Origin of the sequence: Microbacterium sp. APC 3901 (genome assembly GCF_030407765.1) — a bacterium.
Classification (GTDB): Bacteria; Actinomycetota; Actinomycetes; order Actinomycetales; family Microbacteriaceae; genus Microbacterium.
Window position 1 is genome coordinate 230687 of record NZ_JASDCU010000002.1, and the last position, 55865, is coordinate 286551.

Annotated in this window: 59 protein-coding genes (2 of these 59 running past the window's edge); 23 read left to right on the forward strand and 36 right to left on the reverse strand. The window is 68.1% G+C overall.

Annotated features, from left to right (window positions below; translation table 11 throughout):
• Window positions 1-74, forward strand: partial view of a hypothetical protein gene (locus QMA07_RS02650; RefSeq protein ID WP_290159804.1) — the 3' portion only. Its footprint begins 454 nt before the window's first position; 74 of the gene's 528 nt are visible here — the last part of the coding sequence; the start codon falls outside the window, past its left edge; its stop codon occupies window positions 72-74.
• 46 nt (window positions 75-120) lie between these two features.
• Window positions 121-609, forward strand: a complete 489-nt coding sequence (locus QMA07_RS02655) for a SprT-like domain-containing protein (RefSeq protein WP_290159806.1) — start codon at window positions 121-123, stop codon at window positions 607-609.
• Window positions 610-632: 23 nt separating this feature from the next.
• On the opposite strand, the gene QMA07_RS02660 is transcribed toward QMA07_RS02655, so the two are convergent.
• The 11 genes from QMA07_RS02660 to QMA07_RS02710 form a co-directional block, all read right to left on the reverse strand.
• Complete coding sequence (locus tag QMA07_RS02660) at window positions 633-1133, reverse strand: DUF3054 domain-containing protein (RefSeq protein ID WP_290159807.1); 501 nt, start codon at window positions 1131-1133, stop codon at window positions 633-635.
• 117 nt (window positions 1134-1250) lie between these two features.
• Window positions 1251-1907: a 2-phosphosulfolactate phosphatase gene (locus QMA07_RS02665; protein ID WP_290159809.1), complete on the reverse strand. Its 657-nt coding sequence runs from the start codon at window positions 1905-1907 to the stop codon at window positions 1251-1253.
• A gap of 83 nt (window positions 1908-1990) precedes the next feature.
• Window positions 1991-3463: an ABC transporter permease gene (locus QMA07_RS02670; RefSeq protein WP_290159811.1), complete on the reverse strand. Its 1473-nt coding sequence runs from the start codon at window positions 3461-3463 to the stop codon at window positions 1991-1993.
• The gene (locus QMA07_RS02675) at window positions 3460-4221 is read right to left on the reverse strand and encodes an ABC transporter ATP-binding protein (protein WP_140036307.1); all 762 of its coding nucleotides are present in this window, start codon (window positions 4219-4221) and stop codon (window positions 3460-3462) included. Before QMA07_RS02675 ends, QMA07_RS02670 begins: the two co-directional genes overlap by 4 nt.
• Window positions 4222-4319: 98 nt before the next feature.
• The gene (locus QMA07_RS02680; protein WP_290159815.1) at window positions 4320-4955 is read right to left on the reverse strand and encodes a response regulator transcription factor; all 636 of its coding nucleotides are present in this window, start codon (window positions 4953-4955) and stop codon (window positions 4320-4322) included.
• Entirely contained in the window at window positions 4952-6127 is a 1176-nt protein-coding gene (locus QMA07_RS02685) for a histidine kinase (protein WP_290159817.1), read from the reverse strand. Before QMA07_RS02685 ends, QMA07_RS02680 begins: the two co-directional genes overlap by 4 nt.
• Window positions 6128-6191: 64 nt before the next feature.
• The gene (locus tag QMA07_RS02690; RefSeq protein WP_290159819.1) at window positions 6192-6983 is read right to left on the reverse strand and encodes a class I SAM-dependent methyltransferase; all 792 of its coding nucleotides are present in this window, start codon (window positions 6981-6983) and stop codon (window positions 6192-6194) included.
• A 53-nt stretch (window positions 6984-7036) separates the two neighbouring features.
• Window positions 7037-8197: an AMP-binding protein gene (locus QMA07_RS02695; protein WP_290159820.1), complete on the reverse strand. Its 1161-nt coding sequence runs from the start codon at window positions 8195-8197 to the stop codon at window positions 7037-7039.
• 16 nt (window positions 8198-8213) lie between these two features.
• A complete protein-coding gene (locus tag QMA07_RS02700) occupies window positions 8214-9125 on the reverse strand; it encodes a 1,4-dihydroxy-2-naphthoyl-CoA synthase (protein WP_290159821.1) in 912 nt (303 codons plus the stop codon).
• 78 nt (window positions 9126-9203) lie between these two features.
• The gene (locus QMA07_RS02705; RefSeq protein WP_290159822.1) at window positions 9204-10163 is read right to left on the reverse strand and encodes a permease prefix domain 1-containing protein; all 960 of its coding nucleotides are present in this window, start codon (window positions 10161-10163) and stop codon (window positions 9204-9206) included.
• Between the two features lies 1 nt (window position 10164).
• Window positions 10165-10497, reverse strand: coding sequence for a helix-turn-helix transcriptional regulator (locus QMA07_RS02710; RefSeq protein ID WP_140036300.1), 333 nt, complete (start codon window positions 10495-10497; stop codon window positions 10165-10167).
• Window positions 10498-10610: 113 nt separating this feature from the next.
• Here QMA07_RS02710 and QMA07_RS02715 point away from each other — a divergent pair, with 113 nt between their 5' ends.
• On the forward strand, window positions 10611-11630 hold the full coding sequence (locus QMA07_RS02715) for a GNAT family N-acetyltransferase (protein ID WP_290159824.1): 1020 nt from the start codon (window positions 10611-10613) through the stop codon (window positions 11628-11630).
• 59 nt (window positions 11631-11689) lie between these two features.
• The gene (locus tag QMA07_RS02720; RefSeq protein ID WP_290159825.1) at window positions 11690-12667 is read left to right on the forward strand and encodes an o-succinylbenzoate synthase; all 978 of its coding nucleotides are present in this window, start codon (window positions 11690-11692) and stop codon (window positions 12665-12667) included.
• A 9-nt stretch (window positions 12668-12676) separates the two neighbouring features.
• On the opposite strand, the gene QMA07_RS02725 is transcribed toward QMA07_RS02720, so the two are convergent.
• Window positions 12677-13300 carry a TetR/AcrR family transcriptional regulator gene (locus tag QMA07_RS02725; protein ID WP_290159826.1) on the reverse strand — a complete coding sequence of 208 codons (624 nt, stop codon included), beginning with the start codon at window positions 13298-13300 and terminating at the stop codon, window positions 12677-12679.
• 141 nt (window positions 13301-13441) lie between these two features.
• Here QMA07_RS02725 and QMA07_RS02730 point away from each other — a divergent pair, with 141 nt between their 5' ends.
• From QMA07_RS02730 to QMA07_RS02740, 3 genes are all read left to right on the forward strand, one after another.
• Window positions 13442-16243: an efflux RND transporter permease subunit gene (locus QMA07_RS02730; RefSeq protein ID WP_290159828.1), complete on the forward strand. Its 2802-nt coding sequence runs from the start codon at window positions 13442-13444 to the stop codon at window positions 16241-16243.
• Window positions 16240-18204: a YhgE/Pip family protein gene (locus tag QMA07_RS02735; protein WP_290159829.1), complete on the forward strand. Its 1965-nt coding sequence runs from the start codon at window positions 16240-16242 to the stop codon at window positions 18202-18204. Before QMA07_RS02730 ends, QMA07_RS02735 begins: the two co-directional genes overlap by 4 nt.
• Before the next feature lie 163 nt (window positions 18205-18367).
• The gene (locus tag QMA07_RS02740) at window positions 18368-18964 is read left to right on the forward strand and encodes a 2'-5' RNA ligase family protein (protein ID WP_290159831.1); all 597 of its coding nucleotides are present in this window, start codon (window positions 18368-18370) and stop codon (window positions 18962-18964) included.
• 15 nt (window positions 18965-18979) lie between these two features.
• On the opposite strand, the gene ccsB is transcribed toward QMA07_RS02740, so the two are convergent.
• The 5 genes from ccsB to QMA07_RS02765 form a co-directional block, all read right to left on the reverse strand.
• Window positions 18980-19966: a c-type cytochrome biogenesis protein CcsB gene (ccsB, locus tag QMA07_RS02745; protein ID WP_290159833.1), complete on the reverse strand. Its 987-nt coding sequence runs from the start codon at window positions 19964-19966 to the stop codon at window positions 18980-18982.
• Window positions 19967-19970: 4 nt separating this feature from the next.
• Window positions 19971-21743, reverse strand: coding sequence for a cytochrome c biogenesis protein ResB (locus tag QMA07_RS02750; protein ID WP_290159835.1), 1773 nt, complete (start codon window positions 21741-21743; stop codon window positions 19971-19973).
• Between the two features lie 28 nt (window positions 21744-21771).
• Window positions 21772-22551 (reverse strand): cytochrome c biogenesis CcdA family protein, encoded by a 780-nt coding sequence (locus QMA07_RS02755; protein ID WP_290159837.1) that lies wholly within the window; start codon window positions 22549-22551, stop codon window positions 21772-21774.
• 16 nt (window positions 22552-22567) lie between these two features.
• Entirely contained in the window at window positions 22568-23221 is a 654-nt protein-coding gene (locus tag QMA07_RS02760; RefSeq protein WP_290159839.1) for a TlpA disulfide reductase family protein, read from the reverse strand.
• A gap of 63 nt (window positions 23222-23284) precedes the next feature.
• Entirely contained in the window at window positions 23285-23689 is a 405-nt protein-coding gene (locus QMA07_RS02765; protein ID WP_290159841.1) for a MerR family transcriptional regulator, read from the reverse strand.
• 59 nt (window positions 23690-23748) lie between these two features.
• On the opposite strand from QMA07_RS02765, the gene QMA07_RS02770 reads away from it, so the two are divergent.
• Window positions 23749-24648 carry an NAD(P)/FAD-dependent oxidoreductase gene (locus QMA07_RS02770; protein WP_290159843.1) on the forward strand — a complete coding sequence of 300 codons (900 nt, stop codon included), beginning with the start codon at window positions 23749-23751 and terminating at the stop codon, window positions 24646-24648.
• 88 nt (window positions 24649-24736) lie between these two features.
• Here QMA07_RS02770 and QMA07_RS02775 read toward each other — a convergent pair whose 3' ends face one another.
• Window positions 24737-25366, reverse strand: a complete 630-nt coding sequence (locus tag QMA07_RS02775; RefSeq protein WP_290159845.1) for a histidine phosphatase family protein — start codon at window positions 25364-25366, stop codon at window positions 24737-24739.
• A 1-nt stretch (window position 25367) separates the two neighbouring features.
• Complete coding sequence (locus QMA07_RS02780; protein ID WP_290159847.1) at window positions 25368-25742, reverse strand: DUF5684 domain-containing protein; 375 nt, start codon at window positions 25740-25742, stop codon at window positions 25368-25370.
• 129 nt (window positions 25743-25871) lie between these two features.
• Between QMA07_RS02780 and aspS the strand changes: the two genes are divergently transcribed.
• Window positions 25872-27653 (forward strand): aspartate--tRNA ligase, encoded by a 1782-nt coding sequence (aspS, locus tag QMA07_RS02785; RefSeq protein ID WP_290159849.1) that lies wholly within the window; start codon window positions 25872-25874, stop codon window positions 27651-27653.
• Window positions 27654-27827: 174 nt separating this feature from the next.
• On the opposite strand, the gene QMA07_RS02790 is transcribed toward aspS, so the two are convergent.
• Window positions 27828-28655 (reverse strand): TSUP family transporter, encoded by an 828-nt coding sequence (locus QMA07_RS02790; protein ID WP_290159851.1) that lies wholly within the window; start codon window positions 28653-28655, stop codon window positions 27828-27830.
• A 169-nt stretch (window positions 28656-28824) separates the two neighbouring features.
• Here QMA07_RS02790 and QMA07_RS02795 point away from each other — a divergent pair, with 169 nt between their 5' ends.
• The 5 genes from QMA07_RS02795 to QMA07_RS02815 all read left to right on the forward strand — a co-directional run bounded on the left by QMA07_RS02795 (window position 28825) and on the right by QMA07_RS02815 (window position 32998).
• A complete protein-coding gene (locus tag QMA07_RS02795) occupies window positions 28825-29964 on the forward strand; it encodes an extracellular solute-binding protein (RefSeq protein WP_290159853.1) in 1140 nt (379 codons plus the stop codon).
• Window positions 29965-29999: 35 nt separating this feature from the next.
• A complete protein-coding gene (locus tag QMA07_RS02800) occupies window positions 30000-30866 on the forward strand; it encodes an ABC transporter permease (RefSeq protein WP_290159946.1) in 867 nt (288 codons plus the stop codon).
• Entirely contained in the window at window positions 30863-31657 is a 795-nt protein-coding gene (locus tag QMA07_RS02805) for an ABC transporter permease subunit (RefSeq protein ID WP_290159855.1), read from the forward strand. The genes QMA07_RS02800 and QMA07_RS02805 overlap by 4 nt, the downstream gene beginning before the upstream one ends.
• The gene (locus QMA07_RS02810; protein WP_290159856.1) at window positions 31654-32733 is read left to right on the forward strand and encodes an ABC transporter ATP-binding protein; all 1080 of its coding nucleotides are present in this window, start codon (window positions 31654-31656) and stop codon (window positions 32731-32733) included. The genes QMA07_RS02805 and QMA07_RS02810 overlap by 4 nt, the downstream gene beginning before the upstream one ends.
• A gap of 85 nt (window positions 32734-32818) precedes the next feature.
• A complete protein-coding gene (locus QMA07_RS02815; RefSeq protein WP_241794483.1) occupies window positions 32819-32998 on the forward strand; it encodes a YegP family protein in 180 nt (59 codons plus the stop codon).
• Between the two features lie 83 nt (window positions 32999-33081).
• Here the strand turns inward: QMA07_RS02815 and QMA07_RS02820 are convergent, their stop codons facing one another.
• The 3 genes from QMA07_RS02820 to QMA07_RS02830 are packed head-to-tail and all read right to left on the reverse strand — an operon-like array spanning window position 33082 to window position 35481.
• The gene (locus tag QMA07_RS02820; protein WP_290159857.1) at window positions 33082-33837 is read right to left on the reverse strand and encodes an amino acid ABC transporter ATP-binding protein; all 756 of its coding nucleotides are present in this window, start codon (window positions 33835-33837) and stop codon (window positions 33082-33084) included.
• Window positions 33834-34631, reverse strand: a complete 798-nt coding sequence (locus QMA07_RS02825) for an amino acid ABC transporter permease (RefSeq protein WP_290159859.1) — start codon at window positions 34629-34631, stop codon at window positions 33834-33836. The genes QMA07_RS02820 and QMA07_RS02825 overlap by 4 nt, the downstream gene beginning before the upstream one ends.
• A gap of 34 nt (window positions 34632-34665) precedes the next feature.
• Window positions 34666-35481, reverse strand: coding sequence for a transporter substrate-binding domain-containing protein (locus QMA07_RS02830; protein ID WP_290159860.1), 816 nt, complete (start codon window positions 35479-35481; stop codon window positions 34666-34668).
• A 235-nt stretch (window positions 35482-35716) separates the two neighbouring features.
• Here QMA07_RS02830 and QMA07_RS02835 point away from each other — a divergent pair, with 235 nt between their 5' ends.
• Genes QMA07_RS02835 through QMA07_RS02845 form a run of 3 tightly spaced genes read left to right on the forward strand, consistent with a single transcriptional unit; the run spans window position 35717 to window position 41602 of the window.
• Window positions 35717-36379, forward strand: a complete 663-nt coding sequence (locus QMA07_RS02835) for a hypothetical protein (protein ID WP_290159862.1) — start codon at window positions 35717-35719, stop codon at window positions 36377-36379.
• The gene (locus tag QMA07_RS02840; RefSeq protein WP_290159863.1) at window positions 36369-40298 is read left to right on the forward strand and encodes a Pls/PosA family non-ribosomal peptide synthetase; all 3930 of its coding nucleotides are present in this window, start codon (window positions 36369-36371) and stop codon (window positions 40296-40298) included. Before QMA07_RS02835 ends, QMA07_RS02840 begins: the two co-directional genes overlap by 11 nt.
• Window positions 40295-41602: a M1 family metallopeptidase gene (locus QMA07_RS02845; protein ID WP_290159864.1), complete on the forward strand. Its 1308-nt coding sequence runs from the start codon at window positions 40295-40297 to the stop codon at window positions 41600-41602. Before QMA07_RS02840 ends, QMA07_RS02845 begins: the two co-directional genes overlap by 4 nt.
• 10 nt (window positions 41603-41612) lie before the next feature.
• On the opposite strand, the gene QMA07_RS02850 is transcribed toward QMA07_RS02845, so the two are convergent.
• The 7 genes from QMA07_RS02850 to QMA07_RS02880 form a co-directional block, all read right to left on the reverse strand.
• On the reverse strand, window positions 41613-42236 hold the full coding sequence (locus QMA07_RS02850; protein ID WP_290159866.1) for a hypothetical protein: 624 nt from the start codon (window positions 42234-42236) through the stop codon (window positions 41613-41615).
• Between the two features lie 44 nt (window positions 42237-42280).
• The gene (locus QMA07_RS02855; protein ID WP_290159868.1) at window positions 42281-42580 is read right to left on the reverse strand and encodes a Dabb family protein; all 300 of its coding nucleotides are present in this window, start codon (window positions 42578-42580) and stop codon (window positions 42281-42283) included.
• Window positions 42577-42867: a glutaredoxin family protein gene (locus tag QMA07_RS02860; RefSeq protein WP_290159870.1), complete on the reverse strand. Its 291-nt coding sequence runs from the start codon at window positions 42865-42867 to the stop codon at window positions 42577-42579. The genes QMA07_RS02855 and QMA07_RS02860 overlap by 4 nt, the downstream gene beginning before the upstream one ends.
• Entirely contained in the window at window positions 42864-43166 is a 303-nt protein-coding gene (locus QMA07_RS02865; RefSeq protein ID WP_140036271.1) for a rhodanese-like domain-containing protein, read from the reverse strand. Before QMA07_RS02865 ends, QMA07_RS02860 begins: the two co-directional genes overlap by 4 nt.
• Before the next feature lie 81 nt (window positions 43167-43247).
• A complete protein-coding gene (locus QMA07_RS02870) occupies window positions 43248-43346 on the reverse strand; it encodes an AURKAIP1/COX24 domain-containing protein (RefSeq protein WP_003792170.1) in 99 nt (32 codons plus the stop codon).
• A 135-nt stretch (window positions 43347-43481) separates the two neighbouring features.
• Window positions 43482-43673 carry a helix-turn-helix domain-containing protein gene (locus QMA07_RS02875; RefSeq protein WP_042538977.1) on the reverse strand — a complete coding sequence of 64 codons (192 nt, stop codon included), beginning with the start codon at window positions 43671-43673 and terminating at the stop codon, window positions 43482-43484.
• Between the two features lie 347 nt (window positions 43674-44020).
• Window positions 44021-44437 (reverse strand): metalloregulator ArsR/SmtB family transcription factor, encoded by a 417-nt coding sequence (locus QMA07_RS02880; protein WP_290159874.1) that lies wholly within the window; start codon window positions 44435-44437, stop codon window positions 44021-44023.
• Between the two features lie 103 nt (window positions 44438-44540).
• Between QMA07_RS02880 and QMA07_RS02885 the strand changes: the two genes are divergently transcribed.
• Together QMA07_RS02885 and QMA07_RS02890 are read left to right on the forward strand one after the other, a co-directional pair.
• Window positions 44541-45971: a potassium transporter TrkG gene (locus QMA07_RS02885; RefSeq protein WP_290159875.1), complete on the forward strand. Its 1431-nt coding sequence runs from the start codon at window positions 44541-44543 to the stop codon at window positions 45969-45971.
• Window positions 45964-46635: a TrkA family potassium uptake protein gene (locus tag QMA07_RS02890; RefSeq protein ID WP_140036265.1), complete on the forward strand. Its 672-nt coding sequence runs from the start codon at window positions 45964-45966 to the stop codon at window positions 46633-46635. The genes QMA07_RS02885 and QMA07_RS02890 overlap by 8 nt, the downstream gene beginning before the upstream one ends.
• Before the next feature lie 21 nt (window positions 46636-46656).
• Here QMA07_RS02890 and QMA07_RS02895 read toward each other — a convergent pair whose 3' ends face one another.
• Both QMA07_RS02895 and proC read right to left on the reverse strand, forming a co-directional pair.
• Entirely contained in the window at window positions 46657-46944 is a 288-nt protein-coding gene (locus QMA07_RS02895) for a DUF1905 domain-containing protein (RefSeq protein WP_290159876.1), read from the reverse strand.
• Between the two features lies 1 nt (window position 46945).
• Window positions 46946-47785, reverse strand: a complete 840-nt coding sequence (proC, locus tag QMA07_RS02900; protein WP_290159877.1) for a pyrroline-5-carboxylate reductase — start codon at window positions 47783-47785, stop codon at window positions 46946-46948.
• Window positions 47786-47844: 59 nt separating this feature from the next.
• On the opposite strand from proC, the gene QMA07_RS02905 reads away from it, so the two are divergent.
• Complete coding sequence (locus QMA07_RS02905) at window positions 47845-48816, forward strand: cation diffusion facilitator family transporter (RefSeq protein ID WP_290159879.1); 972 nt, start codon at window positions 47845-47847, stop codon at window positions 48814-48816.
• 21 nt (window positions 48817-48837) lie between these two features.
• Here the strand turns inward: QMA07_RS02905 and tadA are convergent, their stop codons facing one another.
• On the reverse strand, window positions 48838-49293 hold the full coding sequence (tadA, locus tag QMA07_RS02910; protein ID WP_290159881.1) for a tRNA adenosine(34) deaminase TadA: 456 nt from the start codon (window positions 49291-49293) through the stop codon (window positions 48838-48840).
• Between the two features lie 82 nt (window positions 49294-49375).
• Between tadA and upp the strand changes: the two genes are divergently transcribed.
• Window positions 49376-50008, forward strand: a complete 633-nt coding sequence (upp, locus tag QMA07_RS02915) for a uracil phosphoribosyltransferase (protein WP_042538962.1) — start codon at window positions 49376-49378, stop codon at window positions 50006-50008.
• Here the strand turns inward: upp and QMA07_RS02920 are convergent.
• Entirely contained in the window at window positions 49993-50967 is a 975-nt protein-coding gene (locus tag QMA07_RS02920) for a LysR family transcriptional regulator (protein ID WP_290159884.1), read from the reverse strand. The genes upp and QMA07_RS02920 overlap by 16 nt on opposite strands.
• Before the next feature lie 122 nt (window positions 50968-51089).
• Here QMA07_RS02920 and QMA07_RS02925 point away from each other — a divergent pair, with 122 nt between their 5' ends.
• Window positions 51090-52079, forward strand: a complete 990-nt coding sequence (locus QMA07_RS02925) for a putative oxygenase MesX (protein ID WP_290159886.1) — start codon at window positions 51090-51092, stop codon at window positions 52077-52079.
• Between the two features lie 20 nt (window positions 52080-52099).
• Window positions 52100-53137 carry a methionine synthase gene (locus QMA07_RS02930; RefSeq protein ID WP_290159948.1) on the forward strand — a complete coding sequence of 346 codons (1038 nt, stop codon included), beginning with the start codon at window positions 52100-52102 and terminating at the stop codon, window positions 53135-53137.
• A 92-nt stretch (window positions 53138-53229) separates the two neighbouring features.
• Here the strand turns inward: QMA07_RS02930 and QMA07_RS02935 are convergent, their stop codons facing one another.
• The gene (locus QMA07_RS02935; RefSeq protein WP_290159887.1) at window positions 53230-53706 is read right to left on the reverse strand and encodes a hypothetical protein; all 477 of its coding nucleotides are present in this window, start codon (window positions 53704-53706) and stop codon (window positions 53230-53232) included.
• Window positions 53707-53802: 96 nt separating this feature from the next.
• Window positions 53803-55865 carry the 3' portion of a bifunctional RecB family nuclease/DEAD/DEAH box helicase gene (locus QMA07_RS02940; RefSeq protein WP_290159888.1) on the reverse strand. 1408 nt of this gene lie beyond the right edge of the window, so 2063 of the gene's 3471 nt are visible here — the last part of the coding sequence; its start codon lies off the right edge, out of view — the gene reads right to left on this strand; the stop codon is at window positions 53803-53805.

The following is a 55865-nucleotide window of genomic DNA, read 5'->3' on the forward strand; positions in this document are numbered from 1 at the left end:
AGGAGCTCGAGACGGTGCTGCTCGCGATCGAAGCTGCCGAACGACGCCGGACGACGCAGCTCGTCGCCGGCTGACATCCCGCTGAGGGGTGATGTCGGCGGTATGGCCTAGCCTGATCGCATGGCGGAACTTGACCGGGTGCGCGTCTGGGGCGAGGCACTGATCACGATGCACCTCGACGACAGCTGGTCGTTCGACTTCGACCATGCCAAGCGTCGAGCGGGGCAGTGCGACTACACGAAGAAGCGCATCACCGTGTCGCGATACCTCGCGGCTCGATTCGAGGACGACGAGATCCATCAGGTGCTGCTGCACGAGGTGGCGCATGCGCTCGCCGGTCACGAGGCAGCCCATGGCGCGACCTGGAAGCGCGTGGCCCGCGACCTGGGCTATGTCGGTGGAACGACACATCACGGCGAGACCGCGGTCGAACTCGCGCCGTGGGTCGGTCGATGCCCCGCCGGTCACGTCACCTACCGCCACCGGCGCCCGTCACGTGCGACGTCGTGCGCGCGATGCTCGCGCTCGTACGACGCCCGTTATCTCTTCGACTGGACTCGTCGCGAGATCACGGCCGACACGAGGCTCGCCGCACAGATGTCGCGCTGACAGCACACCAACGCGCCCGAGCGTCAGCGGGTGTGCGGGCCCGTCTCCGGGTCGGCTTCGCGCGCCGACTCCGCCTGCGACCGCTCCTCGTCGGCGAGCGCACCTTCGGCGCTTTCGTCCTCGCCCGCGTCAGATCCTCGGTGAACCGCGCCGTCGTCGCTCTGTCGTCCCGTTCGCCTGCGCAGGACGGCCGCCACAGCTCGCCAGCCGACGAGGAAGACTCCGAGCACGAGTGTCGTGACGATGATGAACGCGATCTGAGCGGTGCCTCCCGTTGCGACCCGCAGCAGGAGCCCCCCGATGACCGTGGCCGCCCAGACCACGACGCCCCAGACCACCGACCACGGACGACGCGGCCTCGCAGGCAGCAGAGCAGCCACGACGTGCCCCACCAGCAGCGCGACGAGGAAGGGCCAGGCGGTGATCAGGAATCCGCCGGGGCTCTCACCGTGCGAGGCACGACCGATCACGGCGAACACGAGGACCAGGACGGCATCGACGATGAAAGCGGGGACGAACCTCATGCCACGACCCTACGTCGGGAGTGGCTCAACCCGCGCCGTGTGCACGGCCTGTTGCCGACCGCATTGCGAGTCTGTGAAGGAGAGATGCTCCGTCGGCCGCGATTCCGGATGAACGGGTCAGTCGAACGCGACGAAGACCCCATCGCGCAGCACGGGCACGACATCGAGGGCATCGAGCTCGGCGGCGCTCGACGGCGCCGTCGGGACGACGCCGGATGCCTGCATCCGATCGGTCGCGGCGACCCCGTCTGCGAGCTCTCGTGCCGATCCGCTGGCGCTGACCATATGGCGCAGCGCCCGCTTCAGCGCTCGGAACCCCTCGGCCGCCACGGCCGCATCGGGCGCAGTGTGGTCGATGCCGAGATCGGTCAACGCCGCGACGATCGCTCCGGCCCCCAGGTGGTCTTCGACCGCGAACCGCACCGCACCCTCGGCGTCGGCTTCGCCCGCCGCGATCACGTTCACCGACGTGCGCGCCTGGTTGCGATCCTGCAGTGTCGCGATGGTTCGCGCCACTGCCGAGGCGTTGCGGAGACTTCCGACCAGCACCACGGCCTCACCGGCGCGGGCGGCGACCGCAGCGCCGTTGCGAGACCACACACGTGCGTCGTCGAGCGAGACAGTGGATCCGGATGCGACGGCATCTGCCACGGTCGACGAGAAGCGCAGCACGTCGACGACGACGACGACATCGGCGGGTGCGAGGCGGTCGAGTCCTTCGACGCCCCATTCGAGGCGCACCTGATACGTGGACTGGTCGAACGGAGACGGCATCCGTCCAGCCTAGAACGACCGGATGCACCAGAACGCCCCGATGACCTATCGAGTCATGGGGCGTGCCGGGCGCGCGGATGCCGTCAGTCTGCGGCGAGCGCGTCGACCGGCGCCACCCGGGTGGCGAGTCGGGTCGGTGTCGCCGCCGCGACCAGGGTCAGCACCGCAGTCGCCACGACGATGACGACGACGGGCAGCCAGGGCACGTGAGGCGCGACGAGCCCTGCAGGTTCGAAGTCGGGCAGGGTCGGCACGGATCCGAGCAGAGACTGCGCTGCGATCCATCCGTACGCGATCCCCAGGATCAACCCGGTGAGCGTCGCGGCCACCGTGATGTGCGCGGCCTCGAGCAGCACCATGCGGCGCACCTGGCTGTTGGACAAGCCGATCGAGCGAAGGAGTCCGAGCTCGCGGCGGCGCTGCACGACGCCGATCGTCAGCAGGTTGACCAGCCCGACCGCGGCGATCACCGCCGACACGGCGACGAGCACCATCATCACGGAGGCGAAGGCGTCGAACGGAGTGAAGAACTCTGCGGGCGTCTCGCCGTCGACCTGACCGATCAGCATCTGCTTGACCGATTCGAGCGCGACCGCGAACATCGTGACGAGCGTGACCCCCATCACGACGCCGATCGCCATGCGCGACGAGCGCTCCGGATAGCGCAGGGCATTCTCGGCCGCAAGTCGCGCGGTGGCGCTCGATCCGAACATCCGCCCCACCAGACGCAGCACGGGCGGCATGAACAGCACCGAGCCGAGGGCGAGTCCGGTGAACGAGAGCAGCCCACCGAAGAAGGACACCACCACCCCGATCGGATGCGCGAGACCCACCACGACCCCCGCCGCCAGCAGGACGGTGCCTGCCACCAGCAGAACCCACGCGCCGATGTGACGCCCGGGGCGCGACATCTCGTCGTGGCTGCGCTCGACCGAGCCGCCGATCGCCTGCAGCGGTGTGACGGCGAGCACGCGCCTGGATCCCGCCCAGGCCGCAGCCCAGGTGGTGAGGGCGACGCCGATCACGGGCAGGGCGACGAACGGCTGGGCGAGAGTGAACCCTTCCGGCTGGTTCTCGATCAGCCCGGAGCCGATCTGCACGCCGACAGCCGCGATCGCGAGACCGGCGAGAAGGCCCAGCACTGCACCGATGACGCCGACCACGAAGCCCTGCCTGCCGACCTCCGCGCGCTGCGACCGCGCGGTCGCGCCGATGAGGCGCATCAGTGCGATCTGACGGGTGCGCCCGGCGATGATCGTCGAGAAGGTGTTGGCGGTGACGATCGCCGCGACGTACATGGCGACGCCCGTGAGGAGCACCGAGAGCAGCCCGACCACGAACGCGAGCGTCTCGCTGTCACCGATGAACGGGTCGGCTTGGAGCACTGCTCCGAGGTAGGCCGTGGTCTCGACCAGCACCACTCCGAAGGCCGCCGAGAGCGTCGCGACCAGGACGCTGGCTCCCATCCCCCGGTCGCGCAGCCAGGTCAGGCGCGGACCGGTCGCGGACGTCTGGGCGACGACCGTGCGGGTCGGGGAATCGATGACGGCGCTCATGCCGCGACCTCGGCGGCGAGCATGTAGGCCGAGATCTGCTCAGCGCTCTGACGCGGATGATCGGCGACGATCCGTCCGTCGCCGAGGAACAGCACCCGGTCGGCGTAGCTCGCTGCGATCGCGTCGTGCGTGACCATCGCGATCGATTGCCCGTGCTCGCGGCTCGCGGTCGCGAGCAGTTGCAGCACCTCGCGTCCGGTCTTCGAGTCGAGATTGCCGGTCGGCTCATCGGCGAAGACCAGGTCGGGTGCCGTGGCGAGCGCACGGGCGATCGCGACACGCTGCTGCTGGCCGCCCGACAGCTGATGCGGTCGGTGCTGCAGCCGTGATCCGAGCCCGAGTGTCTCGATCAGTCCATCGATGCGCGCCTTCTCGATCGCGCTGGGTCGGCGACCGTCGAGCTCGAACGGCAGCATGATGTTGCCGAGGGCGGTGAGCGTCGGCACGAGGTTGAACGCCTGGAAGATGAATCCGACTCGGCGTCGGCGAAGGATCGTCAGGTCGAGATCTCCGAGTTCCGTGATCTCGGTGTCGCCGATCCAGCTCCTCCCCTGCGTCGGGGTGTCGAGGCCGGCCATGATGTGCATGAGCGTGGACTTTCCCGAACCGGACGGACCCATGATTGCGGTGAACTGCCCACGGCGGATGCCGACGCTGACGTCGTCCAGCGCGTGGACGGTGCCTTCGCCGGCGCCGTAGGTCTTCGTGAGGTGCTGGACGCGGGCTGCGAGCCCGAGGTCGGTGGTCGTGATCTCCATGCCTTCGACGCTACGGACGGCGGGTGTGCCACCGCGTCGCCCTGACGGCGCATCCTTCTACATCGCAAGGATGATCCCGCGGTGCGCGTTCGGTCAGGTCAGGCGAGCCCGTGCTCGAAGGCGAAGACCACGAGCTGCACGCGGTCGCGCAGGGAGAGCTTCGTCAGGATGCGGCTGATGTGGGTCTTCACAGTCGCCTCGCTGAGATATTCGCGAGCGGCGATCTCGGAGTTCGACAGACCCCTGGCTGCGAGCGCGAAGATCTCGCGCTCACGGTCGGTCAGCGCGGAGAACTGCACCGGCACCGGCTTCGGGGCCTCGGCGAAGTGCTCGAACAGTTCACGCGTGGCGGAGGCGGCGATCACGCTCGAACCGGAGTGGACGGTGCGGATCGCCGCGAGGAGGAACTCGGGGTCTGCGTCCTTGAGAAGGAACCCGCTGGCCCCCTGACGGATGGCACGGGCGGCCGCCTCATCGAGGTCGAAGGTGGTCAGCATCACGATGCGGGGCGGGTCGGGCTGAGCGAGGATCTCGGCGGTCGCGGCCAAGCCGTCCATGACCGGCATCCTGATGTCCATCAGCACCACATCCGGTCGGGTCGAACGCACGACGGCGACGCCCTCTCGGCCGTCGCCCGCTTCGCCGACCACGTCGAGGTCGGACTGCGAGGCGAGCAGCATGCGGACCCCGGCGCGGAACAGCGCCTGATCATCGACGAGGACGACCCTGATCATGCGACTTCTCCGATCGGGAGCGAGGCGGCGACGACGAACTGTGCGCCCTGACGCTCCGCCTGAAGGCTACCGCCGACGAGCTGCGCGCGTTCGCGCATGCCGATCACCCCGTGGCCTGCGCCGATCTGCGGCTGCTCGCGACCCACGGTGTTGCGCACCTGGATGTCGACGCGATCGGGAAGCCAGGCGAGGTGCACATCGACCGCCCCGTCGCCGTGTCGGATGGCATTGGTGAGCGCCTCCTGCAGGATCCGGTACACCGCGAGCTGGATGGCCCCCGGCGGCTCCCCCGGTGGCATCGGATCGACCGTGATACGGGGCTCCACGCCGGCCTGACGCACCTGCGCGAACAGCGCTTCGAGGTCGGCGAGCGTCGGCTGGGGCCCGTCGCCCTGTCGGTGGCGCAGCTGGGTGAGCAGCAGGCGCACGTCGCTCAGGGCACTGCGAGCGGTCTGGGCGATGGTGCCCAGCGCCTCGGTCGCCATCTCGGGCTTCGCGGCGGCCGCATACCTGGCGCCATCGGCCTGGGCGATCACCACGGCCAGGGAATGAGCGACGATGTCGTGCATGTCGCGGGCGATTCGCACGCGCTCCTGCTCCTCGGCCGCGAGCGACTCCGCCTCCAATTGGGCGGACCGTGTGCGACGGGCGCGGAGGATGACGCGCCACAGCAGACCGCAGACCCACGCGAAACCGAGAGCGAGCACAGACACGACGAGAAGCAGCGTGCCGGTGGTCAGCTGATCCCAGCCGCTGGTTCCGGAGGTCACACCGGTCACGACCACCAGGTAGACCGCCGACACGAAAGCCCCGAACAGCGCCGAGCCGAATCCCCACCACAGAACGACCCGCGACCCCCAGGCGGCGGTCGCATAGAGCACGAGGAGGATGGCGACGTCGATGGGAAGCGGCCCGAATCCGGAGAGCATCTGCACGATCGCCCCCGCCCAGGCCGCAGCGAGCGCGAGCCCGGGAGCGAGCCTGCCGATCGCGACGCCGCCGAACATCAGGATGCCCGCGATCACGACCGCCGAGACCGCAGCACCGTCGACTCCCTGGCCGATCGTCCCCGGACCGTAGAACACGACCGAGAAGGGAGTGAGGATGACGAAGAGCAGCGCCGCGCCGACGATGTCGAGCACGAGCGCCGTGCGGGAGAGCTGGCGTATCACTCCCCCACGCTACGCGGCACGGCATCCGCCGCGCATCCGCCTGCAGATGTATCCGCGGCGCGGGTCAGGCGCGGGCGATGATCTCGCCGTGCGGCACGAGATACCACCCGTCGCCGTCGTCGGCCCAGCGCTTCCACGCGTCGCTGATCGCCTGCAGGTCGCTCGGCGTCGCCATGTCGCTGTCGACCAGCTGCCGGGCGAGCGCGGACTCGAGGATGCGGTCTGCCCACATGCCGCCCCACCAGGCGCGATCCTCGGGAGTCGCATACGTCCAGTTGGAGGTCGTCGCCGTCACGTCGTCGAAGCCGGCCGCCCGCGCCCAGGCGAGCAGCCGTCGTCCGGCGTCCGGCTCTCCCCCATTGGCTCGTGCCGCCCGCCGGTAGAGGTCGAGCCATCGGTCGAGCTCGGGCAGCATGGGAAACCAGATGAAGCCCGCGTAGTCGGCGTCGCGTGCCGCCACCACTCCCCCCGGCACCGTCACACGGCGCATCTCGCGAAGCGCCTGCACCGGATCACCGACGTGCTGCAGCACCTGGTGTGCGTGCACGACATCGAAGGTGTCGTCGGCGAAGCTCAGCGCGTGCACGTCTTCGATCGCGAAGTCGAGGTTGTGCAGACCTCTGCTCGATGCGAGATCGCGCGACAGCGAGAGCGCGTTCTCATCGATCTCCGTCGCGGTCACGTGGGCGACGTTCGCTGCGAAGTCGATCGTGATGCTGCCGGGCCCCGCTCCGACGTCGAGAAGCCTGGTCGCCTCGGACAGGTGCGGGCGGAGGTACTCCGCGGAGTTGGAGATGTCGCGGCTGCTGTGCGAGCGGAGGACCGTCTCGTGATGTCCGTGCGTGTAGGTGGCCATGACTCAGTCTGGCAAGAAACCTCTTGCAGAACGGAATCGGCCGTCTGTTCAGCTCAGTGCAGCTCGAGGACGGCCCGCCGGATCGTCTCGCGATCCGGCTTTCCGGACGCCAGCACGGTGAGCTCGTCGACCATGATCAATCGCACGGGGCGCGCATGCTTGCCGAGCTCGTCGGCGACGATCTCTCGCGCATGCGCGAGCTGCTCGGGCTCGCTGCGCCGCAGCGCCTCGCCCCGAGGCGCGACGATGACCGAGGCCTCGCCCCATCGTTCATCCGGCACGCCGACGACCACGGCGCCCGTGAGTCCTGGAACGCCGCGAACCAGCCGTTCGACGCGGTCGAGCGAGATGTTGATGCCGCCCGAGACGATCACGTTGTCGGCACGGCCGTGCACCCGCACCACGCCGTCGTCGAGGAGACCGAGATCGCCCGTGTGATACCAGCGGATGCCGTGTTCGTCACGCGAGAAGCTCCTCGCCGTCAGCTCCCCGTCACCGAGGTAGCCGTCGGCGAGCATCGGACCGGCGATGCGCAGCTCGCCATCCACGGTGCGCACGGCGACGGTGTCGAGGGGAACGCCGTCGTACACGCATCCTCCGCTGGTCTCGGTGGAGCCGTACGTGCGGACGAGCCGGACGCCGAGATCGGCGGCGCGCTCCCGCAGCGGCACCGGCAGCGCCTGCCCGCCGACGAGGATCGCGCGGTACGCCCGCAGCGCGGCGCGGACGGGTGCGTCATCCGCGGCATCGAGCAGTGTCGACAGCTGCGCGGGGACGAGGGATGTGTACAGGTCGGGGATCGAGAGAGACGCCCCGGGCGACGGTCGGAGCATCGACAGCGTCGCATCGGCGAAGGACTCCGGTGAGAAGCGACCGCTCAACGCGACCGGGTGCGTGCCGGCGATCAGTGACCTCACGACCACCTGGAGCCCCGCGACGTATCCGGCCGGGAGTGCGAGCAGCCAGCGCCCGCCACCGACCCTCGCCGCTGTCGCTTCGGCACTCGCTCGCAGCGCCTCGCCGCTCAGAGCGACGCGTTTGGGGACACCGCTGGAGCCGGAGGTGGCGATGACCACGGCTGTGCCGTCCGACACCCGCGTCGGTGCGTCACCGAGCATCCCGAATCCGAGTGCGGGTCCGCCGTCGAGCGCACGTGCCAGGGCGGCGCGCAGTTCGGCCGGATCCTCGGCATCCGTCGGCGTCAGCGCGACCATGTGCGTCTCGATCCGCTCAGTAGTGCCAGGGGAACGACGACCAGTCGGCGTCGCGCTTCTCGAGGAACGAATCACGGCCTTCGACCGCTTCATCGGTGCCGTAGGCGAGGCGCGTGGCCTCGCCCGCGAACACCTGCTGCCCGACGAGCCCGTCGTCCACCGCGTTGAACGCGAACTTCAGCATGCGGATCGCCGTAGGCGACTTGGTGAGCACGGTGCGCGCCATCTGCAGCGCCTCGCGCTCGAGCTCGGCGTGAGGAACGACACGGTTGACGGCCCCCGCCTCGTAGGCCCGCTGAGCCGAGTACTCCTCCGCGAGGAAGAACACCTCGCGTGCGAACTTCTGACCGGTCTGCCTCGCCATGTACGCGGACCCGTAGCCGGCGTCGAAGCTCCCGACGTCGGCGTCGGTCTGCTTGAACCGCGCCTCCTCGGCAGAGGCGATCGTGAGGTCGCAGACCACGTGCAGCGAGTGACCGCCGCCGGCAGCCCACCCGGGGACGACGGCGATGACGACCTTGGGCATGAAGCGGATGAGGCGCTGGACCTCGAGGATGTGCAGGCGACCGGCCCGCGCGGGGTCGTGCACGGTCTTCTCGTCGTCGGAGTACTTGTAGCCGTCGCGGCCGCGGATGCGCTGGTCGCCGCCCGAGCAGAACGCCCAGCCCCCGTCCTTCGGGCTCGGCCCATTGCCTGTGAGCAGCACGGCGCCGATGCGGGGGTTCTGCCGTGCGTCGTCGAGCGCGCGATAGAGCTCGTCGACCGTGTGGGGGCGGAAGGCGTTGCGCACCTCGGGGCGATCGAACGCGATGCGGGCGACCCCGCCGTCAGTGCTGACGTGAGCGGTGATGTCGGTGTAGTCCTCGGCGCCGGGCGCGAGCACCCACTCGTCCGGGTCGAACAGGTCTGAGACGAATGCGCTGGTCACAGCATCCAGCCTATTCCCGCGGGGGTTGCAGACGCAGACGGCGTCACCCGAAGTGGCGACGCCGTCTGGGTTCTACGGTCAGGCGCGACGGGCGCGAGCGGTCTTGATCCATCCGTCCACGGTGTCCCAGATCGGGAAGGCCACGAGGCAGAAGCCCGTGACGACCGTGAGGATACGCATGGTCTCGTCCGTCACTCCGTTGTCGGTGAAGACGTAGCTGAGGAACTCCGGATTGAGCAGTTCTCCCTGCACCAGCAGCGTCAGCGACCAGGCCGCGAACACCACCGCGAGCGCCGTGTTGACAACCGCGGTGCCGATCGTCCAGCGACGCTGGGCGTAGACGGCCACGGCCAACAACGCCTCTGCGACGAAGAGCGCGAGGAGGAACGTGATGCCCCACGGCCACAGCGCCGGGTTCAGCAGGGCGATCGGAGCACCCTCGGTCGGGAAGAAGCCGAAGAACGCGTCCCAGAACACCGCCCCCGCGCCGAGCACGAGGAAGACGATCGAGGCGATGGCGTCGGCGCGACCGGCACCGCTCTGCGTGGGTTCGGGCAGCTGGTCGACGCTCCACTTCACTCCGGTGTCGGCGCCGGTGCGCTCGAGGACGAAGAACACGAGCGTCACCCAGAACCCGACGTGGACGATGGAACCGAGAGCCGCCACCACGGCCGTGCCGATGATCTCGCCCGTCGGGGCGCCGTCGATGAGTTGTCCGAGCATGACACCGCCGAACGCACAGATCGGAACGATGATCAGCAGCAGCTTCAGCAGCCGCCACCAGACGAGGTAGTACTTCGGCCCGATCAGGTGCAGCGGGCGGTCGGCATAGCCCGCGGCGAGGATGCCGGGGTCGCCGAGTTCGGTGAGGACGGCGCGCTCGGCGTCTGCCTGCGCCTCGCCCTGGTCGAGCCTCGCGTCGATCGCATCCGCGATCGACGCTTCGAGCTCTGCGCGAACGTCGTCCTGCACCTCGGGCCTGAGGCTGCGGATCGTGGCGCTGATGTAGCGCTCGGTGAGCGTGGCTGTCGTGGTCATGTCAGTGCTCCTCAGCTGTGAGGGTCGCGATCGCCGCGGTCAGCGATCGCCATTCTTCGGTGAGAGTGTCGGCGAGCCGGATGCCGGCTTCCGAGGTGCGATAGAACTTGCGAGGCCGCGCCTCGTCGGTGTTCCACTCGCTCGTGAGGTACTCCTGCTTCTCGAGCCTGCGAAGCAGCGGGTACAGCGTGTTCGCGTCGGTGGCGAAGCCGCGGCGCTCGAGGTCTTCGAGCAGTCCGTAGCCGTACCCCGCAGTGCGCAGCAGCTGCAGGCAGGCCAGCACCACGGTGCCGCGGCGCAGTTCCTGCAGATGCGTGTCGAGGGTCTCGTTCATGTCGATCACATTACTGTGTGTCACACACTATTGTCAATCGCACATCTGTGTGAGGGGTCATGTGCCACGAGGCATGCCCTCGGCCCCTCCGGTAGAGCAACTACCGTGGGGTGATGACGATCGAGATCTCCCGCATAGATCCGTTCGACGACGCCGAGGTGCGCGCCTGGTGGGAGTGCTACGCCTCCGCCGAACGAGCGGACCGCGGCACGGATGCCGTCGTCTGGTCTCGGGCGGAGAGCCGCAGCGAGCTGCAGCAGCAATCGGCCGTCGTCGACCGGCGCGCCTATCTGCTCCGCGACGGCGCAGACGTCGTCGGATCCGCGAGCCTCGGGCTGCCACTCAAGGACAACACGCACGTCGCACACCTCGCGATCAGCGTGCCGCCACGCCACAGACGACGGGGCATCGGCACGGAGGCACTCGCCTTCCTCGAGCGCGAAGCCGTGACATCCGACCGCACGACGGCGCAGGGTTCGGCGTCGTGGCCCTTCGAGCTCGGTGCGGAGGAAGCGGGGTCCCCCGGCCGCGAGTTCGCCAGGCGACACGGATACAGCCTCGCTCTCGGCGACGTGCAGAGCAGACTGCCCCTGTCTGTGGACCCCGCACTGCTCGACCGGATAGAGAGCGACATCGCAGCTGCGATCGCGCAGTACGAGATCCGGAGCTGGGTCGGCCGCATCCCCGACGACGTCGTCGAGCGCTGGACGATCCTCGACGCGACGCTCGAGACCGAGGCGCCGACCGGCGAGCTCGACATCGAACCGCAGAAGCCAGACGTCGACAGCATCCGGGAGAGCGAGGAACTGCTCGACCTGCAGGGCCGCATCTCGTTCGGGACGATCGCGCTCGCGCCGGACGGCGACGCCGCCGCCTATTCACAGCTCGTCGTGTCGACCGACGACGGCAACGCGTATCAGTGGGGAACCCTCGTCCGCGCGGCCGACCGAGGTCACCGGCTCGGCATCGCGGTCAAGGTCGCCAACCTGCGGATGCTGCACCGTGAGGCGCCTCAGGCACGTGCCGTCTACACCTATAACGCGGAATCGAATGCGCACATGCTCTCCGTGAACACGCTGCTCGGCTTCCGCCCGAGCGAACGACTGGGCGAACTGCAGAAGCGTCTGATCTGAGGCGACTCCGTCGGCACGGCGGATCCCCGGAGGCGGCTCGGACAGAGCAGAATGAGCACATGCTCCCACCGCTCGCAGATCTGCTCGCCTCGGCCAGGGTCGTCTCGCTTCCGATGCACACCCGCTTCCGCGGAGTGGACACCCGAGAAGCGCTGCTCTTCGAAGGCCCCGAAGGCTGGGCGGAGTTCTCCCCGTTCCTGGAGTATGAGGATGCCGAAGCCGCGACCTGGCTCGCGGCGGCGATCGACTTCGCGTGGCGGTCGCAGCCGGCACCCCTGCGCGAGCGCATCGGCGTGAACGCCACGATCCCCGCCATCGAGGCGTCACGGGTCGCCGACGTGCTGGCCAGGTTCGCCGGGTGCCGCACCGCCAAGGTCAAGGTCGCAGAGCCCGGCCAGACACTGGCGGACGACGTCGCTCGCGTGCGAGCCGTACGAGAGGCGATGGGGCCGGAGGGACGCATCCGCGTGGATGCCAACGGAGCCTGGAACGTCGACGAGGCCGAGCATGCGGTGCACGCGCTCAACGAGTTCGACCTCGAGTACGTGGAACAACCCTGCGCGACGGTGCCAGAGCTCGTCGAGGTGCGCACCCGCGTGAAGTACATGGGCATCCCGGTCGCGGCAGACGAGAGCATCCGCAAGTCGTCCGACCCACTCGCCGTGGCTCGGGAGAAGGCCGCCGACCTGCTCGTGATCAAGGCGCAGCCGCTGGGGGGGATCACGCACGCGCTGCAGATCATCACCGCGGCCGGCCTTCCCGTGGTCGTCTCCAGTGCCCTCGACACCGCGATCGGACTCTCGCAGGGCGCGGCGCTCGCCGCCGCCCTGCCGACGCTCGACTACGACTGCGGGCTCGGCACCGCATCCCTGTTCCTCGATGACGTCGCCGACCTGCGGCCGGTCGACGGCTCGATCCCCGCCGGACGCGTGACGCCGGATGCGGCCGCACTGACTCGACTCGCCGCTGACGACGACCGTCGCGACTGGTGGCTCGATCGCCTCAGCCGCTGCTACGAGGTGCTCACCGCGCGCTGAGCCGGGGCCTCACTCGGCGAGCAGCAGTTGCACGAGCCTGCCCAGCTCTTCGCTGCCCGAGTGCCGCAGCTGATCGGAGTCCTGGCCTGCCATCGCACCGCGAACGGTCATGCCCTCCCACAGGATCATGAGCATGCGCGCGGCCTCCTCCGCCGGAACCTTCAACTCGAGAGAGCTCACCGAGACGATGTCGGTGATGATCACCGCGATGCTCGAGACCATCTCGCGCTCCTGCACGAGATAGGCCTCACCGAACTGATGATCACGCAGCGCGCGGATGCGGATCTCACTCATCAGCATCACGCCGAGCCGGTCATCACCGCCCGCATCCATGATGCGCTGAACGAGTTCGACCGGATCGCACCCCTCTGAGAGGCCGCCCTCCGCGGCGATCTCCGAGACTCGGGCGCGCACTCCGTTGACGCGCTGCTCGCCGACGCTGCCGGCAAGCATCAGGAACAGCTCGTCCTTGGACTCGAAGTTCGAATAGAACGCTCCACGCGTGAATCCGGCACGGTCGCAGACCGCTTCGACCGAGGCGCCGTCGAGGCCGACCTCTGCGAAGACCTGCGCAGCTGCGTCGAGAAGCCTGGCTCGCGTGTTCTCCCGGCTGCGGGTGGCGGGTGTCGTCATCGATCCATCTTTCCACTGGGTTCCTGAGCCTGTCGAAGGATCTCACACCCCGCACACAGACTCCCGGCCTCGGATCACCTTACGATACAGGTATGTATCGGATACACCTGTGTATCCGAACCGTATTCCCTGAGGAGCCTCGTGTCCACACTCCTGTCCTCGCTCGGCCGCTGGTCGTACCGGCACCCATGGCGGGTCCTCGTCTCCTGGCTCCTCGCGCTCGGCATCGCCGGCGCCGGCGCGCTCGTGCTCGGAGCAGGAACGGACAACTCGTTCTCGATCCCGGGCACCGAGTCCCAGGCGGGCCTCGAGCAGCTGAACCGCTCCTTCCCCGCGGTCAGCGGAACCAGCGCGCAGATCATCGTGGTCGCCGCGGACGGCGATTCGATCACCGATGACTCCTATCGCGACGACATCGAGGATGCTGTCGACCAGCTCGCCGATCTCGACGATTCTGTGCTCTCCGCCACCTCTCCGTTCGACGAGATGGTCAGCGGGATGATCAACGACGACGAGACCGCCGGCATCATCCGCCTGCAGTTCGACGGTCAGGCGACCGATGTGTCGGACGCGACGCAGGACGACCTGCGCGCCGTCGTCTCCGACCTCTCAGCCGAACTCCCCGACGGCTCGCAGACCGCTCTGGGTGGGGAGCTGTTCGCGACCTCGATCCCCGGCCTGACGCTCACCGAGGCCGTCGGTCTGCTGATCGCCCTGCTCGTGCTGATCGTGACCTTCCGCTCGTTCGTCGTCGCAGGGCTCCCGCTGCTCACGGCGGTGCTCGGCGTGGGCATCTCGATGGCGGGCATCTTCGCGGCGACCGCCTTCGCCACGGTCTCGTCGACCACTCCTCTCCTCGCCCTCATGCTCGGCCTCGCGGTCGGCATCGACTACGCGCTGTTCATCATGGCCAGGCACCAGGATCAGGTCCGCGAGGGGGTCGATCCCGAGGAATCCACTGCCCGCGCCGTCGGCACGGCCGGCTCCGCGGTGGTGTTCGCCGGCGTGACCGTGCTGATCGCCCTGATCGGACTCGGCTTCGCCGGCATCCCGTTCCTGACGACCATGGGCATCGCGGCATCCGCCGCCGTCGCCGTCGCCGTCGCGATCGCGGTGACACTCACCCCTGCGCTGCTGGGATTCATGAAGGGCCGGGTGGCGGGCCGGCCGCGCAAGGCACCGAAGGCGAAGAAGAGCGCGCCTGCTCCTGCACCGCGGGCGCGATTCAGCGAACGCTGGGTGACCGGCGTGACCAAGCGCCCGATACTCGTCTCACTCGCGGTCGTGATCGGCCTCGGAATCGTCGCGGTACCTGCTCTGAGCCTCAATCTCGCCCTTCCCAACGCCGGCGTGCTGCCGAAGGACTCCGAAGCACGGCAGAGCTACGACCTCGTCGCCGAGGAGTTCGGCCCCGGATTCAACGGCCCCATGATCCTCACGGGCACGATCGTCACCTCGACCGACCCCCTCACGTTGATGGAAGACCTCGGCGACGAGGTCGCCGAGATCGACGGCGTGAAGGAGGTCGCCCTCGCGACCCCGAACGAGACCGCCGACACCGGCATCGTGCAGATCATCCCCGAGACGGCACCCGACGACCCCGCGACGGCCGACCTGGTGCGCGAGCTGCGATCGCATCACGACGAGTGGCTCGACGAGTTCGGAATCGACCTCAAGGTCACCGGCTTCACCGCCGTCGGCATCGACATCTCCGACCAACTCGGCAACGCGCTGCTCCCCTTCGGCATCTTCGTGATCGGTCTCTCTCTGATCCTGCTCACGATCGTGTTCCGCTCGCTCTGGGTGCCGATCACCGCCGCAGCCGGCTACCTGCTGTCGATCGTGGCCGCCTTCGGCATCGTCGGGGCGGTGTTCGAGTGGGGCTGGTTCGCCGATGCCCTGCACGTCGCCAAGGTGGGCCCGATCATCAGCTTCATGCCGATCATCCTGATGGGTGTGCTGTTCGGGCTCGCGATGGACTATCAGGTCTTCCTGGTGTCGCGGATGCGCGAGGACTTCGTGCACGACCCCGACGGGAAGCATCCCGACCGAGCCACGCGTCGCGCCGCCGCGTTGCGAGCCGTTCACAGCGGCTTCACGGGCTCAGCCAAGGTCGTCACGGCCGCTGGTCTCATCATGTTCGCCGTCTTCGTGGCGTTCGTCCCCGAAGGCGACTCCTCGCTCAAACCCATCGCTCTGGGCCTCGCGGCCGGAATCGCGATCGATGCGTTCCTGGTGCGGATGACGCTGATCCCCGCTCTCATGGCCATTCTCGGCGAGCGCGCATGGGAGATCCCGACCTGGCTGGAGCGGATCCTCCCGAGCGTTGACATCGAGGGCGAGGCGGTGGAACGCGAGCGCCACCTGGCGGGCTGGCCGGGAGACGAGTCGGTCGTGGCCGCCGACGATCTCACTGCGACGGATGCCGGCATCGAGGGCCTCCACCTGCGCCTCTCCCCCGGCGGGTCCGCCGTGATCACCGGCTCGTCCGCCGGCGCGCTGCGCGCTCTGGCGCTGTTGATCGCCGGCCGCGCGACGCCCGACGACGGACGCCTCCGCGTCGCCGGCCATCTGCTTCCGGGGCGAGCGGCGTGGGTGCGCGCACATGTCGGAGCCGTCATGACCGCAGATGCGGGGAGCCTGACGGCCGACCTCACCGAAGCGCTGCGCGGGCGCCCCGCGCTCGTGGTGATCGACGCAGCCGACCGGCTGTCGCGCCCCGAACGCGATCAGCTCGCCGCACGGCTGCGTGACACCCGCAGCACGACCGCGATCCTGCTCACTGCGCTCGACGCCGAGATCGGTCTCGAGATCCTCGCAGATGCCGGTCGCACCCCCGCCGACGTGGTCGACATCGACGCATCGACAGCACAGACACGACCCGAGTCCTCGGTGCACCGCACCGCGGACGGCACCACCGAATCGACCGAGGTGAACGCATGACCCTCCCCATCGAACGCGCCCGCTCGCGCAAGCCCATCACGTGGCTGACGATCCTCGGCATCCTGCTGCTTCCCGCCGCCGTGGGCGGCATCCTGGTCGCCGCATTGCAGAACCCGACCGAGCGCCTCGACTCGATGACCGCCGCGATCGTCAACCTCGACGAGCCGGTGGAGATCGACGGACAGCTGACGCCGCTGGGCCGGCAGCTCGCATCAGGCCTCGTCGAGGGGTCGGACGAGCTCGACTCCAACCTCACGTGGGTGATCTCGAACGAGGATGACGCGGCCGACGGGCTCGCTGACGGGTCGTATCAGGCCGTCATCACGATCCCCGAGGACTTCTCGGCCGCCGCGACCTCGGCAGGGCAGGCGATCTCCGACGGCGGAGGTGACGCCGAGCAGGCGACCATCCGGGTCACCACGCCGGATGACGGGCTCGTCGCCGACGATCTCATCACCGGCCAGATCGCGAACGCCGCCGCGTCGAGCATGGGCACGCTGCTGTCGGAGGCCACCACCGAGAACATCCTGGTCGGCTTCACCACGATCGGCGATCAGATCGGAGAGGCCGCCGACGGCGCCGCCCAGCTGGCGACCGGCGCACGCGACGCGGCGACCGGTGCGGCCGCGATCCCCGACGGCGCGACACAGCTCGCCTCTGGCGCCACCGAGCTCGGAAACGGCGCATCGTCGCTCGCCTCCGGGCTCGACACGCTGGCGGCGAAGACGCGCGAGGCTGCGGGTGGAGCGAGCCAGATCGGCACCGGTCTGACCGCAGGCGCGACGGAGCTGAGCACCCAGGCAGGGCAGATGCCCGCCCTCGTCGGGGCGATCGGGGCCGGAACCGATGCCGCGACCGACGCCGCGACGAAGACGGGGGGCCTCGCGCAGCGTCTCGGCGCGATGGCAGCGAGTTGCGACCCGGCCGTCTCGGGAGAGCTGTGTGCTGAGCTCGCCACCGAAGCCGCGAACGCAGCGGAGGCCGCGAAGGCCGCCGGAACCGCATCGGGGTATCTCACGGCCGTCGAACCGCAGATCGCGACTCTTCCCGGCGCGTTCACCACTCTCGCGACTCAGCTCGGTGACGCGGGCGCCGGCGCGACGAACCTCGCGGACGGCCTGAACCAGCTGGCGTCCCAGGGTCTCGACGAGTCCGCTGCCGGTGCCCGAGCGCTGTCGACCGGAGCCGTTCAGCTGTCCGACGGGACGACCGAACTCGCGACCGGTGCCGCCGAACTCGCGACAGGCGTCGACGCCCTCGCCACCGGAACGGGTGATCTCGCCGGGGGGCTGCGCACCGCATCCGAGTCCCTCCCCTCGTTCAGCGACTCGGAGTCGACCTCGCTCGCCACCGTGATCGCCGACCCTGTGACGTCGAAGGGGGCCGACGGTGCCACGATCTTCGGTCCGACCGCGATCCCGCTGCTCGCGGCTGTCGTGCTGTGGTTCGGAGCTCTCGCCTCCTTCCTCGTGATGCGGGCGCACACCGCGCGCACCCTCACGTCGCGACGCTCCTCTGCAGGTCTCGCGCTGCGCGCCTTCGCCCCGGCCGCCGCCATCGGCGCCGCTCAGGGTCTGCTGGTCGCGCTGATCGTGCAGATCGTCGCGAGCTACGATGCCGCGACCTGGTGGGCATTCGCCGGAATCGCCGTGCTGGCCGGGATCGTCTTCGCCGCCGTCAACCAGGCGCTCGTCGCGGTCTTCGGCGGCGTCGGTCGCTGGATCAGCGCCCTCGTCGGAGTGCTCGCGATCGCGACAGGGCTGATCTCGACGGTGCCCGGCTGGCTGGCGGATCTCGGAGCCTCCCTGCCCACAGCCCCCGCATTCGCCGGTCTGATCGCCGCGAACGGAGGCGCAGCCGCCGGCCTCATCGTGTGGGGGGTCCTCTCGCTCGTCGCGACCACCGTCGCAGTCGCCCTGCGTCGCACGACCTCGGTGAGAGCGGCTGCGGCGACCGCCTGAGACCCCGCTCCGGGCGCCCTCCCCGGGCACACCTTCGGACCACACCCGACGACGCGTCGCGCCTCGTTCGCGATGCGCGGCGCGTCGTCATCCGTCTCCGCAGCCGTGCCCACATGGGCAGGCGCGGTATTCGGACACAGCCCCACGCACGTACGATCAGAAGATGCGTCGCCCGTTCATGACCTCTCCCGCCCAGCTCGAGTCACTCGAGGGGCAGCAGTATCTCGTGCTGCGCCCGACGAGAGCGGTGTCGGACGTCTACCGGGCAGAGCAGAGGTCGGCCCTCGGCCGGATGGACGCTCCGCACCCGCATACCGAGCACGTCACTCTTCGTGCATTCCACGAGCCGGAGCGTCGGGAAGACCTGCTCGCCCTGGTCCGCGAATGGGCGGTGGCGCAGCGGCCGATCGAGGTCGTCGCCGAGGCCGTCGACGTGTTCCCGGCTCCGTGGCAGGTCGTCATCCTTCGCCTGAGACGAACCCCGTCGCTCGTGTCGGCCTACGCGAACCTCAGCGAAGCTCTCGAGGGCACCGACTTCCGTCGACTGGACGAGCGCAGCACGGAGGACTGGACGTTCCACCTGTCGGTGATCTACGCGAAGACGCTCGCACCCGCGGCATGGACCGAGCTGTCGCACAAGTCCCGCCGCTCGCTCAGCTCACGCCCCGCCGAGACCATCAGCGAGGCCGAGCTCGTCTGGTACGAAGACGGCGCCGAGCACTCCGAAGTGATCCCGTTCGGACTGCGCTCGTTCAGATGACGCCTGCGCGGGCGCTCAGCTGAGGCCCGAGTAGGCGTGCAGCCCCTTGAAGAAGACGTTGACGATCGTGAAGTTGAAGAGCACGGCCGAGAAGCCGACGATCGCCAGCCAGGCCGACGGGTTGCCGCGCCAGCCGCGCGTCGCACGCGCGTGGATGTACCCCGCGTAGAGCACCCAGATCACGAAGGTCCACGTCTCCTTGACGTCGAAGCCCCAGAAGCGGCTCCAGGCGTAGTAGGCCCAGATCGAACCGGCGATGAGCGTGAACGTCCACAGGATGAAGCCGATGATCGTGAAGCGGTAGGCCATGCTCTCGAGGCGCTCCGACCCGGGGAAGGTGCGCAGGAAGCCGGGGCCGGTCTTCTCAGCTCCCTCGGAGATCAGCCGCTCGCGGCGGGACTGCATCAGCTGGATCACCGACAGCGCGAAGGCCAAGGCGAAGAACGCGGTGCCGAGGGATGCCACGAAGACGTGGATCACCAGCCACACGCTCTTGAGCGGGTCCATCAGAGGCGAGACCTCGACGTAGAAGTTGGTGGCCGAGAGCCCCAGCAGCACGACGACGAGACCGGTGATGAACGTGCCGAGGAAGCGCAGATCGATGCGAGTGAGGACCACGAGGAACACCGCGACGATCAGCAGCGTGCCCATCATCGCGAACTCGTAGAGGTTGGCCCAGGGCACCCGCCCGGCCGCGAAACCACGCGTGAGCGTGGCTGCGAGGTGGAAGAGGAACGCGAGCACGGTCAGCGAGGTGCCGATGCGCGCCATCACGAACCGCTGCGGGGTCACCACGGAGTCGGATGCCGGAGCACCCTTCGCTCCCTTGGCACCGCGCGCACCCGCGCCGGCTCCGACCAGTTCGAATTCCCGCACACTCGCCGCATCCGCGGACAGCTGCGACCGGCGGGCGAGGTCGAAGGCGTAGGCCACGAAGGCCGCAGCGTAGATCGCGATCGCCGTCCACAGCAGGATCGGCGAGATCACTTCGAGATCGAACATGATGTCAGTCTACTTTCGGGGTGTCGGATGCGGGGCGCTCGGGGCCGCCCTCGCGGACGTTCTCGGACGCCGTCTCAGCCTGGTCTGGATCGATGACGGTCGGCACCGGCGTCGTCACTCCCGCGGCGTCCATCAGACGCACATGGCCGGCGACCAGGTCGTCGACAGCCGTCGCGAGAGTCGGGTCCTCGCCGCGTGCGAGACCCGCGTACTCGAGGGAGACGACACCATCCTCAGCCGTCGCCTTGACCCACACTCGGCGCCGGGGGATGAACAGGGCGAGCATGAGTCCGCCGAGCGCGAGAAGCGCGAAGCCGAGAACCCACGGCCCCGACGCGTCACGGTGGATCTGCAGCGAGGCGAAGCGCTTGACCGACTGCGAGGCGTCGGTGGCCCCCGCCGGCGATTCATCCTCGAAGGTCACGGTCCCGAGTCCGTTCGGCAGGTCAGCCGTGTCACCGGGGGCCAGCTCGATCGACTCGAGATCGGTCGTGCGTCCGGTCACCTTCGTCATGTCCGAGGTGTCGAGCACGTAGACCGAACGCGGCACGCCCTCGTTGATGCCGAGATCGCCCGTGTACACGTCGAGCGTGAGGGTCGGGTTGGTCAGATCGCCGAAGCCCGAGAAGAACGCGCCGGTGTCGAGCACACCCGTGGTCGGATAGAAGAAGCCGACCAGACCGATCTGCTCGCTGAGCCCGTCGGGGATCTTGATGACGCCGAGCGAGGTCATGTTGTTGTCCTGCGGCAGGAACGGCGTGCTGTTCGTGAACACGACCTCCCCGTCGGGGTCGCGGACCGTGATCGTCGGGGCGTACCCGTTGCCCAGCAGGAAGACGTTGTCGTCGGCGACGCCGAGAGGCTCGTTGACCTTGACCGAGCCGGTGCGCTCCTCGCCGTTCTCCTGCACGGTGACGTTGGCCGAGAAGTCGCCCGCCTGACCCGAGCCGGGCTCGCCGAAGGGCTGGTAGGTGACGTCGAAGCTGTCGAGGCGCATCGAGTACGGTGCGAGAGCGCCGTCGCTGACGAAGCGGCCGCGGTTCATCGAGTCGTAGTCGAGCAGCGTGTTGGCGAACGTCTCGCCCTCGACCAGCACTCGCTGGCCGGTGTAGGCGAACCCGCCTCCGACTCCCACGGTGATCAGCACACCGACGAGGGCGAGGTGGAAGAGGAGATTGCCGGTCTCGCGCCAGTACCCGCGCTCAGCGGAGACCGACGACGTGCGACCCGAGTCGTAGCGCTCCACGCGGTATCCGAGAGCCTTGAGCTGCTTCGTCGCGATGTCGATCGTGGCCGCAGCGTCGGCGGGCGCATCCGTCGATGCGCGATCGACCGCGCGGAAGTCGGCGAGCCGCTTCAGTCGTGCGGGAGTGCGGGGTGGGCGTGCCTGCAGCGCCTTCGCGTGGTGCCGGATACGCGGGATCACACAGCCGACCAGCGAGGCGAACAGCAGCAGGTAGATCGCCGAGAACCACGGCGACAGATACACGTCGAAGAGCTTCAGCGAGTCGAGCACCGGGAACAGATCGGGATTGTTGCGCTCCCACTCCGTGACGCCGTTGGGGTCGGCCATCCGCTGCGGGAAGATCGAGCCGGGGATCGCCGCGATCGCGAGCACCAGCAGCAGGATCAGCGCGGTGCGCATCGAGGTCAGCTGACGCCAGCCCCAGCGCAGCCAGCCCACGAAGCCGAGGCGCGGCTGGGTGATCGACTCCTCACCGTCGACGTGGTCTGACGGTCGGAGCGGATCGCTGGACCTCTCGGTAGTGCTGCTCACGTCATCCTTCCGATGCGTCGTGTTCTCATCAGAACGGGAGGGGGACACTGCCGATCACCACCGTGAGTCGCGACATGATGTCGGTCCAGAGCCCGGTCACCATCAGCACGCCGAGGACGATCAGCAGCACGCCGCCGATGATGTTCACGATGCGGATGTGACGGCGGAGGAACCCGACCGTCTTCGTGGCCCAGCCGAAACCGAGGGCGACGAGCAGGAACGGGATGCCGAGGCCGAGCGAGTAGGCGAGGCCGAGGAACCCGGCGCGCACCGGGTCGCCGGCATTGAACGAGAGAGCGATGATCGCGCCGAGCGTCGGCCCCATGCAGGGGGCCCAGCCGATTCCGAGCGCGATTCCCAGCAGAGGTGCGCCGATGATGCCCACCTTGGAGTCGACGTGGAACCGGATCTCTCGCTGCGCGAACCCGAAGGCGCCCAGGAAGATCAGGCCCATGACGATGATGAAGACTCCGAGGATGCGCGTTATCAGGTCGCCCCAGCGGAGGAAGAAGACGCCGAACGTGCCGCTGAGCACCGTGTAGAGGATGAAGACGACGGTGAAACCCAGGATGAACAGCAGCACACCGAGCACGAGTCGACTACGGGCGGGAGCCTCGACCGTCGAGACGGCGGTGCCGTCGGCGGTGTTCGCCCCCCGGCGAGGAGTGACGGCTCCCCCGAGGAATCCGAGGTAGCCGGGCACCAACGGCAGCACGCAGGGCGACAGGAAGGAGACGAGGCCGGCGAGCATCGCGACGGGGATCGCGAGCCACAGGGCTCCCGATCCGATGATGGCTTCGGGGTTCACGCCGCTCCTGAGGGACTCACGAGTCCTCCGCGAGCGCGTCCTTGACGAGCGTCGAGAGGATCGAGGTGCCGTCGATCGGCCCGATGATGCGTGCGGCGACCCGGCCCTGCTTGTCGAGCACGAGAGTGGTCGGCGTCGCCTGGATCGGCACCGACGATGCGAAGGCGAGCTTCGCCTCCGCGGTGTCGACATCGATGAGACTCGGGTAGGTCACGCCGAACTCCGCCGAGAACGCCTTGGCCGTGTCGGCCTGATCACGGGTGTTGATCCCCAGGAAGGCGACGTCGTCTCCGCCGTGCTCCTGCCACACGCTCTCGAGGTCTTCCGCCTCGAGGCGACACGGTGCGCAGCCGGCGTACCAGAAGTTGACGACCGTCACCTTGCCCGCGAGCTCCGAGCTGCTGAAGTCGTCGCCGTTCTCGGTCACGCCGCCGAAATCGACGACGGGTTCACCGCGCTCGGCGACGGGGATCTCGACGATCGCTCCGTCGGCGGCGACATAACCGGGGTTGTCACCGCTCAGGAACGAATCGTTCACGGGATCAGGAGCGCAGGCGCTCAGACCGATGGCTAGTACCGCGGCGAGCGCGGCACCGACCGCGCGGCGAGAAGGCCGGATGCGGGAGGAGCGGCCGCTGCGGATCGGACGAACCGTCGAGGCGAGTGGCACGATTCCCAGTTTACGCGGGGGTTCCTATGCATGGGCCGGATGCGGCCAGGCGCGGAGGACCCCTCAGAGCCGTGCCAGCACGTCGTCCACGCTCGCCCGGAACCGCGGACAGGTCGCGATGTCGTGGGCGCGGCATCCCATGGCATGCTCGGTCATCTCTCGCGACCGTCGCATGTCCTCCATGCGGCGATCGAGGTCGTCGAGGTGCTGCTGCAGCACCTCGTGTCGACCCCCGCTTCCGTCGTCGAGCAGCACGCCGATCTGCTCGAGGCTCATGCCCGCCGCCTTGCTGCGCTGGATCACCGCGATGCGCACGACCTCGTCCTGCCCGTACCGACGTCGCCCCGCCGAGTCGCGAGCCGGGCGCAGCAGCCCGACCGCCTCCCAGTGCCGCAGCACATTCGTGGGCAGATCGAAGCGCGCCGCGACCTCGCCGACGGACCAGGAACTCTCGACACTTGACTTCATGTCAACATGAAGTCACAGACTGACGGGAAACGCAAACGCGCACCTCGGAAGGACCCCACATGTACGACGCGATCGTCATCGGAGCAGGCCCCGCCGGCCTCCAGGCGGCACTGACCCTCGGGCGGATGCATCGGCCCACCCTGCTTCTGGATTCGGGCGAGTACCGCAACGGCACCGTCCTCCACATGCACAACGTCGTCGCGAACGACGGAACTCCCCCGGCGGAGTTCCGTTCGACGGCGCGCGCTCAGCTCGCCGAGTACGCGGATGTCGAGATCCGCGACGTCGGCGCACAGACGGTCACGGGTGGGGAGGGCGCGTTCACCGTGCTGCTCGCGGACGGAGCTTCTGTCGACACGAAGAGCGTCATCCTCGCGACCGGTGTCGCCGACGACCTCCCGCCCGTACCAGGCCTGCAGGACCTGTGGGGCGTGAAGGCCTTCAGCTGCCCGTTCTGCGACGGCCACGAGCACGCGGGGCGCTCCATCGCCATCCTCGGCCCCGCGCCTCGGGCCGAGCATCTGATCGGGCTCCTGGGTCGGATCGTGGCAGACATCACCGTCTTCCCCGTCGAGCAGGAGTTCTCGACCGATGAGAGGCAGTCGCTCGAGAGTCTGGGCGCCCGCGTCAACGCGGGGCTCGTGACCGCTGTCGCATCCGACGCCGACGGGGTGCGGGTCAGCGCGGGCGACGATGAGCAGACCGTGGCCGGCGTCTTCGTGGCATCCGGCTCGCTGCGCCACCGCGCACCGTTCGCCGATCAGCTCGGTCTGCACCTGCTGCCGTCCGGGTCGATCGAGATCGACGACTTCGGCCGCACGTCTGCGCCCGGAGTCTTCGCCGCCGGCGATCTCGCGCACCGGGCGTCGCTTCCCGGCCCGATGGCATCGGTGCTGTTGGCCGCCGCCGCCGGTCAGCTGGCGGCAGTCGGTGTCATCCAGTCGCTGATGGCTCCGTGATCGCGAGCACCTTCGCCGCAGCGCAGTGACGGTCGCTTCCCGACTCGGGGAGCGACCATCACTGCGACCGGAGCCGCTGGCTCAGACTTCAGACGGCCCCGACATCGACTGCGCCACCCGTCGCCGCGGGCTCCGCGTAGTCGACCTCGCGCCAGACATCGCCCACGAGCTCGAACGACGTGACGCTCGACAGCGCGCAGCGACGGGTGCGGGGGTCGTGCTGCAGCGGCAGACCCGCGACCCGCAGGTGGGTGATCCAGATCGGTGCCTGGTGCGACACCATCACGAGGTCGCCGCCGTCTACCGCTCGCCACGCTTCTGTCATCACGCCCAGCATCCGCTCGGCGATCGACGCGTAGGGCTCGCCCCAGCTCGGCAGCGACGGCTGGCGCAGGTGCCACCAGTTGAGCGGGTTCATCAGCGAGCGTCGCATCTGCGTGCCCTCGAACACGTTCGTCGGCTCGATGATGCGGATGTCGATCTCGGGCACCAGGTCGAATCGGGTCGCGAACGGCTCGGCAGATTCCTGTGCACGCTCCAACGGCGACGAGTACAGCGCTGCCACCGGCCTGTCGAGCGAGGCGACGTGATCGGCGGCCGCCTGCGCCATCTTTCGCCCGGCCCTGCTGAGGTGGTAATCGGGCAGCCGGCCGTAGAGCACGCGCTTCGGATTGTGCACCTCACCGTGTCGGACGAGGTGCAGTCGTGACGCCACCATGTCAGACCGCGCGGTAGCGGGACTCGCCGAATCCGATGATCAGATATCCGATGTAGGGGAAGACGAAGAGCAGGAAGAACGAGAAGAGCCCGCCCTTGCCGAAGCGCTCGCCGAGCTTGATCGCGACGATGATGCCGAAGATGAATCCCACGATCGGGATGAGATAGAGCAGCGCGAGCCAGCCGGACATCCCCGCGATCTTCACGAGGAACACGACGTTGACGAAGGGGATGATCGCGAGGATGCCGGGGTATCCCGCCTTCGTGAACACCTTCCATAGGCCGATGACGACCAGGACGTAGAAGACGAGCGCGATGAGCCCCGTCGTGCCGGAGAAGATCGATGCGTACAGATCCGAGATGCCGTTGGAGTCCATGATGACCCTTTCGCTGGTCGAGCGGCTGTCGTGGCGATCCTACTGACCGATATGCCACCGACGGAGGAGGCGACACCGCCCCCGTAGAATGGGCGGGTTCATCATTTCCCAGATCAGGAGGAATCCTCCGTGCTTCGCACCCACTCGGCAGGCTCACTGCGAGCCGAGCAAATCGGTCAGACCGTCACCCTCTCGGGTTGGGTCGATCGCCGTCGTGATCACGGAGGAGTCGCGTTCATCGATCTTCGGGATGCCACGGGCATCGCCCAGGTCGTCATCCGCGATGAAGAGGTCGCGCACCCGCTGCGCAACGAGTTCGTCCTCCAGGTCACCGGCGAAGTCTCCCGTCGCCCCGACGGGAACGCGAACCCGAACCTGCCGACCGGCGAGATCGAGCTCATCGCGACCGACGTCGTCGTGCTGAACGAGTCCGCTCCCCTGCCGTTCCAGGTGTCGACGGCCGTCGCCGAGACCGAGACGGTCGGCGAGGAGGCACGTCTCAAGTACCGCTACCTCGACCTTCGTCGCCCCGCCGCGGCATCCGCTCTGCGCCTGCGCTCAGACGTCTACAAGGCCGTCCGCGACGTGCTGCACGGCGAGGACTTCACCGAGGTCGAGACGCCGACGCTCACCCGATCGACTCCGGAGGGCGCCCGCGACTTCGTCGTGCCCGCTCGCCTGCACCCCGGCAGCTGGTACGCGCTGCCGCAGTCGCCGCAGCTGTTCAAGCAGCTGCTCATGGTCGGCGGCGTCGAGAAGTACTACCAGATCGCTCGCTGCTATCGCGATGAGGACTTCCGAGCCGATCGTCAGCCGGAGTTCACGCAGCTCGACATCGAGATGAGCTTCGTCGACCAGGAAGACGTCATCACGCTGATGGAGTCGCTCATCCAGGCGATGTGGAAGACGATCGGCGTCGAGGTGCAGACCCCGCTGCCGCGCCTGACCTATGCCGACGCGATGGCGAAGTACGGCTCCGACAAGCCCGACCTGCGTTTCGGACTCGAGCTCGTCGAGGCCACCGAGTACTTCGCGAACACCCCGTTCCGCGTGTTCCAGGCCGAGTACGTGGGTGCCGTCGTCATGCCCGGCGGCGCGAGCCAGCCGCGCAAGCAGCTCGACGCATGGCAGGACTGGGCCAAGCAGCGCGGCGCCCGCGGTCTCGCGTACGTGCTCTTCAACGAGGACGGCTCGCTCGGCGGCCCCGCTGCCAAGAACCTGTCCGAGGCCGAGCAGGCCGGACTCGCCGAGTTCATCGGTGCATCCGCCGGAGACTGCGTGTTCTTCGCCGCCGGATCGACCAAGGAGAGCCGCGCTCTTCTCGGCGCCGCACGCGTCGAGATCGGCCGCCGGCTGGGCTACCTGAACCCCGACGAGTTCGCCTTCACCTGGGTCGTCGACGCTCCGATGTTCGAGCCGGCAGCGGATGCCGTGGCATCGGGTGACGTCGCCGTCGGCGCCGGAGCCTGGACCGCAGTGCACCACGCGTTCACCGGACCGAAGCCGGAGTTCCAGGACACGTTCGACACCGACCCCGGTTCCGCCCTCGCCTATGCGTACGACATCGTGTGCAACGGCTCGGAGCTCGGTGGCGGCTCGATCCGCATCCACCGCGAAGACGTGCAGAAGCGCGTGTTCGAGGTCATGGGCATCAGCGACGAGGTCGCGCAGGAGCAGTTCGGGTTCCTGCTCGACGCGTTCAAGTTCGGCGCACCGCCCCACGGCGGAATCGCGCTCGGCATGGACCGCGTGCTGCAGCACCTGGCGAAGACAGAATCGATCCGCGACGTCATCGCGTTCCCGAAGTCGGGCAACGGCTTCGATCCGCTGACGGCCGCGCCCGCTCCGATCACGCCCGAGCAGCGCGCCGAGGCCGGCGTCGACTTCGAGCCCGAGGACGACGAGGCCTGACCCTCGCCGCCCCAGAGGCCCTCTCCCGCTCACGCAGGAGGGGGCCTCTTCGCGTTCGCAGCCTCCACGCCGTGCGCCAGACGAGTCGACCTGCGCCTGAGACGTCCGGATCCCTCCGATTCGGACGTGCGAAACGCAATCGGACTCACGAGGCGCACCCGCCGGGACGGATGCTCAGCGCAGGGCGGCGAGCGCCGGGGCGATGTTCTCGTTCCAGACGTCGACGCCGAGCTTGGCGATGAGAGCGGTGACCACGACGAGGAACACGACGCGGATGAACGTCGTGCCGCGCGAGATCGCCATGCGCGAGCCGAGGTAGCTCCCTGCGACGTTCGCGACCGCGAGGATGCCGCCGAGCAGCCACAGCACGGCGCCGTGCGGGATGAACAGCAGCAGGGCACCGGTGTTCGTGGCGAGGTTCACGATCTTGGCCTTGGCACTCGCCTGCAGGAAGTCGTATCCGAGCAGCGCGACGAGCGAGATCACCAGGAACGTGCCCGTCCCCGGTCCGATCAGCCCGTCATAGAAGCCGATCACGAGACCTGAGAGCCCGGCCATGATGTGGTGCTTGTGACCGCTGAATCGCAGCCGCGTGGCCGCACCCATCTGCGGCCGGACCGCCGTGAAGAGCGCCACGGCGAGCAGCGCCACGACGATGATCGGCTTGAAGGCCGCGGCAGGAAGGATCGTCGCGACGGCTGCCCCGCCGAACGATCCGGCGAGTGCGATCACGGCCATCGGCAGCGCCGTGCGGATGTCGGGTTTCGCGCGCCGATAGTAGGTGACGCTGCTCGTCGCCGTGCCGAACACCGAGGCGAGCTTGTTGGTGGCCAGGGCTTGGATCGGCGTGATGCCGGGGATCAGCAGCAGCGCGGGGAGCTGCAGCAGCCCGCCGCCACCCACGACCGCGTCGATCCACCCCGCAGCGAACGCCGCGATGACGATGAGGATCAGGGTTCCCCAGGTGAGCTGCTCGAGCCCCAGCATCCCACCGATGTCCATCCGTCCAGGATGTCAGACTGCGCGGCGCCTCGAACGCCGCGGTGGCCTGACCCGCCACGACCCGGACATCTCGCGTTCACCGGAGCCGCGATGATCGGCAACCCGCGGCTCATAGTGTCCTCTCACAACCCGAATCCGGCGCGCTGCGCCGGGCACCGAGAGGACCCTGATGACCAACTTCCACCGCCGCGCGCGCATCGGCGCCGGCATCGCCCTGTTCACCACCGCTGCGCTCGGCCTCACCGCGTGCGCGACGGGCGCTGAGGCCCCGGCCGCCGGCAGCGACGAGGTCGACGCCGCAGCAGCCACCTCGGTCGAGGACTTCGGATCCTTCGCCGACCTCGAAGAGGCCGCCAAGGCCGAGGGCCAGCTCAACGTCATCGCCCTTCCGCGCGACTGGGCCAACTACGGCGAGATCCTCGACCTCTTCGCCGAGAAGTACCCCGAGATCACGATCAACGAGGCATCGCCCGACGTGTCGAGCGCGGAAGAGATCCAGGCGGCGAAGACGAACGAGGGGCTCGACACCGCACCCGACGTGTTCGACCTCGGCCTGACCGTCGCGCTGCAGAACACCGACGTGTTCGCTCCGTACCAGGTGCAGACGTGGGACGAGATCCCCGACGCTCTCAAGGAGCCGACCGGACTCTTCGTCGGCGACTACGGCGGATACATGTCGATCGGCTACGACTCGTCGAAGTTCGACGCTCCCGAGTCGCTCGATGACCTGAAGGATGCCGCCTACAAGGGCGCCGTCGCGATCAACGGCGACCCGACGCAGGCCGGTGCGGCCTTCGCCGCGGTGGGCCTCGCGACGGTGCAGTCCGACGGCACGCTCGACGACTTCCAGCCGGGCATCGACTTCTTCTCCGACATGCAGAAGGCCGGCAACCTGCTCAAGGTCGACGTCACCACGGCGACCGTCGCGAGCGGCGAGACCCCTGTCGTCTTCGACTGGGACTACCTGAACGCGTCGCACAAGGCCGACAACGAGAACTGGGAGGTCGTCGTCTTCGACGGCACCGGTTACGCCGGCTACTACAACCAGGCGATCAACAAGGATGCCCCGAACCCGGCAGCGGCACGCCTGTGGCAGGAGTTCCTCTACAGCGACGAGGTGCAGAACCTGTGGCTCAAGGGCGGCGCTCGCCCGGCTCGCATGGAGGCCATGACCGAGGCCGGCACGATCGACGCCGACCTGGCCGCGGCTCTTCCCGAGGTCCCGAGCGAGACGGTCGTCCCGACCGAGGAGCAGTCGACGAACGCCGGCACTCTGCTCGGTGAGAAGTGGGCAGCGGCGGTCCAGTGACCACTGCCACCACGACGGCCGGCGCCGGGTCCGTCATGTCGGGGCCCCGGCGCTCGGCGCCGTCCGCGGCCTGGCTCGGTCTCGTGCCCTTCGCCGCCTACGTGGTGCTCTTCCTCGCTGTGCCCACCATCCTCGCGATCGGCTCGGGCTTCTTCACGAAGGACGGATCGTTCACCTGGTCGAACGTCTCGGCCCTCGGCGACCCCGTCGTGCTCGCGACGTTCGCGAACTCCGCAGGGCTGTCGCTTCTGACCGCGGTCGTCGGCGCGATCGTCGGAGCGCTCGTCTGCTATGCCCTGCTCGGGATGAACCCCGACGGCGCCGTCCGATCGACCGTGGATGCCGCAGCCGGCGTACTGGCGCAGTTCGGTGGCGTGATGCTCGCCTTCGCCTTCATCGCCACGATCGGCATCCAGGGAGTGCTCAAGCTGTTCCTGCAGGACACCTTCGGCGTCGACATCTTCGCGAACGGCACCTGGCTCTACGAACTGCCCGGACTGATCCTGCCGTACATCTACTTCCAGATCCCTCTGATGGTGATCACGTTCATGCCCGCCCTCGCGGCGTTGAAGCCGCAGTGGGCCGAGGCGAACCTCACGCTCGGCGGCACCAGCTCCAGCTTCTGGCTGCGCATCGGCATACCGGTGCTGGCCCCCTCGTTTCTCGCGAGCCTGCTGCTGCTGTTCGCGAACGCGTTCTCGTCGTATGCCACGGCCGCGGCACTCGCGAGCCAGGGCGCGCAGATCGTCCCGCTGCAGATCCGCGCAGCGCTCACCAGCGAGACCGTGCTCGGCCGGGAGAACCTGGCCGGCGCGCTCGCGCTGGGCATGATCGTGATCGTCGGAGTCGTCATGGCCCTGTACTCGCTCATCCAACGACGAGCCGCGAGGTGGCAGTCATGAACCGTCTCGGTCCCTCTCTCGCGACCCGCTGGATCATCGGCATCGTCGTCGGCGCCTTCTTCGCCATCCCGCTGGTCTCGACGTTCCTCTACACGCTGCGCCAGGCAGACGGAACTCTCGGAATCGAGCGCTGGGCATCTCTGTTCGACCCCGAGAAGTCGGCAGCGATCAAGCCCATCTGGATGGGTCTCGGCAACTCGCTGATCCTGGCCGTCGTGACGGTGGCCATCGTGCTGCTGCTGCTCGCACCCACGATGATCCTGGTGAACCTGCGATTCGCGAAGCTCAGGCCCGTGTTCGAGTTCGCGGTGCTGCTGCCGATCTCGATCCCCGCGATCGTGCTGGTCGTCGGTCTCGCCCCGATCTATCTGCAGATCGGGCGCGCACTCGGCACCGGCACGTGGACGCTGGCCTTCGCCTACGGCATCACGGTGCTGCCGTTCGCGTACCGCTCGATCCAGGCCTCGATCGACGCGGCCGACATGCGGACCCTCGCCGAGGCCGCACGATCGCTCGGTGCGAGCTGGCCGACCGTCGTGCTCACGGTGCTCGCACCGAACCTGAGACAGGGACTTCTGGCGGCGTCGCTGATCTCGATCGCCGTCGTGCTCGGAGAATTCACGATCGCCTCCCTCCTGAACCGCCAGGTGTTCCAGACGGCCATGGTCGTCGTGCAGAAGCAGGATGCCTACGCTCCCGCGATCTTCACCCTGCTGGCGCTGCTGTTCGTCTTCCTTCTGCTCCTGCTCATCGGCCGCCTCGCTCGCGGCAACGGAAAGGCCCGCCCATGACTCTCCCCGACACCGCCGACAACATGCTGCTCGCCGAGGCCGGCGAGGGAACTCGCGTGCAGCTGCAGGGCATCGTGAAGAGCTACTCGGGCAACACGGTGCTGCACGGCGTCGACCTCGACATCGCGCCGGGTGAGTTCGTCTCTCTGCTCGGCCCCTCCGGCTGCGGCAAGACCACTCTGCTGCGGGTGCTCGCCGGGCTCGAGGGTCTCGACAGCGGAGCCGTGCTGCTCGACGGCGGGGATGTCTCGCGGGTGCCGACCAACAAGCGCGACATCGGCATGGTCTTCCAGTCCTATTCGCTGTTCCCGCACCTGCGCGTGGCGGAGAACACCGCGTTCGGGCTGCGGCGCCGCGGGGTGGGCAAGGCCGAGGCAGCCAAGCGGGCTCTCGACGCCCTGGCCCTGGTGGGGCTCGCCGACTTCGCCGACCGCTTCCCGCATCAGCTCTCGGGCGGTCAGCAGCAGCGAGTGGCGCTCGCCCGCGCTCTGGTCACCGAGCCGAAGGTGCTGCTGCTCGACGAGCCGCTCTCAGCCCTCGATGCCAAGGTGCGCGTGCAGCTGCGTGACGAGATCCGTCGCATCCAGCTTCGCCTCGGCATCACGACCGTGTTCGTCACGCACGATCAGGAGGAGGCCCTGGCCGTCTCCGATCGGATCGCCGTGATGAACGCAGGGACCGTCGAGCAGATCGGCACACCCGAGCAGCTCTACACGACGCCCTCGACCGCGGGTGTCGCCGCATTCGTCGGCCTCTCGAGCGTCGTGTCGGGCGTCGCCGAGGGCGACCATGTCGTGGTGTGGGGGCAGAAGCTCCCCTTGCGGTCACCGGCTGACGGACCCGTCGACGTCTACCTGCGCCCGGAGAACGTGCACTTCGCGTCCGAGGCGGATGCCGCGACCGACGCGCTCGTGCAGGAGAGCACGTTCCTGGGCAGCATGCGCCGCACGCTCGTACGCACGGAGTCGGGCGAACTCGTGCGGCTGCAGCATGCCCCCGGCATCCACCCGGCATTCGGTGATCGCGTGCGCATCGCGGTCGCACCCGAGCCTGTCGCCGTGCATCCGCGCGGCTGACTCGCACTAGCCCTGGCCAGTACTCCGGGATACCGTGATCCCCGAGGGGCACCTCTCCCTCGATTCGGCAGAGAAAGGACTCCTCATGGCAGGCAAGTTCGAGCTGTACACCGACAGTGCCGGTGGTCACCGGTTCCGTCTGAAGGCCGGCAACGGCGAGGTGATCGCGTCGAGCGAGAGCTACACCACACGGTCCGCCGCGAAGAACGGCGTCGAGTCGGTCAAGTCCAACGCACCGGGGGCGACAGTCGTCGAACTCGACTGACCTCCCGCTCCTCACTTCACACGGCGACCCCCTCCTGCTGGATCAGCGGGAGGGGGTCTCTGCATGCGCGGGTGATCGGAGGATCAGAGCACGCGCGCCAGGAAGTCCTGTGTACGCGGATGCTGCGGGTTGGCGAGCACTTCGCGGGGGTCGCCCTCTTCGACGATGTGTCCGCCGTCCATGAAGATCAGGCGCGATCCGACTTCGCGAGCGAAGCCCATCTCGTGCGTGACGACCAACATGGTCATCCCCTCATCGGCGAGCGAGCGCATGACCTGCAGCACCTCGCCGACGAGCTCGGGGTCGAGCGCCGAGGTCGGCTCGTCGAACAGCATCATGTCGGGGTTCATGCACAGCGCACGCGCGATCGCGACGCGCTGCTGCTGACCGCCTGACAGGTGCCCGGGAAAGGCGTCTGCCTTCTCGGAGAGCCCGACGCGACCGAGCATCTCTTTCGCGACTCTCTCGGCCTCCGCCTTGGACCTCTTCTTCACGCGCTGTTGCGCGATCATGAGGTTGCCCATCACATCGAGGTGAGGGAACAGGTTGAAGCTCTGGAACACCATGCCGATGCGCGTGCGCACCCGGTCGATGTCGACATCGGGGTCGGTGATGTCGATGCCCTCGATGAGCACCTTGCCGCCGGTGGGCTCTTCGAGCAGGTTCACCGATCGCAGCAGCGTCGACTTGCCGGAGCCCGACGGGCCGATGATGCAGACGACCTCGCCCTTCGTGACGGTGAGGTCGATGCCCTTGAGCACCTCGTTGTCGCCGAAGCTCTTCACGAGCCCCTGCAGGTCGATGGCCGGCGCGTGGACGTCAATCAGATCGGTGATCATCGCTGCCTCGACATCCTTCGTTCCAGGTACGCGCTGAAGCGCGTGAGGGGGATCGTCACGATCAGGTAGAGGGCCGCCGCCATGATCAGCGGCGTTCCGTTCGCGTTCTGCGTGCTCGCATCACGCGCGAAGTTCGTGAGCTCCTTCGACCAGATGAAGGATCCTGCCACGAAGAGCAGCGAAGTGTCCTTCAGCAGGAGCACGAACTCGTTCGTCAGCGGCGGGATGATGATGCGGAAGCCCTGCGGCACCACGATCCAGAACGTCGTCTTCATGGGCGACATGCCGAGCGAGCGTGCCGCTTCGGTCTGCCCCTTCGGGACTGCCTGGATCCCCGCGCGGATCGTCTCGGCCATGTAGGCCGAAGCCACCAGGATCAGACCGATCAGTCCGAGCACGACGGGACCACCGAGCTTGGTGCCCGGCACACCGAGGCCGATCGGCAGGATGAAGGCGATGGCGAAGATCGTGAGGATCGCGGGAAGCCCGCGGAACAGCTCGATCCACGCCGTCGCGATCCACCGGAAGGGCCCGATGCTCGACAGCTTGAGCAGCGCCAGCACGATGCCGAGCAGCAGGCCACCGGCGAACGCGACGGCAGTGAACCACAGCGTGTTGACGAGTGCCGTGGTGATGATGCCCGGGAGCATCTTCGCCGCGACCTCGGGGTTGAAGTACAGCTGCGCGATGCGCGCCCAGTCGGTGCTGACGATCAGCCAGACTGCGACCGCGATCAGCACCGCATAGACGGTGTACCTGTACAGCTTGCTCTTCGTGGTGCGCCTCAACGCCATTGTCAAGGTCTCCCTGTCCTACGTCGCTCGCCGATTACTTCGCGGTGAAGTAGGTGTCGTAGATCGTCTGGTAGTCGCCGCTGTCACGCAGATCCTGCAGTGCACCGTCGATCGCCTCGCGCAGCGCATCCTTCTCGCCCTTCGCGTAGGCGAAGCCGTAGGACTCTCCGGTCTCGTACTCCTCGACGATCTTGTATGCGCTGTCGGCCTTCTCGTGCTCGAGGTTCACCGGCTGGTCCTGCAGGATCGCGTCGATCTGGCCGGCCTGCATCGCGGGCCACAGCTCGCCGTCGGAGGGGTACTGCACGAGCTGGGCGCCCTCGGCGTTCTCGGTCGCGTATGCCTCGCCCGTGGTGCCCTGCTGCACGCCGACGTTCTTGCCGGAGAGGTCGTCGATCGACTCGATTCCCGAGTCGGTGCGCACCAGCAGCGACTGCAGCGACTCGTAGTACGGCTCGGAGAAGTCGATGTTCGCCTTGCGCTCGTCGGTGATGGTCATCGCCGATGCACCGATGTCGCACTGACCGGCGGCGAGCGTGGTGCCCGACTGCAGCGCGTCGAATCCGACGTCCTGCACCGCGAGCTCGAGGTCGAGCTCCTTGGCGATCGCGTCGAGCAGGTCGATGTCGAAGCCGGTGTAGCCGGTGCCGTTGTCGCCGCCCTCGAACTCGAACGGAGCGTAGGGGATGTCGGAGCAGACCGTCAGCGTGCCCGCCTCGATGAGACCGTACTCATCGCCGGCCGCGGGCTCACCCGAGCCGGCGTCTCCGCTGCCCGTCGCACATCCGGCGAGGGCGAGAGTGGCGGTCGCGGCGAGCGCGATCCCGGCGATGATGTTGCGACGGCGCATGTCAGCTCCTGAACGACGAGGGTGTGAGTGCCCACGGACGGGTAGGAGAACATCTAAACATGCACCACCCGGCCCGACCGGTCGCCGACTGCCTTCTGCGGATCACATTTGTGTTGCAAGTGTGACGGGATATGACATGGCTCGACGCCGGTGCGGCACCGATTGTTCACCTTGCCTGAGTATCCTCTCTGCCAATACCCGGCGGACGCGCTCGGGTCGCACAGGAGGATCGACCATGGCCAAGAAGACCCCCGCCCACCGGAACGCCGAGGCAGCGATCGATGCCGCCAAGGACGCCGCGAAGGACGCGAAGAAGCTGATCAAGACCCTTCCGAAGAAGGCGGCCAAGAAGCTCAAGCCTCTCGTCGAGGACGCGAAGGATGCGGCGAGCGCATCGAAGAAGAAGATCGCCGACCGACCGAAGAAGGTCGCGAAAGAGGCCACCGCCGCCACCGAGCGCCTCCACGAGGCCTCCGCGCGTCTGCAGGCTCCGACGAAGGCCGACAAGAAGAAGGCCACGAAGAAGTCCGCGTCGAAGGCGCGCGAGACGAAGGTGGCCGAGCCCGAGAAGCCCGAGAAGCCTGAGAAGCCCGAGAAGACGCAGCCCGAGCCGACGAAGCCGGCTGCGAAGAAGTCCGCTGCGAAGAAGCCGGCCGCCAAGAAGCCGGCCGCGAAGAAGCCGGCCGCCAAGGACGATTCGCCGTCGAAGGCTGAAGCGACCACACCCCAGGTTCCGTCGTCTCCCGCCCCGAAGACCACCGAGCCGGCGGCGGTCGCCTCCGCGTCCGCGCTGAGCGATCTCACAGTCGTCGAACTCCGTGCCCGTGCCCGCGCCGAGGGCCGCACCGGGTACTCGCGACTGTCGAAGGCCGCACTTCTCGACCTCCTTGAGAACTGACGTGCAGGAGGCGCTCGACCGCGCTGCCGAGGCACCACTCCCCCGCACGCTGATCGACATCCTCCGAGACACCACCGAGCAGCATCCGGATGCATCGGCTGTCGAAGACGCCGACGGCGCGTTGAGCTACGCAGAGCTTCTGGCGCAGGTGTGGCGCACGGCCGCCGTGCTGCGAGAGCAGGGCGTGAGCCGTGGGGATCGCGTCGGCATCAGGATGACATCCGGTCGCCGCGACCTCTACATCGCGATCCTCGGCGCGATGGCGGCCGGCGCGGCATACGTCCCGGTCGATGCAGACGACCCGCAGGAGCGGGCCGATCTCGTCTTCCGCGAGGCACGCATCGTGGGCATGATCACCGACGCGGGCTACCGCCCCGCAGACACCTCTGATGCGAGAGAGCTGTTCACCAGCGCGACACCGCACCCGAGCACCTCGGCGGTGCCCGTCGTGGCCCCGCCCACCGTCGACGACGACGCATGGATCATCTTCACGTCCGGTTCGACCGGAGTGCCCAAGGGCGTCGCCGTCTCACATCGTTCCGCCGCAGCCTTCGTCGATGCCGAGGCGCGCCTCTTCCTGCAGGATGCCCCGCTGGGCCCCGGCGACCGCGTGCTCGCGGGCCTCTCTGTCGCGTTCGACGCCTCGTGCGAGGAGATGTGGCTCGCGTGGGGTCACGGCGCGTGTCTTGTTCCGGCGCCGAGGGCTCTGGTCCGCTCGGGCGAGGATCTGGGTCCCTGGCTGCTCGGGCACGGCATCACGGTCGTCTCGACGGTGCCCACTCTCGCCGCCCTGTGGCCCCAGGACGCGATCGAGAACGTGCGCCTGCTGATCTTCGGCGGCGAAGCCTGCCCGCCGGAGCTCGTCGCGCGACTGGCATCCGACGGACGCGAAGTCTGGAACACGTACGGCCCGACCGAGGCCACAGTCGTCGCGTGCGCATCGCTCATGGACGGCACGGGTCCGGTGCGCATCGGCCTGCCCCTGGACGGCTGGTCGCTGGCCGTGGTCGACGCAGAGGGTCAGCGCGTCGCCGACGGTGAAGCCGGCGAGCTCATCATCGGCGGCGTGGGCCTCGCGCGCTATCTCGACCCGGTCAAGGATGCCGAGAAATACGCCCCGATGCCGACGCTCGGCTGGGGCCGGGCCTATCGCTCCGGTGATGTCGTGCGCGTCGAGCCCGAGGGCCTGATCTTCCAGGGCCGCGCCGACGACCAGGTCAAGATCGGCGGTCGCCGTATCGAGCTCGGCGAGGTCGAGGCGGCTCTGCAGGGGCTGAGCTCCGTCTCGGCCGCGACCGTGGTCGTGCAGAGGACCGAGGCCGGTATGCCGATCCTCGTCGGCTATGTGGTCCCCGATGACGGCTTCGACAGACAGGTGGCGCGCGGCGAGCTTGCCGAGATGCTGCCCGCTCCCTTGATTCCGCTGCTCGCGACCGTCGACGACCTGCCCGTCCGCACCTCCGGCAAGGTCGACAAGGCGGCACTCCCCTGGCCCCTGGGTTCCGGCGATGAAGGCGAGTCCTCGCTCTCCGGCACCGCGGCCTGGCTCGCCGAGCAGTGGTTCGCCGTGCTCGGCGTCCGTCCGAGCGATGAGGACGCCGACTTCTTCCAGCTCGGCGGCGGCTCGCTCGCTGCCGCGCAGCTGGTCTCGCGCCTGCGCACCCGTGCCCCCGAGTTCACGATGACCGACGTCTACGACCTGCCGAGGCTGCGTCAGATGGCCGACGCCGTCGACGACGAAGCCGACGATGAAGACACGGCGGAACGAGTCTTCAGTCGACAGGCACCGACCCCGCGGCGGATGCAGTGGGTGCAGACCATCGCAGGGCTGCCGCTGTTCGTGTTCACCGGCATCCGCTGGCTGCTCTTCCTGCTCACCGCGAGCTGGATCCTGCGTCTGTCCCCCGGGTTCGAGTTCCTTCCTGCCGTTCCGGTGTGGACGATCATCGTCGGCCTGGTGATCTTCGTGACCCCGCTGGGCAAGATGACCATCGCGGCGGTCGCCGCCCGCCTGCTGCTCGCCGGCCTCCGAGCCGGCGACCACCCGCGGGGCGGGGGCGTGCACCTGCGCCTGTGGCTCGCCGAGCAGATCGCGCAGCAGGTCGACCCGGTGGGCCTCGCAGGCGCGCCCTGGGTCGTCTACTACGCCAGGGCGCTCGGCGCACGCATCCACAAGGACGTCGACCTGCACACGGTTCCCCCGATCACGGGCATGCTCGACATCGGGGCCGGGGCATCCATCGAGCCCGAGGTCGACCTCTCCGGGTACTGGATCGACGGCGACACCGTGCGCATCGGCGGCATCCGCATCGGCGCCGACTCGACGATCGGCGCGCGCAGCACCCTCGCACCCGGCACGAAGATCGGCCGCGGCGCGGAGATCGCGCCCGGTTCAGCCGTGTTCGGGCGCGTGCGGTCAGGGCAGCGCTGGGCCGGATCCCCCGCAGCACGCGTCGGCGGCGTCTCGAAGCCGTTCGCTGCGGGTCGTCCGCCGAGCCGCACCCGCTGGCTGTGGGCCTACGCCGCATCCTCGGCATTCCTCGGCCTGCTGCCCGTCGTCTCGCTGGCCGCAGGGGCCTGGATGGTGGCACTCGGCATCCGGGGAGCTGAGTCCCTCGCAGCCGCGATCCCCGGCATCCTGGCGCTGCTCGTTCCCGCCGTGCTGCTCGCGGGTGTGGTCTTCGCCGCTCTCGTGCTGGTTCTCGTGCGCGTGCTCGCGATCGGCCTGCGCGAAGGGGTGTACCCGGTGCGCTCCCGCATCGCGTGGCAGGCGTGGACGACCGAACGCCTGCTCGACTCCGCCCGCACCTTCCTCTTCCCGCTGTACTCCAGCAGCTTCACCCCGTTCTGGCTGCGCGCCCTCGGTGCCGACGTCGGTCGCGATGTCGAGGCGTCGACCGTGCTGCTCATCCCGAAGCTCACGACCATCGCTGACGGCGCGTTCCTCGCCGACGACACGATGGTCGCCACCTATGAGCTGCAGGGCGGGTGGATGCGGCTGGGCGCTGCGCGGATCGGCAAGCGCGCGTTCCTCGGCAACTCCGGCATGGCGGCCGGTGGGCACAACGTGCCCCGCGACGGCCTGGTGGCCGTGCTGTCCGTCGCTCCGGCCAAAGCGAAGGCCGGGTCCTCGTGGTTGGGCTCGCCCGCCGCTCGACTGCGTCGGGTGGTCAATGACTCCGACCTCGAGCGCACCTATCGCCCCCGCACCGGTCTGCGCGTCGCGCGAGCGCTCTGGGAGGTGGGCCGCATCATCCCGGTGTTCGTGACCTGTGCGATCGGACTCGCCGTGATGCTCACGCTCGCCGCCGTGGTCGACGCGTGGGGGCTCGGATGGGCGGTCGTGCTGTCGAGCGCCGTCATGCTCGCCGCCGGCGCGATCGCCGCCCTCGTCACGACAGCAGCGAAATGGATCATCGTCGGGCCGATCCGCGCCGGAGAGCACCCGCTCTGGTCGAGCTTCGTCTGGCGCACAGAGGTGTCCGACACGTTCACCGAGATGGTCGCCGCCCCCTGGTTCGCGAACGCGGCTTCCGGCACTCCCGCCCTCGCCATCTGGCTGCGCACACTCGGAGCGAAGATCGGTCGGGGCGTCTGGACCGACAGCTACTGGCTGCCCGAGCCCGATCTGGTGACGCTCGGCGACGGCGCAACCGTGAACCGCGGATGTGTGGTTCAGACGCATCTGTTCCATGATCGTGTGATGAGCATCGACGCAGTGACCCTCGAGAACGGTGCGACCCTCGGGCCGCACAGCGTGATCCTCCCCGCGGCGACGATCGGGGCGGACGCGACGGTCGGCCCTGCGTCGCTCGTGATGCGCGGCGAGTTCGTGCCCGTCGGCAGCAGGTGGAGCGGCAACCCGATCGGTCCGTGGCGTGCCGTCAAGGTGCGCTCGTACCAGGCCTCCGACGCATGAACGTCGACCCCTACACCCCGCACAGCGGCGATCGGCGCTACGGGGTGCTGCACTACGACCTCGCCATCGATTACCGCGTGACCACGAACCGCCTCACGGGTATCGCGACGATCCGGTTGCGGATGCAGGAGTCGGCCAAGCACGTGTCTTTCGACCTCGTCGGGCTCAAGGCCACGAAGGTGCGCGTGAGCGGCGACCGGGCGTCGTCGTTCCGGCAGGACGACCGGCGACTCAAGGTGACTTTCGGCGCCGAGCGCACGAGCGGTCAGGAGCTCACCGTCACCGTCGAGTACTCGGGTGCTCCGTCGCCCCGCCGCACCCGCTGGGGGCTCCTCGGCTGGGAAGAGCTCGAGGACGGCGTGCTGGTCGCGTCGCAGCCGACCGGCGCTCCGACCTGGTTCCCCTGCAATGACATCCCCTCCGACAAGGCGACGTATCGCCTGCAGTTCACCGCCGATCCCGAATACACCGTCGTGAGCGGCGGCGCGGCCACCCGGTCGACGCAGCGGGGCCGCACCCGCTGGACCTTCGACCAGCCCGTGCCGACGGCCACCTATCTGATGACCGTGCAGCTCGGGCAGTACGACGACGACAGGGTCGCACTCGGCGCGACGCCGGGGCGCCTGTTCCACCCGCGGGCGCTCGCACCGAGGGTGCGCTCCGACTTCGCCGCACTGCCGCAGATGATGGAGACGTTCGTCGAGGCCTTCGGCCCGTACCCCTACGAGTCGTACAAGATCGTCGTCACCCCCGACGCGCTCGAGATCCCGCTCGAAGCTCAGGGCATGGCCATCTTCGGAGCGAACCACGTCGACGGCCTGGGCGGGAGCGAGCGGCTGATCGCACACGAGCTCGCACACCAGTGGTTCGGCAACAGCGTCGGCGTCGCCCGCTGGCAGGACATCTGGCTGAACGAGGGATACGCGTGCTACTCGGAGTGGCTGTGGTCCGAGGCCGCGGGAGGGCCCACCGCCCACGCGAAGGCACTGATGCATCACGCCGCTCTCCGCACACTCCCCCAGGACCTCGTGCTCTCGGATCCCGGCCCGAACGACATGTTCGACGACCGCGTCTACAAGCGCGGCGCCCTCGCCCTCCATGCCCTGCGTCTGACGATCGGCGACGAGCGGTTCTTCGCTCTGACGCGCGAGTGGACGTCGCGCTTCGCTCGGCTCGCGGTGACGAGCGACGACTTCCTCGGACTGGTCGACGAGGTCGCCGGCGGCCAGGCGCGCGCCCTCGTGCGGACCTGGATCGACGAGCTCCCGTTGCCCGCACTCCCCGCTGCACGGTCGCAGCGCTGACGACAGCGGCTCAGCCGACGGCGACGCTCAGCACATGTCCGGGTGGCCCGACGAGCGTCGTGACCTCGAGCGGCTCCAAGCGCCCGGGGAGCGTCGCCGACCACACACGCGGATCTTCGCCGCCGGTTTGCGGGTGCAGGAGCACCTCTGACGGCTCGATCTCGAAGCCGCGACCGTCCGCCTTGACGGCCGCTTCGATGCGCGTCCACGCCGCGAGATCCGGAGCGCTGCCGTCGGGGAACAGCCGCCCCAACCCGTCGAGGCGGCCATCGGCTGCCGCCTGTTCGATGTCGACGCCCAGCAGGGCCGACCCCGCTGTCGCCGCCACCACGACCAGGTCCTCGGCGTGGCTCACGCTGAGCGAGACGCCGGCGGAGCGCGGCGGGCCGTGATCCGCGCCGCATCGGGCGCAGCGGCTGGAGAGCCGAATCTCGTCGAAGCCTCGGATCCTGCCCACGAGGTCGCGGATCAGTGCCCTCCCCGCCAGAAACCCCTGGGCCCGGCTGCCGGTCAGCTCGCGGAAGCGGTCGACCTGCCGCTGCCCCATCGCGACGACGTCGGTCTCGGTGAACCCCTGAAGGTCAGAGGGCCTCGCCCACACGACGATCACATCGCGCCAGGTGATCTCTCCCATGACTCCGCCGGCTCCCGTCGGATCGACAGCTGCAGACGGACTGCTCAGACCTCGAAGTCGACGGCCACGCGCGACGCGACCACCGAGCGCACGTACGCCACGACCTCTTCGTGAGCCGGGTGCACCTGGTACTCCTCGAGGGCCTCGATCGAATCGACGTCCGCGACGAGGGTGACATCCCAGTTCGCGTCCGGATACGCGACGTTCGCGCCCGCAGAGATCGAGCGAAGCTGTGGCACGACGCCGTCGAGCGCGTTCAGCCTGCGGGCGACCTCGGCGGCCTGCTCCGATCGTGTCGCCGCATCGACTGCGGCGAGCTTCCAGGTGACGACGTGACGGATCATCGCGCTTCCTTCTCCAGTGCATCGTGCTGCACGGCGGATTCGAGGGCATCGCGCAGCCGATCGGCCGACAGACGCCAGTGCGCGTGCAGCTCCCCGTCGATGAGGACGACCGGGATCTTCTCCCACCACAGCTCGTAGAGCGCGGGGTCGTCATTGATCGACGCCTCGACGATCTCGATGCGCTCGGCAGCCGCGTCAGGGAGCTCGGCGACCACGGAGTCGATGATCTCGGACGCGACGTCGCACAGGTGGCAGTCGGGCTTGCCGATGAGGGTCAGCGTGGTCACGCCGACGGCACCTCGACATCGCGACCCTGGGCGATCCACTCGCCCGTTCCACCCTCGACGTTGGTCGCGTCGTAGCCGCGCGCTTCGAGCGCCTCGACGACGCGCGCCGAGCGTCCGCCGGCCTGGCAGATCACGTCGAACGACTCTGCCGGAAGCTCTTCGAGGCGGTTTCCGATCTCGGACATCGGGATGTTGACGGCGCCGGGGACGTGTCCTGCGGCGAACTCATCCACCTCGCGGACATCGATGAGCGGGGTGTTCGAACGCTCGGCGAGCTCGGTGACGGTGATCGACTTCATGGCATGCTCCTGCGACGAGTGGGAAACCGGGGGCAGAGACACAAAGCGCCCGTCCGGAGACAGGCGCTCGTGTCTGGTCGCTTACTTCTTGTTGCGACGCTGGTGGCGAGTCTTACGAAGCAGCTTGCGGTGCTTCTTCTTCGCCATGCGCTTGCGGCGCTTCTTGATGACAGAACCCACGGAAACCTCACTAAGTCAGTGGCTGGGTGTCGTCGGTGACGGACACCCGGGTACGGGCACGGAAAAATGCCTCGGATCAGTCTAGCAAACAGTGGAGCTCTCGCTGCACGCGCTCTCGAGACCGAGACGAGAGCGTCAGCCGACGTCGGCTATCGGTCGTTGCAGAGCATCGGCCACCGCGGATTCCGGAACCCGGAAACTGCGACCGAAGCGAATGGCTGGCAGCTCCCCAGCGTGCACCATTCGATAGACGGTCATCTTCGACACGCGCATGAGTTCGGCGACCTCAGCCACCGTAAGGAACCGGACATCTGGAACCTCGGGCATCCCACGTACCCCTTTCTCGATTTGTGCACACTCTAGGGGGAATCTGGGACGCGTGTAAACCCGTGTGGCCTATGTGATCAGTGAGGATCACCGAACACGATCCTGAAGTCGCCGTCAGGCCGGGACGAGGACGAGAGTGTCGCCATGCTCGCGTCGTGCACGACCGAGTGAACGTGCGCGTCACAGCGCAGACATAGGACGTTTGCCGCAACCGTTCAGACTGCACTGGGATGCTGGATCCACGACTCACGATGGCACCATCCGAGTCCACGCGGGCTGGGGCCCGTGGCAACGCCCTCGATGACAAGCCCCCCGTTGTCGTCGGGGGCGACGTGCGTCCAGGGGGGTCAGCCGCCGAAGCGCTTGAACGCGTTGGCGACGACGTGCTTCGCAGATGCCGCCGCACGACCGACCACCTCGGCCGCGTGTGCCGCAGAGTCGGGCAGAGGCTGCCCGGGGTAGGCGATGTCCGGCGCGTCATCGCCGTAGGCATCCATGAGGAACGGGACGAGCCAGTCGTCGACGACCTCCAGCGGCTCGACGGCGAGGCTGTAGAAGCGCCGCTGTCCGTCTTCGCGGACACTGACCAGTTCCGCCTCGCGGAGAACCTTCAGATGCTTCGAGACGGTGGGCTGGCTGATGCCGAGGTCGGCGACGATATGGCTCACGCTCGTGCCGGCGTCTCCTTCGGCGGTGCGTCGCAGAAGAAGCTGGAGGATGTCGCGCCTCGTACCGTCTGCGATCACGTCGAAGATGTCCGTCATGTGATCAGGGTAGTCGTCCCCGGCACGGAGTACCATGACGAAGGCTCGTCGATCGACGTCGAGCAGCCGCGATGCGTGGCGAGGGAAAGCGAAGGGGGACTCGATGTCGGGCATCGCTTCGGCGTCGTCACCTCGACAGCGTCTTCAGAACATCGCATCATGGGGCAAGCACCTCATCACCTCCTCGCCGTCGCGCTTCGCGATCGTCATCTTCGCGTTGCTCATACTCGTGTTCACCGTGCTGCTGTCACTGCCTATCGCTTCGGCGTCGCGCACGGTCACGCCGCTGGCGGATGCGCTGTTCACCGCCGTGTCTACCATCTGCGTCACGGGCCTCGCCACCGTCGACATGGCGAATCACTGGTCTCCGTTCGGGCACGTGCTGATCTTCATCGGCGTGAACATCGGTGGCCTCGGCGTGCTCACGCTCGCCTCGCTGATGGGCCTGGTCATCTCGAAGCGACTCGGTCTGCGTGCGAAGCTCATGGCCGCCGGCGACACGAACCCGCTGCGCGCGCACGGCGGTGTCGTGAACGAGAGCCAGACCGTTCGACTGGGCGAGGTCGGCCAGCTTCTGCGCACCGTCGCGGTGTCGGCGCTGATCATCGAGGGCGCTCTCGCGATCCTCCTCTACCCCGCACTGGTCCTGGCCGAGGTCGACCCTATCGCCGCGCTGTGGGAGGCACCGTACTTCGCCGCGATGGCGTTCACGAACACCGGGTTCGCCCCCAACGACGGCGGCGTGGCCGTCTTCGCCGACGACTATCTCGTGCTGTCGTTGCTGATGGTGGGCGTCTTCCTCGGGAGCATCGGCTTTCCCGTGATCTACACACTGGCCAAGCATGTCTGGCATGTGAAGAAGTGGTCACTGCACACCAAGCTCACTCTCGTCACCACTGTTCTCCTGTTCGTGCTCGGCGCGGCCGTCTTCCTGATCCTCGAGTACAACAACCCGAAGACCTTCGGGTCGATGGATGCCGCAGACACCACGTTCCAGGCGTTCTTCCTCTCGGCGATGACCCGCTCGGGCGGCTTCAACGTGATCGAGATGGACGATCTGAACGGCTCATCCCTGCTGGCCGCGAGCATGCTGATGTTCGTCGGCGGTGGTTCGGCATCCACCGCCGGAGGAATCAAGGTCACCACTCTCGCAGTGCTCGCCATCGCCGTGTGGTCCGAAGCCAAGGGCCGCCAGTCGGTCGAGGTCTTCGGCCGCCGCATCCCCAGCGACGTGCAGCGGGTGGCACTCAGCGTCGTCGCGTGGGGTGCCACGATCGTCGCGCTGTCGACGATCATCATCGCCCAGATCACCAAGGCCGACATCAGTCATGTGCTGTTCGACGTGATCTCCGCGTTCGGCACCGTCGGCCTCTCGACCGGCCTCACCGCGGAACTCCCCGATTCCGCCAAGTACGTGCTCGCGACCACCGTCTTCATGGGGCGCGTTGGTACAGTGACTCTCGCCGCGGCAGTCGCCGCGACATCGCGATCGCAGTATTACTCGCTGCCCGTCGAAAGGCCGATCGTTGGTTGAAGTACTCCGGAGCGATGCTCCCGTCCTCGTCATCGGCCTCGGCCGGTTCGGTGCCGCGTGTGCCGGCGAGCTCGATCGCCTCGACCGCGAAGTGCTGGCCATCGACGCGAACCTCGAGCTCGTGCAGAAGTGGTCGGACCGCGTCACCCACACGGTGCAGTCCGACGCGAAGAACATCGACGCGCTGCGTCAGATCGGCGCTCAGGATTTCCAGGTCGCCGTCGTCGCCGTCGGTTCGTCGATCGAAGCGTCCGTGCTGATCACCGCGAACCTCGTCGATCTCAAGGTGCCGCAGATCTGGGCGAAGGCCGTCTCGCAGTCGCACGGCAAGATCCTGGCCCGCGTGGGCGCCAACCACGTCATCTACCCCGAGCGTGAGGCCGGGGAGCGCGTCGCCCACCTCGTGTCGGGCCGGATGCTCGACTTCATCCGCTTCGACGACGACTTCGTCCTCGCGAAGATGTACCCGCCGAAGTTCATCCGCGGCGTCGGCCTGAACGAATCCGGCGTGCGCAGCAAGTACAAGGTCACCGTCGTCGGCGTGAAGAGCCCCGGCAAGCCGTTCCGCTACGCCGAGGCGAACACGATCGTCACGAACCACGACCTCATCATCGTCTCGGGCACCAACAGCGACATCGAGCGATTCGCCGCGCTCGACCGCTGAGCGACCGACCCGGCCTCGAGGTCAGGCGTCGATGTCGAGCGTGATCTCGACGACGTCGTCGATGCCGACACCCTCGCGATCCTGCAGCGCCTTCTTGATCGGCACGATGTAGCCGCCGTCTTTCGGCCACAGTGCCGTGGTCACGGTCGTGCGCCCGATCGTCACGGATGCGGGGATCATCCCCCATCCGTAGGTCACGACGCTCGCGATCTCGCCGATCATCTCGCTCTCGGCGGGCGGCACGGTCACGAAATGGAACGGCGCAGGTCCGCGCCAGAACCAGATCTCCCCCGTGAACCGCAGCTGCATGTCAGCCTCCGGCAGCCAGCTCTTTCGCCCGGGCCAGCGCCGCATCCGCTGCGTCCGCGAACGTCCGGTCGAGGTGAGCGTCCTGCAGCACTGCGACGGCGCGCTCCGTGGTGCCCTTCGGACTCGTGACTCGACGACGAAGCTCGGACGGCTCCTCCCCCGACGCGTCGAGCAGCGCGGTCGCGCCGATGAACGTCTGCTCGACCATCACTCGTGCATCGCTCTTGCTGAAGCCCATGCCGATGGCGGCCTTCGTGAGCTCCTCGATGAGCAGATAGACGTAGGCGGGGCCCGATCCCGAGATCGTCGACAGCGCGTCGATCTGCGACTCCGGAACCTCGACGACTGCACCCACGGTCGCGAAGAGACGGTGCACGAGAGCGAGGTCGTCGGCGGATGCGGCCGCCCCCGCCGCGAGGCCCGTGACGCCCTTGCCGACGGTCGACGGGGTGTTCGGCATCGATCGGATCACACGGACGTCGGCGCCGAGGTTGTCGGCGAAGGTCTGCAGCGTGACCCCGGCCGCGAGACTCACCACGATCGCGTCGGCGGCGAGTGCGGGAGCGATCTCGCGCAGCAGGTCGGGGACCATCGCCGGCTTCACGCCCACCAGGACGATCCGAGCAGACTGAGTCGCCTGCGCGTTGCCGTCGGGCGCCTCGGAGAGCGCGATACTCGTGACGCCGTCGAGGTCGGCGAGGGCCGCCGCCTTCTCGGATGAGCGGTTCGTCGCGGTGATGCCTCCGTCGACGAGGATCCCGGATGCGACCACACCGCGGAGGATCGCGCCGCCCATCGAACCGGCACCGAGGAACGCGAGAGCGGGAAGAGAGTCAGCCATGTCGTCATCCTACGGCGGGCATACCGGCGTCAGCGAAGAGGCGGATCTAGACTCGACGCATGAGTGCATCCGGCGGCGGCAAGGCCATTCTCGCGGCGTTCCTGGCGAACCTCGGCATCGCCCTGGCGAAGTTCCTCGCGTGGGCGCTCTCGGGGTCGGCATCGATGCTCGCCGAGGCGATCCACTCGGTCGCCGACTCGGGCAACCAGCTGCTGCTCATGGTGGGTGGGCGCAAGGCGAAGCGCGGGGCCGACCGAGCTCACCCGTTCGGCTACGGCCGGGAACGCTACGTCTACGCGTTCGTCGTGTCGATCATCCTGTTCTCGGTCGGTGGCCTGTTCGCGATCTACGAGGCGATCGACAAGCTCACCCATCCCCATGAGCTCGACAAGACCTGGTGGTGGTTGCCGCTCGTCGTGCTCGTCGTCGCGATCGGCCTCGAGTCGTTCTCGCTGCGCACGGCCGTCAAGGAGAGCAATCTCGTACGCGACACGGGCCAGTCGTGGGTGTCGTTCGTCCGCCGCGCGAAGGCACCCGAGCTGCCCGTCGTGCTGCTCGAGGATGTCGGAGCGCTGACCGGTCTCACCTTCGCGCTGCTCGGCGTCGGCCTGACCGTGATCACCGGCAACCCGCTGTTCGACGCACTCGGCACCCTGATGATCGGCATCCTGCTCGTGATCATCGCGATCGTGCTCGGAGTCGAGACCAAGAGCCTGCTCGTGGGCGAGGGGGCCACCCAGGCGGATCACGATCGCATCGTCGACGCGATCAACGCGGGCGACGAGATCGAGAAGATCATCCACATGAAGACGCTCTACCTCGGACCCGACGAGCTGATGGTGGCCGCGAAGATCGCGCTCAACGCCGACAAGCCCCTGCGCGAGGCCGCCGTCGACATCGACGCGATCGAGGCTCGCATCCGCGAGGCCGTGCCGGCAGCTCGCGTCGTCTACATCGAGCCCGACGTGTACCGGCCGTCGCTCGATCCGGAGCCGTCGACCGACGTGTTCGTGCTCAAGTCCTCGGACTGACTCGCACCACGGCGGCGACCGTCAGCGTCGCTGCTCGAAGAAGTCCCGCAGCAGAGCAGCGGCATCGTCGGCTCCGACCCCGCCGATGACCTCGGCCCGATAGGGCAGCCGGCGGTCGCGCAGCACGTCGTACATCGACCCGGCGGCCCCGGCCTTGTCATCCCAGGCACCGAACACGACTCGGCCGATTCGCGCCTGCAGGATCGCACCGGCGCACATGAGGCAGGGCTCGAGCGTGACGACGAGGGTATGGCCCTCGAGGTTCCATGAGCCGACGGATGCCGCGGCGGCACGCAGCGCCTCCACCTCGGCGTGACCGGTCGGATCGCCGGTCGCCTCGCGGTTGTTGCGACCCTCCGCGATGATCCGGTCCTCGGCGTCGAGCACCACCGCGCCGACGGGTATCTCCGACGCTGCCGCCGCGTCGGCCGCGAGCTCGAGCGCGCGACGCATCGCGATGATGTCGGCGGCGGTCATGGGTCGAGCCTACGACAGCCGCAGAAGCCGGACGCCCGCATCCGATGTCGTGCGCGGGCGTCCGGCGCATTAGCCTGTAAGCATGCGTGTCCACGTCGCCGACCACCCTCTCGTCACTCACAAGCTCTCGGTGCTGCGCGACCATCGCACACCGTCGCCGGTCTTCCGCCAGCTGACCGAAGAGCTCGTGACGCTGCTCGCGTACGAGGCGACCCGCAACGTGAAGGTCAGTCCGGTCGAGATCACCACTCCGGTGACCACGACGATGGGCGTCAAGATCTCCGAGCCGCGTCCGATCGTCGTCCCGATCCTGCGAGCAGGTCTCGGGATGCTCGAAGGCCTCGTCAAGCTGCTGCCGACCGCCGAGGTCGGGTTCCTCGGGATGGTCCGCGACGAAGAGACGTTCGAGCCGACCACCTACGCCGAGCGTCTTCCCGACGACCTCAGCGACCGTCAGTGCTTCGCCATCGACCCGATGCTCGCAACCGGTGGCTCGCTGGCTGCGGCGATCCAGTTCCTCTTCGACCGCGGGGCCAAGGACGTCACGGCGATCTGCCTGCTGGGCACGCCGGAGGGTCTCGCCGCGATCGAGGCGCTCGTCGGCGACCGCGATGTGACCATCGTTCTCGGCGCGCTCGACGAGCGTCTGAATGAGAAGGGCTACATCGTTCCCGGGCTCGGCGACGCAGGAGACCGCCTCTACGGCACCGTCTGAGGCGTCGTCGGCTCGCCGTCGTCGAGCAGCGCCACGCCGAAGCCCGCCACGACGTCTCGCACCTCCATGAGATATCGCTTCGCCTGCTCGGTGAGGGGGATCGCCGTGCGCCCGACCCATCCGATCTCGATGTGATCGTCGACGTCGAGCGGCACAGCGACGATCTCGGGGTCCAGGTCGTCGCTGATGATGCCCGTGGAGATCGTGTAGCCATCGAGCCCGATCATGAGGTTGAAGATCGTCGCTCGGTCCGAGACCCTGATCTCCCGCGCGCTCGAGAGGGTCGAGAGGATCTCCTCGGCGAAGTAGAACGAGTTGTTCGCCCCCTGGTCGAAGGTGAGTCGCGGCAGACCCACGAGATCGTCGAGCGTCGCGCGCTCTCGAGAGGCGAGCGCGTTCCGTCGCGAGACGAAGATGTGCGGTTCGGCGACGAAGAGCGGATGGAACGCGAGACCCGAGTCTCGCAACAGCTTGTCGATCACGTTCCGGTTGAAGTCGTTGCGGAAGAGGATGCCGAGTTCGCTGCGCAGCGTGCGCACGTCCTCGATGATGTCCCACGTGCGAGTCTCCCGGAGTGAGAATTCGTACTCGGCCGCGCTCGTGCCCTTGACCATCCGCACGAACGCGTCGACGGCGAAGGAATAGTGCTGCGTCGACACCCCGAGGAGGCGGCGCGACGGCGGCCGACCCAGGTAGCGCTGCTCGAGCAGTTCGGCCTGCTCGACGATCTGTCGCGCGTACCCGAGGAACTCGGTGCCGTCGGTGGTGAGCGTGATTCCTCGAGCCGAGCGGGTCAGGAGCGCACGGCCCACCCTGTTCTCAAGGTCTTTCATCGCCGCGGACATGGTGGGCTGAGCGACATAGAGCGTGTCGGCCGCGGCGGTGATGGAACCTTCCGCGGCGACCTCGATGAAGTACTGGAGCTGTTGCAGCGTGATTCCGCTCGATCGCCTGGGCATAGGAGAAGGCTATATCACCGCATAGTGGAGCCGAATTACCCGATGACCTCGTTGCGGACGCACCATGAGAGCACAGCTTTCGCGAGGCCGAGCCGGCCTCCCACCTCCCGGATTGGCCCCTCATGGCGAACGAGATCACGTTCAGCATCACCACCACGCGCTTCGACGAGGACTACGCCCCGTCGGACAGTTCGCGGATCACCACCAACTTCGCCAACCTCGCACGCGGCGAGCGGCGCCAGCAGAACCTCCGCAATGCCCTCTCGATGATCGACCGTCGGTTCAACGATCTCGCACGCGGCGACAGCCCTGACGGCGACCGCTACTCGGTCGAGCTCGACATCGTCTCCGTGCAGCTGCGATTCGCCGACGGCGAAGATCGGGAGTTCCCGGTACTCGAAGTGCTCGACATCCACATCGTCGACCGACTGACCGGAGAGCGCCACAACGGGATCGTGGGGAACAACTTCTCCTCCTACCTTCGCGACTACGACTTCAGCGTCGTCCTGCCGGCGGCGAACGCGGCGGGGACCGGATTCACGACTCCCGACGACTTCGGCGTGCTGCACGGCAAGCTCTTCCAGCACTTCCTCGAATCCGACGCGTATCAGGAGCGCTTCCCGACGGCACCGGTCATCTGCATCAGCGTCTCGACCAGCAGGACCTATCGACGCAACGGCAATCACCACCCCGTACTCGGCGCCGAGTACGTCCAGGACTCGTTCTCGCTCACCGACGAATACTTCGGGAAGATGGGCCTGCAGGTGCGGTACTTCATGCCGCGCGGCAGCGTCGCTCCGCTCGCCTTCTATTTCCGTGGCGATCTTCTGAGCGACTACTCCGACCTGCAGCTCATCGGCACGATCAGCACGATGGAGACGTTCCAGAAGATCTATCGGCCGGAGATCTACAACGCGAACGCCCCCGCAGAGAGCGTGTACCGTCCGAGCCTGGCGCATGAGGACTTCCAGCAGACGGAGATCACCTACGACCGCGAAGAGCGCAGCCAGCTCGCAGTCGTGCAAGGACGCTACGCGGATGAGCACTTCGTGACGCCCCACCGGCGCGTGCTGGATCAGTGGGCCGCCGCCTACCCGGCTCCCGTCCGATGACCGGCACCGGTTCGACGACCGTGAGACCTCTTCTCCCCACCTCGATCGTCGGAAGCCTGCCCAAGCCGGCATGGCTCGCGAGGCCCGAGGTGCTCTGGTCGCCCTGGGAGCTCGAGGGCGATGCGCTCCGAGAGGGCACGCGCGATGCGCTGCGCGCCGCGGTGCACGAGCAGCATCGACGTGGCATCGATATCGTCAGCGACGGCGAGCAGACCCGTCAGCACTTCGTCACCACGTTCATCGAGCACCTCGACGGCGTCGATTTCGAGAAGCGCGAGACGGTCCGCATCCGCGACCGCTATGACGCGAGCGTGCCCTCTGTGGTGGGTGCTGTGAGCCGCCGCAAGCCCGTGTTCGTGGAGGACGCCGCTTTCCTGCGCCGGCAGACGGATCAGCCGATCAAATGGGCGCTTCCGGGCCCGATGACGATGATCGACACCCTGGCCGACCGCCACTATCGCAGCCGCGAGAAGCTGGCATGGGAGTTCGCGACGATCCTCAATCAGGAGGCGAGAGAGCTCGAGGCCGCGGGAGTCGACATCATCCAGTTCGACGAGCCTGCGTTCAACGTGTTCTTCGACGAGATGAAGGACTGGGGCGTCGCCGCACTGGAGCGTGCCGTCGAGGGGCTGAACGTCGAGACGGCTGTGCACATCTGCTACGGCTACGGGATCAAGGCCAACAACGAGTGGAAGGCGACCCTCGGGGCGGAGTGGAGGCAGTACGAGGAGTCGTTCCCGCTGCTCCAGCGGTCTTCCTTCGACATCATCTCCCTCGAGAGCCACCACTCGCACGTGCCGATGGACCTCATCGAGCTCATCCGCGGCAAGAAGGTCATGCTCGGGGCGATCGATGTGGCGAGCGAGAAGATCGAGAGCGCAGAAGAAGTCGCCGACACGCTGCGCCGCGCGCTCGAATTCGTCGACGCAGACCTGCTCATCCCCAGCTCGAACTGCGGCATGGCACCCCTGCCGAGGCGCGTCGCACTCGACAAGCTGAGCGCGCTGGCGGCAGGCGCACGAGTGCTGCGTGAGGAACTCGGCGACAGCGTGGTCTGATCACCGCATCTCCCCGGGCGAAGCGGACTCTGCGCACCGGTGCAGCACAGTCGGCGGGGTATTCGCTGTCGCCGATGATTCCGATGGCATACTCACACACTCAGTCGGTAGCCGCGCTCGTCTCCGTGGTGGGTGAAACCGGCTCTTGCAAGGATCGGAGCCGACGTCGCCGTGCGACCTTTCACGAGCGCGGTCGTGGCTCCGAGTGCGGCGCTCACTCTCAGCCGTTCGGCGAGGACGGCGCGATAGGCGCCTCTCCCCCGCGCGTGCTCGAGCGTGGCCGCGCCCCACAGCCGGGCGAACCCGTCGGCGATCGTGCAGCCACCCGTGCTCACCGCCTCGCCGTCCTCGTCGAATCGCGCGAGCACGCGGAAGTTCGTTCCGGCGTCGAGATTCGATGTGATCTCATCGAACTCGACGCGAAGCCCTTCTTCGTCGAGTGGCTGCTGCTGCCAGACGGGCACGTTGATCTGGTCGACCTCGCGAACCTGGTCGAGCGTCCGCACGACCTCTGCGCTGACGCCGAGGGGGACGTCGACGATCGATTCCTCGATCGGGCGAGCGAACACGGCGACCGTGCGGAAACCAGACCCACGCCGCCGACGCGCGCAGGATCTCATCGATCGAGTGGGTCATCGCTCTACCTCGCTGTTCACGGCGCTGCCTCAGCTCGCCGCACCGACCAGCCGTGCGAAGGCGCTCATGCGAGCGACTCCCTCGGGCGTGCGGGGCAGGTCGTCGAGCAGGGCCGGTGAGTGGATGAGGTACGCCGCGACCTGCGCTCTCGAGATCGCCACGTTCAGTCGGTTCTGCAGCAGCAGGAACTCCGGACCCCGGGGGGCATCGCGTCCGCTGGATGCCGCGAGGGACGTGATGGACACCACCGCCTCCTTGCCCTGGAAGTTGTCGACCGTGCCGACCGGGACGTCGGGGAAGCCCGCCGCGACGAGCGCGTCGTGCACGGTCTGACGCTGTGCGTTGTAGGGCGCGACCACGATGATGTCCGTCTGCGCGAGCGGACGGACCGTGGCGTCGGCATCGTTGTCTGTGAAGGCTCGCCCGACGAGGTCGCGCACGAGTGCCACCACCGCGTCGGCCTCCTCCGGCGACTGCGTGGCATTGCCGCGGTGGCGGAGCGGGACGATGTGCAGACCGGGATCGATGCCCTCGAGCGCACGCCGCTCGGTGCCCGGAGCCGACGCGAGCTGCCCGGCGTACGCGAGCTTCGACACCGGCGCGGCGAGGCGGGGATGCATACGCCATGAGCGTGCCAGGAAGTAGCCGTAGTCGGGTCGCACCACCGCATCTCCGTCCATCACCCAGCCGAGCGCCGACGTGTCGACGGGCTCGGGGTGCGCACCCTGGCTGACCTGGGGAAGCTGCTGAGGGTCTCCGAGCAGCAGCAGTCGCCGGGCACCCGCCGCGACGGCGATCGTGGAGGCGAGGGAGAACTGCCCCGCCTCATCGACCACGAGCAGGTCGAGCCCTGCCCGCTCCACCCGAGCGGTGTTGCTGAAGTCCCAGGCCGTGCCGCCCACCACGGCACCGTGCTCGGCATGCTCGCCGAGGAACGCGGCCACACCGTTCTTGGGGATCACCGTGTACGACGGGTCTGTCGACGGGTCTTTCGGTGCTTTGGCGACCTGCGCCGCGGGAACGCCGTCGGCCACCACGCGTTCGAGCAGATTCTCGATGATCGCGTGCGACTGCGCGACGACACCGATCGTGAAGCCGTGCTCCCTCACGAGCCGGGCGATCACCTGCGAGCCCGTGTAGGTCTTCCCCGTGCCCGGAGGACCCTGCACGGCGAGGTAACTGCGGTCGAGATCGAGGATCGCGCGCACGATCGCATCGATCGTGTCATCGCCGCTCTCCGGCAGCAGGCTGCCCGAGAGCGTGCGCGGGGGGATCCGGCGCAGGATGTCGGTGGCCGCATCGGAAGGGAACCCGGGCGCTGCCGCGTGGACGGTGTCGGCCCATTCGTCGATCGCTCCCTGCAGCGAGACGACGCGTGGCGGCGCGGCCGGAGTGAGAGCGAGAGGCAGCTCATCCCAGGTCTGCCCTTGGATCGCCGTCTCGGTGATCAGATAGCCGTCGTCGAGCACCGCGGCGACTGTGACCGTGTGCGGGACGTGCACCGCGCGTGACGGAGCCTCGGTGTCGAAAGGCGCAGGCACCGGGTAGAGGGCGAACGGCTGGGATCCGGCACCGAGGGTCGTTCCCGGCGACACCTCGCCGCGGATCTCGATGTCACGCGACATCACACGGCGCCCCTCACCGACGCTCCAGTCTCGCTGCACGGTCGACGACGTGCGGTCGATTCGTACGACATCGCGAGTGCCGTCCCACATCGTGACGGGCTCGCGCAGCCGCTGGAAGTGCGAGACCCAGAAGCTCTTGGCCTCTCGGGGGAAGTAGTCGATCGCTGCCGCCGCGATGCGATGCACCTGCCCGTCGCCACCCGCCTCGACGGCTCGTTCCGCGTCGGCGAGGAGCGCGACCGACCGGGGCGACGGCTCGTAGATGACCTCATCGGCCTCATCGGGCGGGGCGGGGTTCACACCCTCCTTGCGGGCGATGTCGATCAGCCAGTTGCGAAGGCGCCGCGTCGACACGCAGTCGTAGCGGTTGTAGTCGGCGAGATCGGCGAACACAGCGTCCGCCTCCTCCTGCTCCCCTGCCGCCGCAAGCTCGCGGGCCGCCACGTACTGGACGATCGAGTCATCGC

Coding starts and splice junctions, on each gene's coding strand:
- QMA07_RS02865 (WP_140036271.1), bottom strand. CDS start 43,166: ATGAAGTCGATCACCGTCACCGAGCTCGCCGAGCGTTCGAACACCCCG.
- QMA07_RS02660 (WP_290159807.1), bottom strand. CDS start 1,133: ATGAGGTTCGTCCCCGCTTTCATCGTCGATGCCGTCCTGGTCCTCGTG.
- QMA07_RS02830 (WP_290159860.1), bottom strand. CDS start 35,481: ATGCGCCGTCGCAACATCATCGCCGGGATCGCGCTCGCCGCGACCGCC.
- QMA07_RS02885 (WP_290159875.1), top strand. CDS start 44,541: ATGTCGGGCATCGCTTCGGCGTCGTCACCTCGACAGCGTCTTCAGAAC.
- tadA (WP_290159881.1), bottom strand. CDS start 49,293: ATGACCGCCGCCGACATCATCGCGATGCGTCGCGCGCTCGAGCTCGCG.
- proC (WP_290159877.1), bottom strand. CDS start 47,785: ATGGCTGACTCTCTTCCCGCTCTCGCGTTCCTCGGTGCCGGTTCGATG.
- QMA07_RS02925 (WP_290159886.1), top strand. CDS start 51,090: ATGGCGAACGAGATCACGTTCAGCATCACCACCACGCGCTTCGACGAG.
- QMA07_RS02725 (WP_290159826.1), bottom strand. CDS start 13,300: ATGACGACACCCGCCACCCGCAGCCGGGAGAACACGCGAGCCAGGCTT.
- QMA07_RS02665 (WP_290159809.1), bottom strand. CDS start 1,907: ATGCCGTCTCCGTTCGACCAGTCCACGTATCAGGTGCGCCTCGAATGG.
- QMA07_RS02780 (WP_290159847.1), bottom strand. CDS start 25,742: ATGGACTCCAACGGCATCTCGGATCTGTACGCATCGATCTTCTCCGGC.
- QMA07_RS02710 (WP_140036300.1), bottom strand. CDS start 10,497: ATGAACGAGACCCTCGACACGCATCTGCAGGAACTGCGCCGCGGCACC.
- QMA07_RS02695 (WP_290159820.1), bottom strand. CDS start 8,197: ATGGTCGCGCTGACGCCGACGGATGCCGAGGATCCGGCCGAACTGCGC.
- upp (WP_042538962.1), top strand. CDS start 49,376: ATGCGTGTCCACGTCGCCGACCACCCTCTCGTCACTCACAAGCTCTCG.
- QMA07_RS02690 (WP_290159819.1), bottom strand. CDS start 6,983: ATGGCCACCTACACGCACGGACATCACGAGACGGTCCTCCGCTCGCAC.
- QMA07_RS02815 (WP_241794483.1), top strand. CDS start 32,819: ATGGCAGGCAAGTTCGAGCTGTACACCGACAGTGCCGGTGGTCACCGG.
- QMA07_RS02875 (WP_042538977.1), bottom strand. CDS start 43,673: ATGCCCGAGGTTCCAGATGTCCGGTTCCTTACGGTGGCTGAGGTCGCC.
- QMA07_RS02800 (WP_290159946.1), top strand. CDS start 30,000: ATGTCGGGGCCCCGGCGCTCGGCGCCGTCCGCGGCCTGGCTCGGTCTC.
- QMA07_RS02720 (WP_290159825.1), top strand. CDS start 11,690: ATGCTCCCACCGCTCGCAGATCTGCTCGCCTCGGCCAGGGTCGTCTCG.
- QMA07_RS02895 (WP_290159876.1), bottom strand. CDS start 46,944: ATGCAGCTGCGGTTCACGGGGGAGATCTGGTTCTGGCGCGGACCTGCG.
- QMA07_RS02715 (WP_290159824.1), top strand. CDS start 10,611: ATGACGATCGAGATCTCCCGCATAGATCCGTTCGACGACGCCGAGGTG.
- QMA07_RS02795 (WP_290159853.1), top strand. CDS start 28,825: ATGACCAACTTCCACCGCCGCGCGCGCATCGGCGCCGGCATCGCCCTG.
- QMA07_RS02880 (WP_290159874.1), bottom strand. CDS start 44,437: ATGACGGACATCTTCGACGTGATCGCAGACGGTACGAGGCGCGACATC.
- QMA07_RS02670 (WP_290159811.1), bottom strand. CDS start 3,463: ATGAGCGCCGTCATCGATTCCCCGACCCGCACGGTCGTCGCCCAGACG.
- QMA07_RS02770 (WP_290159843.1), top strand. CDS start 23,749: ATGTACGACGCGATCGTCATCGGAGCAGGCCCCGCCGGCCTCCAGGCG.
- QMA07_RS02825 (WP_290159859.1), bottom strand. CDS start 34,631: ATGGCGTTGAGGCGCACCACGAAGAGCAAGCTGTACAGGTACACCGTC.
- QMA07_RS02680 (WP_290159815.1), bottom strand. CDS start 4,955: ATGATCAGGGTCGTCCTCGTCGATGATCAGGCGCTGTTCCGCGCCGGG.
- QMA07_RS02820 (WP_290159857.1), bottom strand. CDS start 33,837: ATGATCACCGATCTGATTGACGTCCACGCGCCGGCCATCGACCTGCAG.
- QMA07_RS02845 (WP_290159864.1), top strand. CDS start 40,295: ATGAACGTCGACCCCTACACCCCGCACAGCGGCGATCGGCGCTACGGG.
- QMA07_RS02735 (WP_290159829.1), top strand. CDS start 16,240: ATGACCCTCCCCATCGAACGCGCCCGCTCGCGCAAGCCCATCACGTGG.
- QMA07_RS02775 (WP_290159845.1), bottom strand. CDS start 25,366: ATGGTGGCGTCACGACTGCACCTCGTCCGACACGGTGAGGTGCACAAT.
- QMA07_RS02805 (WP_290159855.1), top strand. CDS start 30,863: ATGAACCGTCTCGGTCCCTCTCTCGCGACCCGCTGGATCATCGGCATC.
- QMA07_RS02740 (WP_290159831.1), top strand. CDS start 18,368: ATGCGTCGCCCGTTCATGACCTCTCCCGCCCAGCTCGAGTCACTCGAG.
- QMA07_RS02705 (WP_290159822.1), bottom strand. CDS start 10,163: ATGACCACGACAGCCACGCTCACCGAGCGCTACATCAGCGCCACGATC.
- ccsB (WP_290159833.1), bottom strand. CDS start 19,966: ATGTTCGATCTCGAAGTGATCTCGCCGATCCTGCTGTGGACGGCGATC.
- QMA07_RS02765 (WP_290159841.1), bottom strand. CDS start 23,689: ATGAAGTCAAGTGTCGAGAGTTCCTGGTCCGTCGGCGAGGTCGCGGCG.
- QMA07_RS02850 (WP_290159866.1), bottom strand. CDS start 42,236: ATGGGAGAGATCACCTGGCGCGATGTGATCGTCGTGTGGGCGAGGCCC.
- QMA07_RS02655 (WP_290159806.1), top strand. CDS start 121: ATGGCGGAACTTGACCGGGTGCGCGTCTGGGGCGAGGCACTGATCACG.
- QMA07_RS02835 (WP_290159862.1), top strand. CDS start 35,717: ATGGCCAAGAAGACCCCCGCCCACCGGAACGCCGAGGCAGCGATCGAT.
- QMA07_RS02905 (WP_290159879.1), top strand. CDS start 47,845: ATGAGTGCATCCGGCGGCGGCAAGGCCATTCTCGCGGCGTTCCTGGCG.
- QMA07_RS02920 (WP_290159884.1), bottom strand. CDS start 50,967: ATGCCCAGGCGATCGAGCGGAATCACGCTGCAACAGCTCCAGTACTTC.
- QMA07_RS02675 (WP_140036307.1), bottom strand. CDS start 4,221: ATGGAGATCACGACCACCGACCTCGGGCTCGCAGCCCGCGTCCAGCAC.
- QMA07_RS02790 (WP_290159851.1), bottom strand. CDS start 28,655: ATGGACATCGGTGGGATGCTGGGGCTCGAGCAGCTCACCTGGGGAACC.
- QMA07_RS02810 (WP_290159856.1), top strand. CDS start 31,654: ATGACTCTCCCCGACACCGCCGACAACATGCTGCTCGCCGAGGCCGGC.
- QMA07_RS02855 (WP_290159868.1), bottom strand. CDS start 42,580: ATGATCCGTCACGTCGTCACCTGGAAGCTCGCCGCAGTCGATGCGGCG.